A 55,153-nucleotide genomic window follows, 5' to 3' on the forward strand; every position below is an offset into this window, starting at 1 on the left:
GCAGCAACGGATATGTACACAATCAAAACCCTACGTAGCCGGCCGAATCGCCTTGATCAGCGACTGCAACGAATACCCCAACCGCGGCGCCAACGCCTCAGCCCGCGCCGACAACGCCGCCACATCGAGCACCTGATCCAGATCCGCCGGCACCAGCAAAATCACATTCCCCTCCTTCACCGGCAACTCCCAATAATGCCGGTGATACAACCCACGCAACAACGCCGCCCCCAAAGGCTTCCCATCATCCGTAGCCCACTGATTAATCACCAACCACCCCCCCGGGTTCAGCTTCTTCTGGCAATTCTCCAGAAACGTCCAGGCCAGGTGCCCAACCCCAGGGCCAACATCCGTATACAGGTCGACAAAAATCAGGTCCGCCGACTCAGCCGAAGGCAGCAATTCCAACGCATCCCCAACGCGGATATACAGCCGAGGATCATCATCCAGCCCCAAGTACTCAATGGCCAGACGCGGCACATCAGGCCGCAGTTCGATGGCTTCCACATCATCCAAAGGCAGAAACTTCAGGCAAGCCTGGGTCAACGTCCCAGCGCCCAAGCCCAGGAACAACGCACTCTCCGGCTGCTCATGGCACAACGCCCCAATCAGCATCGCGCGGGTGTAGTCATACTCCAACCAGCTCGGGTCAGCAGTAAACACACAACTCTGCTCGATGGCATCGCCAAACTCGAGAAAGCGGTAATCGGCCACTTCCAGCACGCGGATCATGCCGAAGTCATCATGGACCTCGGCCAGCAGGCGCTCGACGCGCTCCTCAGACATTGCAACTCCTAACGGCGTGCCAACGGGAAAACCGGGATTGTGGGCGAACCGGCGGCAGCAGGTCACGTACTAATTGCTGATAACATGACGGCCCGACCGCAAATCACTCGAGTTCATGATGAGCCAACCCTGGAGCCCCGACAGCTGGCGCGCCCTGCCGATCCAGCAACAACCCCAGTACCCTGACGCCGCGCATTTGTCGCAGGTCGAGCAAAACCTGGCGAGCTATCCGCCGCTGGTGTTTGCCGGTGAAGCCCGTGAGTTGCGCCGTCAGTTTGCCGAGGTGACCCAGGGTCGCGCCTTCCTGTTGCAAGGCGGCGATTGCGCCGAGAGTTTTGCCGAGTTCTCGGCGGCAAAAATCCGCGACACCTTCAAGGTGCTGCTGCAGATGGCGATTGTGATGACCTTCGCTGCCGGCTGCCCGGTGGTCAAGGTCGGGCGTATGGCGGGCCAGTTCGCCAAGCCGCGCTCTTCCAACGATGAAACCATCGACGGCATCACCCTGCCCGCCTACCGCGGCGATATCGTCAACGGTATCGGCTTCGACGAAAAAAGCCGCGTGCCCGATCCGGACCGCCTGCTGCAGTCCTACCACCAGTCCACCGCCACCCTGAACCTGCTGCGGGCGTTTGCCCAGGGCGGTTTTGCCGACCTGCACCAGGTGCACAAGTGGAACCTGGACTTCATCGCCAACTCCGCCCTGGCCGAGAAGTACAGCCAACTGGCCGACCGCATCGACGAAACCCTGGCCTTCATGCGTGCCTGTGGCATGGACAGCTCGCCGCAACTGCGCGAGACCAGTTTCTTCACCGCCCACGAAGCGCTGCTGCTCAACTACGAACAAGCCTTCGTGCGCCGCGACAGCCTGACCAACGACTATTACGACTGCTCGGCACACATGCTCTGGATCGGTGATCGCACCCGCCAACTTGACGGTGCCCACGTCGAATTCCTGCGCGGGGTGAACAACCCGATCGGGGTCAAGGTCGGCCCGAGCATGAACCCCGACGACCTGATCCGCCTGATCGACATCCTCAACCCGGACAACGACCCGGGCCGCCTGAACCTGATTGCGCGCATGGGTGCCAGCAAGGTCGGCGACCATCTGCCCAACCTGATCCGCGCGGTACAGCGCGAGGGCAAGCAGGTGCTGTGGAGTTCCGACCCGATGCACGGCAACACCATCAAGGCCAGCAGCGGCTACAAGACACGGGACTTCGCGCAGATTCTCAGTGAGGTGAAGGAGTTCTTCCAGGTGCATGAAGCCGAAGGCACTTACGCCGGCGGGATTCATATCGAGATGACCGGGCAGAACGTCACCGAGTGCATCGGTGGCGCGCGGCCGATTACTGAAGACGGGCTGTCGGACCGCTACCACACCCACTGCGACCCACGGATGAATGCCGATCAGTCGCTGGAATTGGCATTCCTGATCGCCGAGACGCTAAAACAGGTCAAGCGTTAAAAGCTCTACCCGCAACCGTGCCGCACTGGCCCGCTGGCAATTGAGCTGTATCTGCTCAAGCCCGAGCCAGTCGGCCATCTGCCGCAGATTCAGGGCCAGCGCGCGCATGCCCTCCTCGTCCAGCCCCGGCTCTTCCTCGTGAACGGCATGCACCGCCAGGCGTCCGGCCGCCCGCTCCGCCCGCAGATCCACGCGCGCGGCAATCCGCTCGTTGTGCAGGAACGGCAGCACGTAGTAGCCATATACCCGCTTGTCCTGGGGCGTGTAGATCTCCAGCCGATAGCGGAAATCGAACAACCGCTCGGTACGGCTGCGCTCCCAGATCAGCGAATCAAAAGGCGATAACAGTGCGCTGGCAGGCACCTTGCGCGGGACTTTTGGCTCGGGCAGGCAATAAGCCGGCTGTTTCCAGCCCTGGACCTCGCAGGTGATCAATTGCCCATCCTCGACCAGCTCCGCCAGGCGCCCACGGCTGTCGGCCGGGTCCAGACGGAAGTAGTCGCGCAGGTCTTTTTCAGTGCCCACCCCCAGCGCCGTGGCGCTGTGCAGCAGCAAACCGCGTTGCGCCTCAGCCTCGTCCAACGGGGCTTGCTGGAGAATGTCGGCCGGGATCACACGCTCCGGCAGGTCATACAAACGCTCAAAACCCCGCCGCCCGGCGACGGTCACCTGGCCGGCGGCGAACAACCATTCCAGCGCATGCTTTTCATCGCTCCAGTCCCACCACGGGCCGGCGCGCTCCTCGCGGGTCGACAAACTGCCCGCACCCAGGGCGCCTTGTTGTTCGACGATGCCCAGCACCCGGGCGATGGTGGCCTGCTGCTCGCGACCAAAACGCGCCATTTGCTGATAGATCCCCTGCCCCCGGGCCGCCCGTTCCATGCGCCAGCGCATCAATGGGTACAGCGCCATTGGCAACAACGACGCCTCATGGCCCCAATATTCGAACAGCGAGCGGCGCCGCCCCGAACTCCAGGCGGCTTGTTCTAGAATCAACGGAGAGTAATGCCCCAGACGGGAAAACAGCGGCAGGTAGTGCGAACGCACCACCGCATTTACCGAATCAATCTGCAACACGCCCAAACGCTCAACCAGGCGATTGACCTGCGCCGCCTTGATCAACGCCGGCGGCTGGCGCCCGGAAAAACCCTGGGCGGCCAGCGCCAGGCGTCGCGCCTGCTTGAGGGAAAAGGACAGTTCTGCGGGCATGGGCATCTCCTTGTGTGCTCGCGAACCACCCTACTGCATCCCGAGTCATTTTCGCAGCGGGTCTTCCCAAAAATGCCGGCGGCTTTCCTGCTCGACATCGCCACGGTTGAGCCCGATGTCCTTGAGCGCCTCATCGCTCATGCTCATCAACAGCTGACGCTCACGGTGCACGGCCATCCACCGGGAACCCAGTTGAAGCAGCCCGGAAAACGGCCGCTTCGCCATCAGTACAAAGCCTCTTTGACCTTTCATCATCTCGCCCTCCAGTGGGGATGACTGAAGTCTGTGCCTGGCGCTATGATCAATCCAACGAATGTTTCTTATGCAATACATCTCGGAGATTGATCAATTGTCCAGCTACCCGAGTATCGACACCGAGGTGCTGCGCACCTTCGTCGCCATCGCTGATCAAGGGGGCTTTACCCGCGCCGGCGAGCAGGTCAACCGCACCCAGTCGGCGGTGAGCATGCAGATGAAACGCCTGGAAGAAGATGTGTTGCAGCGCAAGTTGTTCGAGCGCGATGGCCGCCAGGTGCGGTTAACGCCTGAAGGCCAGGTGCTGCTGGGCTACGCGCGCCGGATCCTGAAGCTGCACAGCGAGGTGTTCAACACGTTGCGCGAGCCGCACATGGTCGGGTTGGTGCGCATCGGCACACCCGACGATTACGTGATGCGCTACTTGCCGGGGATTCTCAAGCGCTTCTCCAAGGCTTACCCGCTGATCCAGATTGAAATGCACTGCGAGTCGTCGCCGGTGCTGATGCAGCGCCGGGACCTCGACCTGACCGTTATCAGCCGCGAACCGGGAAATGAAATCGGCGAACTGCTGCGCCATGAACGCATGGTGTGGGTGGCGGCGCCCTGCTTCTGCATGGATGAGCACAGCGCCCTGCCCCTGGCCATTTCCGGCCTCGACAGTTTTTGCACGCAGTGGGCACGCGCCGCGCTGGACGCCCAGGGGCAGGAGTACCGACTGGCGTATCACAGCTCCAACGGGGCCGCGATCCTCGCAGTGGTGGGTGCCGGCCTGGCCGTCACGATCAATATGGAAAGCCTGGTGACCGAAGACCTGCGCATATTGGGCACAGCGGACGGTTTTCCGCCGCTGCCGTCGGTCAACCTGCGGCTGTTGCGCAACCCGCGCACCACCTCGCCGATTACCGAATGCCTCGCCGAATACATCCTCGAAGGCTTCAAACTTTAAACGTCAGCATCACCGCACACACCGCCAGGAACCCGCAGAACAGCCCGCGTAACATGCGCTCCGGCATGGCGTGGGCGACTTTCACGCCCCAACTGATACTGAGCAAACCGCCGACGGCCAAAGGCACGCCGATCAGCCAGTCCACTTCGTGGTGCCAGGCGTAGGTCACCAGGGTCACGCTGGTGCTCGGCAGGGCCAGGGCCAGCGACAGCCCTTGGGCCACCACCTGGCTGGTGCCGAAGATGCTGGTCAGCACCGGCGTGGCAACCACTGCACCGCCCACCCCGAACAAGCCACCCATGGAGCCCGACGCCGCGCCCAACACCCCAAGCCACGGCCAGGAATAACGCATCTGCGCTGACGGCGGTGCATTGTGGGTAAACATTCGCAGCAGGTTGTAGGACGCCAATACCAGCAGAAACGCGATAAAACCCACCCGCATCACGTCAGCATCGATCCCCACCGCCCAGATCGAGCCCAGCCAGGCGAAGGAAAAACCCATCACGCCCAACGGCAGTGCATGACGCAATTCAATCCGGTTGCGCTGGTGATAACGCCACAACGCCAGCATCACATTCGGCACCACCATCACCAGGGCCGTGCCTTGGGCGATCTGCTGGTCGAGGCCGAAAAATACCCCCAGCACGGGAATGGCAATCAGCCCGCCGCCGATGCCGAACAAGCCACCGACCGTGCCCAACGCTACGCCCAGCATTAAATACAACGCTAAATCTGCCACCCGCTCGCTCCTGCTGTTCCCAGGCTTTGCATGCTACGCAGTCCGCTCTGGTGCGGAAACGCACAGCAACGCACAATGGCTGTGCCAATCTCGCACAAGCAGACGCTGATGAACCCCAATACATTGACCGATCAACTGAGCCTGTTTCTCGACGTACTGGAAGCCGGCAGCTTTTCCGCAGCCGCGCGCCGTCACCCGCTCACGCCCTCGGCCGTGGCGCGGCGCATCGACAGCCTGGAAAGCTCGGTGGGTAGCCGGCTGTTTCAACGCAGTACCCATGCGGTGGTGCCGACGCCCGCCGGCCTGGCGTTTGCCGAGCGCGCCCGGCGGATTGTCAGCGAGCTGCAACTGGCGCGGGCCGAAGCGGTGTCGCTGAGTCATGCGCCTGAAGGGTTGATCCGCGTGGACGCACCGGCGGCTTTCGGCAGGCGGCATTTGGCGCCTGCCATCGCTGACTTTCTCAATGTCTATCCGGGACTGGACGTGCACCTGCACTTGATCGACAGCTTTGTCGACATGCAGGGCGAGCATTTGGGCAAGGTCGACCTGGTGCTGCGGGCCGGGCATATCGTCGACACCCGGCTGATTGCCACGCCACTGGCCAGCATCGTGCGCATCGCTTGCGCAAGCCCGGCCTACCTGAAAAGCCGTGGCACGCCGACCCATCCCAGCCAGTTAAGCGAGCATGACGGCCTGGATTGGGAAGGCCTGGCACCGATGTTCGCCTGGCGTTTTGAGCTCGATGGGCGCAAATCCACCTACCGCCCGCAGCGCATTCGCATGAGCGCCAATAACGCCGAAGCCCTGCTTTCAGGCGCGCTGGCCGGACTGGGTGTTGCGCATCTGCCCACCTGGCTCGCCAGTGAATACCTGGTGCGCGGTGAACTGGTCCCGCTGTTCTGCGAGAACGGCCTGCCGACGCCTGAAACCGCGGGCATCTATGCGCTCCGCCTGGAGCAACACGCCAACGCCCGCAGCCGCTTGTTGCTGGAATACCTCAAGGCGCGCTTCAGCCCTGTGCCGCCCTGGGACCTGGCACTGCAAAGCGGCCTGGGTTGACCGGCCGGACAGAATTGTCTGGCGCGTTAAAGATTTGCCCGCTAGATTCGAAACCAGACACGTTTTAAGGCACTGCCATGACCAAGCCCCTCGATACCTGCGAATCCTTGTTGCTCGACAACCAGCTGTGTTTTGCCCTGCATTCCACCTCGTTGTTGATGACCAAGGTCTACAAACCGCTGCTGCAAGCCCTCGGCCTGACCTATCCGCAGTACCTGGCCATGATGGTGCTGTGGGAAGAGGATGGCTTGACCGTAGGCGAAATCAGCAATCGCCTGCTGACGGATCCCGGCTCCCTGACGCCGCTGCTCAAGCGCCTGGAAGCCGAAGGCCTGCTCAGCCGCACCCGCAGCCGCGAAGACGAGCGCGTGGTGGTGGTTGAATTGACCGAGGCCGGGCGCGCCCTGCGGGACAAAGCCATGGATATTCCACAGTGCATCCTGGGCGCCAGCGGGCTGGACATCGAGCAGTTGCGCAAGCTGCAGGGCGATTTACTGGCACTGCGAAAAAACCTGCAAGTCTCCCTCTAAAGGCACCACGCATCAAAAAATGTGGGAGCGGGCTTGCTCGCGAATGCGGTGGATCAGTCAATGCATCTAGTGACTGTCACACCGCATTCGCGAGCAAGCCCGCTCCCACATTTGTTTGTGCAATGCCTGGCTATCAAAGCACGCAAAATATTTTCCAAATATATCTTGCGCACTAACTATTAGCGCGATACATTCACCTCGCCACTTACTTAGCGCACAAACATTTAGCGCAAACACTGACGAGGAAATCACCATGCAAGCTCTCTACACCGCAGTAGCCACCGCCACCGGCGGCCGTGATGGTCGTGCTGTTTCCAGCGACAACATCCTCGATGTAAAACTCTCCACGCCAAAAGAACTGGGCGGCGCGGGTGGCCAGGCCACCAACCCGGAACAACTGTTCGCCGCCGGTTACTCCGCCTGCTTCATCGGTGCCCTGAAATTCGTCGCCAGCCAGACCAAACGCAAAATCCCGGATGACGCTTCGATCACTGCCCACGTCGGCATCGGTCAAATCCCCGGCGGTTTCGGCCTGGACATCGACCTGCACGTCAGCTTGCCCGGCCTGGCCCAGGACGACGCGCAAAGCCTGGTCGACGCTGCGCACCAGGTCTGCCCTTACTCCAACGCCACCCGTGGCAACGTCGATGTACGCCTGCACGTAACCGTCTGACCCACGCGGTTTTTTGGAGAAGAACATGAACACATTTGGCAAAGTACTCACCGGCACCCTGCTCGCCTTCTCGATCACCAATGCCTTTGCGGCCGGCGGTGACGTGGAGCACAACACCCAGGCGTTTCTCGATGTACTGAACGCCGGCACCGGCAAACCGATGGAGCAACTGACGCCCAGGGAAGCCCGTGCGGTGCTGACAGGTGCACAGTCAGGCGTGAAACTGACGCTGCCCAAGGCCGACGTGAGCCAGAAGACCATTCAGGTCGATGGCCAGCCGCTGAGCCTGACCATCGTGCGTCCGGCCGGGGTCAAGGGCACATTGCCGGTGTTCATGTTCTTCCACGGCGGTGGCTGGGTACTCGGGGATTTCCCGACCCACGAGCGCCTGGTGCGTGACCTGGTGGTGGGGTCCGGAGCGGCGGCGGTGTTCGTCAACTACACGCCATCACCTGAAGCGCACTACCCTGTGGCGATCAACCAGGCGTACGGGGCAACCAAGTGGGTGGCCGAACACGGCAGCGAGATCAACGTCGATGGCAAACGCCTGGCCGTCGCCGGCAACAGCGTCGGCGGCAACATGGCAGCGGTGGTCAGCCTGATGGCCAAGGACAGGGGCACTCCGTCAATCAAGTTCCAACTGCTGTTGTGGCCGGTGACCGACGCCAACTTCGACACCGGGTCCTACAACCAGTTTGCCGAAGGCCACTTCCTGACCCGCAACATGATGAAGTGGTTCTGGGACAACTACACCACCGACACCAACCAGCGCGCCGAGATCTATGCGTCGCCCCTGCGGGCAAGCACCGCGCAGCTCAAGGGTTTGCCACCTGCGTTGATTCAGACCGCAGGCTCGGACGTGCTGCGTGACGAAGGCGAAGCCTATGCCCGCAAGCTGGATGAAGCCGGTGTACCGGTGACCGCCGTGCGCTACAACGGCATGATCCATGACTACGGTTTGCTGAATGTCGTCAGCCAGGTACCGGAGGTTCGTTCGGCGCTGCTGCAGGCGTCCGAGGAGCTGAAGCAACACCTGAAGTAAAAAGCCGCGCCCACAAAAAAGCCCGACTCATGGTCGGGCTTTTTTATCGTACCGGTGGCGCAGGAATTACTTCTTGGCGCGACCTTTGTACGAACCACCTTCACGGGTGTCGATCTCGATCAGGTCGTCGATTTCGATGAAATCGGCTACTTGCAGTTCGGTACCGTTAGCCAGCTTGGCAGGCTTCATCACCTTGCCCGAGGTGTCGCCGCGAGCGGAACCTTCGGTGTAGGCAACCTTACGCACGATAGTGGTCGGCAGCTCTACGGAAACCAGACGGTCTTCGAAGAAGATAGCTTCGCAGACGTCTTCCATGCCTTCTTCCACGAACGGCAGAACGGCTTCGATGTCTTCAGCGTTCAGCTCGTACATGGTGTAGTCGGTGGTGTCCATGAACGTGTAGGTGTCGCCGCTGATGAAGGACAGGGTCGCTTCTTTGCGGTCGAGGATCACGTCGTCCAGTTTGTCATCGGCGCTGTAGACGATCTCGGTCTTGTAACCGGTCAGCAGGTTCTTCAGCTTGGTCTTCATGATTGCGCTGTTACGACCAGACTTGGTGAACTCAGCTTTCTGAACCAGCCAAGGGTCGTTTTCGAGACGGATCACTGTACCGGGTTTCAGTTCTTTACCAGTTTTCATTGCGAATATCCGAAATTTGGATGGGATTTACAAAAATCAAGGTCGCGTATCATATCCAATTTACATAAAACTGTACCAGCGCCGTCGCAAGATCGGTCCGCGAGCCTTGTTCCAGAGCCCATTTCTCGGCGTTCGCGGTCACTTCCGGCCAGTGTTCCAGCAGCATTTTCCAGCAAAGTGCCATATCGCCATCAGCGTTCCAGGCCTGCCAAAGGCCGACCAACGCGACTTTCGCAGCCGGAGACAGACCTTCGGTATACAGCTCAAGGAACGCATCGAGCTTGTCCAGGTGAATGTCTTCGTCCTGGCGATAGATATGCCACAACAGTGGCCGCCCGGCCCATTGCGCCCGCACGAACGAGTCTTCGCCGCGCACGGCGTTGAAGTCACAGCACCACAACAGCCGGTCGTATTGCTCCTGGCGCACAAACGGCAGCACTTGCACGGTCAACCCGTCGCGCCGGTGCACATCACCTACTTCCAATGACTCGACCCCCAGCCAGCCCTGCACATCTCCGAGGATCCGCCCTTCCGGCACCAGCAGATGAGTGGCGCGCCCATCGGCCGCCAGCACGTCAAGCCAACTGGCCAGCCCGGCGTTTTCATAGGCGAACAACGACATCATCCGCGCACCGTCCACCGGGAAAACCCCAAGCGCCTGCAGAAACTGCTGCCGGGCGGCGGCATCTTGCTGGAAGGCATCGCGCTGTTCCAGCAGCCCCGCCTCACGCAATAAGCCGCCGGTGCCGGGACGGAATCCGGGAAAGAAGAAGTACTTTTGCACGCCCTTGAATTTCACCGAGGGCAAACCGTGGCAGCCGACCACCCAGTCTTCGGCGCTCAGGTAATCCAGGTTCATCCACAGCGGCGTGCGGTCGCGTGCGGCCATCGCCTCCATGTAGTCAGGCGGCAATTGACAGGCGAACGCAGCGATCACCACGTCTGCCGCGTCGGTCGCCGGCCAGTCGGAGGGCCAGTAGCGCACGTCGACGCCCTCTTGCCATTGCTGGTGCACCTGCACATCAATCTCGGGGCACATGCGTTCGAACGCCCGCAGGTCATCGACCCACAAGCGCACCGCACACCCTTGTTCCGCCACCAATTGCCGGGCCAGGCGCCAGGTCACGCCGATGTCGCCGTAGTTATCGACGACGCTGCAAAAAATATCCCAGCGGGCTTTCATTCCGGGCTCCAACGCTCAAAGGCTCGATTGTCCGTATAAATGCCTCGATACAGAAGGGTTGATCGCGATTATTCTGCGCGCGGCTGTGGGACAATCGGCGCCATGCCGCACGTGCCTGCCAGGAGGCCACCATGTCTGATCGTTCGTTCTCGCTGTTCAAGCTCAGTATCGCCGTGGCCTTCGGCCTGTGGCTGGGGTTTATCGCCATTGTGCTGAGCGTGTGGCTGGCTTCCCGCTACCTGCCCGAGCAAACCGTGGCGCCGGTGGCCCGAGTGGTGCAGCAACTGGGCAAGCCAGAGGTGGTTGCACCGGAGCCGCCGAACCGGATGTTCGAGCAGTACCAGGAGAACCTGCGCAAGCAGGAGCAACAGCAAACCCTGGACCAGGCCCGCAACAACCCGCGTAACCTGTCCAACCCCAAATGCCAGTTCTGGCTGCAACAGGACCAGAACGCCCCCAACGACAAGAGCCGGGCCAACGTCCTGCAATTTTGCGATTGATCACGAAAGCCGCCCATGAATAAACACGCCGTTCACCAGTTGGTTTTGGACAAGCTCGCGGTCGATCTCGATATCGCCCAGCGCGCCGCGCAAACCGCGTACGAAACCGCGACCCACGAAGAAAACATCGCCGAGAACAAGTACGACACCCTGGGCCTGGAGGCTTCTTACCTGGCAGCCGGCCAGGCCCGACGCGTCGAGGAGATCCGGCAGGCGCTGACGCTGTGCCAGAACATGCAGCTGCGAGCCTACGATGACCAGCGCGGCATCGAAGTGGGCGCATTACTGGGGTTGGCAGATGAAAACGATCGCCAGCAGTGGCTATTCCTGGCGCCGGACGGCGCAGGCTTGAAGGTCGATGTGGTGGGGCAACCGGTGACCGTCATCACCCCACGCTCGCCCCTGGGCAAAAGCCTGTTGGGCAAGTTCGAAGGGGATGAGGTGGAGATTCTGGTGGGGGGCGCTCGGCAACAGTTTGCTGTTACCGAGGTGAAGTGAGCCGATCAGTGAACCGGTAGTTCAACGCCGTCGAACAGCTCTTCCAGTTCCTGCTTGTTGTGGCACTGGATGGCCTTGGCCATCACTTCGCGCGTCAGGTGCGGCGCGAACTTTTCGATGAAGTCGCACATGAAACCACGCAGGAAGGTGCCACGACGGAAACCGATCTTGGTCACGCTGGACTCGAACAGCTCGCTGGCATCGAGCACCACCAGGTCGTTGTCGAGCTTGGTGTCGACCGCCATCTTGGCGACGATACCGACACCCAGGCCCAGGCGCACATAAGTCTTGATGACGTCGGCGTCAGCCGCGGTGAACACCACTTTCGGCGTCAGGCCGCGATGGCTGAAGGCTTCATCGAGTTTCGAACGGCCGGTGAAACCGAACACGTAAGTCACGATCGGGTATTCAGCCAGGGCTTCCAGGGTCAGCTTCGGCAGCTTGGCCAGTGGGTGGCCTTGTGGCACCACGACGCAACGGTTCCAGCGGTAGCACGGCATCATCACCAGGTCGCCGAACAATTCCAGCGCTTCGGTGGCAATCGCGAAATCGACGGTGCCGTCGGCGGCCATCTCGGCGATCTGCATCGGCGAGCCCTGGTGCATGTGCAAGGCCACGTCCGGGTACTGCTTGATAAAGCTGCTGATCACCGGCGGCAGCGCATAACGCGCCTGGGTGTGAGTGGTGGCGATCGACAGGGTGCCCTTTTTCTCGTTGGAGAATTCCTGGGCGATCTGCTTGATGCTTTCGACCTTGCGCAGGATCTCGCCGGCGGTGGTGATGATGCGCTCACCGGCCGGGGTGACACGGGTCAGGTGCTTGCCGCTGCGTGCGAACACTTCAACGCCCAACTCATCTTCGAGCAGGCGGATCTGCTTGCTGATACCGGGTTGCGAGGTGTAAAGGCTTTGAGCAGTAGCGGAAACGTTGAGGTCGTGGTGCGCCACTTCCCAGATGTAGCGCAGTTGTTGAAGCTTCATATGTGTCCCTCAAAGCGGATAGACGCCACGGGTATCAGCGACGGTATATAACTATATTAAAGGTTAGACGGATAAATCTAGAACTTTTTATCGTTTTCTACCAATCACACGTCGTCACTGCGTCGACGCTGCAACAGCGGTACCAGGTACACCGGCACCTGGGACAGCTGCAGCACCCGTGCGGCGGTTCTCCCCAGGGGTGTTGCCACCCCGACCGCCTGGCTGTGACTACCTACGATCAACAAATCCACAGAGAGTTTCTGCGACTGGTCGAGAATCACTTCACAAGGATCACCCTGGATCACCCGCACCGAACGGATCAACTTGAGGTCCTGCTCCCCGTCCCCCAGCTCCTCGCGAAAACTGTCGAGCACCCGTTGTTCGATGGTCGCCATCACCGTCGTCAGGCCCTGGCTTTGCCATTCACTCAAGGCCTTCTCATCAAGGTAGCTCTGCAACACCGATTCGGCGAACAGCCCGATGGGCTCGACCACGTGAATCACATACAGATCAGCCTTGAACGTTCGCGCCAGCGCCAGGGCATGTTGCATCACATAGGGGGCATACAGACCGAGGTCAGTGGCGTACAGCATCGAACGAATCATAGAACCTCCTGGGCAGCCAGGATGGCGGGGATTGATTCAGCTTAGCAGCGCCTTTGGCAGTGCTCAGCCCTCGGTCTGAATTTTCAACTCGTTACTGATGCCATGGGGGACGTGACCGGTAGCCACGAACTCCCGGGCCTTCTCGCAATGCCCTTCCTGGTCATCGAAAAACACATCGGCGGCGAAGGCTTCGAGGAACGCCGACTTCTCCAGGCCACCAAGAAACAGCGACTCGTCGAGACGGATATCCCACTCGCGCAGCGTGCGAATCACCCGCTCGTGGGAAGGCGCCGAACGGGCAGTCACCAGCGCAGTGCGGATGGGGCAGGACTCGTCGGGGAACTCGCGCTGCAACAGGTTGAGTGCCGCCAGGAAGCCCTTGAATGGGCCGCCGCGCAACGGCTCGCGGGCGGATTCGCGCTCGCTGGCCTGGAAGGCTTCAAGGCCGCCCGACTGATAAACGCGCTCGGACTCGTCGGAAAACAGCACCGCGTCGCCATCGAAGGCGATCCGCAATTCAGCACTGGAGGCCCGACCTGCGCCGCCCGACAGAATCGTCGCTGCGGCAAACCCGGCATCCAGGGCGCTGCGCACATCCTCGGCATGGGTGGACAGAAACAGGTGGCAGCCAAACGCCGCCAGATAAGGATAAGGGCTGCGCCCGCCGACAAACGCCGCGCGGGAGATGTCGAGCCCGTAATGCTGGATCGAATTGAATACACGCAAGCCGGTGTCGGCACTGTTGCGCGACACCAGCACCACCTCGACCCGGGCGCGGCCGAGGCTGGCGTTGAGGCTCAGGAGTTTCTTCACCAGCGGGAAGGCGTCACCGGGCTCGAGGGTTTCTTCCTCGTGGTCGATCTGGTACTTGCGGTACGCCTCGACGCCTTGGGCCAGGTAGACCTTGTGGCTCTCGCTCAGGTCGAACAGCGCTCGCGAGGAAATCGCCAGCACCAGTTTGTCGCCCAATCCCTTTGCCATGGTGTTCCCCCCAATCAGCGGTTATGCCGATCCATAAAACTCAAGGCCTGATACAGCGCCTGCATGCGTGGCAATTCACAACCCGCCGCGTTGGCCGCGGCCAAGGGGCGCGCGTAGATCGCCGCCAGTTCCAGCGGGCGCTTGTGCACGTAATCGTGATACATGCTGGGCAAGTAGTCATCCATGCTCTCGGTCATGGTGAACATCTGCCCGGCGTAACTGGCGGGAATCTCATGCCCGCAGGCGTGGGCGCCCTGCACCACTTCGGCCATCAGCGCCTGGATCAGTTCGCGGCTGGACTCATCCGCCATCATCGCCGTGGTGCCCGTGCCGAACAATACCGAGAGGCCGTTGTAAGGCACGTTCCACACCAGTTTATGCCAGCGCGCCTGGTGCACATTGGCCATGGCCTGGGAATCGATACCGGCCTGGTGAAACAGCGCGGCGCCTTCTTCGACGATGGCTTGCCGACCGCTGTCATCGTTGGCCGCGGGGCCACTGTGGTAACCCAGGTTGACCCGGCCCAGCGCCTGATGCTCGACGATCCCGGGACCGGAACGGTGCACGCCGATGTAGCACAGGCCACCCAGCAGGTGCAGCGACGGCGGCAGGTGTTCACGCAGGCTGTCCTCTACGTCGAGGCCATTTTGCAACAGGATTATCCTGGCGTCCGGGGCGGCAACTTGAGCGATGGTCGGGGCCAGTTCGACATTCCCGGTCGATTTGGTGCCCACCAGCAGCCAGTCGCACGGCGGCATGTCGGCGGCGCGGGCATAAGCCTGTACCGGGTGAAGGTGCACGGTTCCGTGGATCGTGCTGTTGAGTTGCAGGCCGCGCTCGCTGACCGCCGCGTACTCGCTGCGCAGCAGGAAATGCACATCGAAGCCGGCGCGCGCGAGCATCACACCGTAGTAGCCACCAATGGCCCCGGTGCCGATGATCCCGATCCGTGGCGACTGTTTTGTTACTTCGGTCATGGCAACTCCTCTGGTATTCGTTTGAGCGCCTGCTGCACACCTTGAGTCAGGTCGCTGGCGGTCAGACGCGTCAGTGACGCTAATATTCCATGGAATTTCCCGTTACACACCACAAACAACGCTGGCAGGTGAAAGATCTCGTAGCGCTCCACTGCCCCGCCATTGTGACCCGCATCTACCCAGCACACCCGGTCCACCGGCAAGTCCCAACCCGGCAGTTGCTGGTGCAGGAAGCGGCAACGCGAGCAGCCGTCACCGGTAAAAACCACCAGGGACGTGCCGGGAAGCCCCAGTAATTGCTGGTCGATATCCAGGTCGGTAAGTTGCAGTTCTTTCACTATACTGCTGCCACCGCCGTCAACTGGACGGTGCTCGGAGTCCGTGTGCATGGGTCGTTTCTTTCCTCACCCTGATGATGTCGCTGTCGAAATAACCCAACGCCCCATTTCCGGCATTTCCCGCCAACGGCTGCACACTATCGGCCTGGGCGGCGTCGCATGCAATTGCCCGCGCGCCTGGCGCCAGGGCGCGGCCATCGAGTTGCACATCCCCTCACTGGGCCAGACGGCCCGCTATCCGGGCTATGTGGCATGGTGCCGCAAGGCCGAAAACGGCTACCGCGTCGACATTGCCTTTACCGATGAGCAGGCCTTGTTCGGTGCGCGGATGGGTGAGCAAGTGTGCCAGATCGAACGGTACTGCCGCCTCCACGAAGGCGTCGAGCCCACACCCGGGCAGAGCGAAGCGCTGGCCCGGGAATGGGTCACGCGCCATGCCGGCGAGTTCTCCCATGAGGCTTTTGTGCTGCCAGCGCTGGATTAAAGCGGACGTTGCCCATTGTCTCGCAGCCTTGTAACGCGCTAAGGTTCCGCTCCCCGCTGCACTTAAATCATGCTGTGCTCCGCCGCACGGGGATCGCTGGCGGCCGGCACCCGTGACCCTGACGAGTAACACGATGGCTGATTTACCGATCAACGACCTTAACGTCGAATCCAACGAGACTCTGATCACGCCCGATCAGCTCAAGCGCGAAATCCCCCTGAGCGACGCTGCCCTGCAGACCGTCACCAAGGGCCGCGAAGTCATCCGTGAGATTCTCGACGGCACCGACCACCGCCTGTTCGTGGTCATCGGGCCGTGCTCGATCCATGACCTCAAGGCTGCCCACGAATACGCCGAGCGCCTGAAGGTGCTGGCGGCGGAAGTGTCCGACACCTTGTACCTGGTGATGCGTGTCTATTTCGAGAAGCCGCGTACCACCGTCGGCTGGAAAGGCTTGATCAACGACCCGTACCTGGACGACTCGTTCAAGATCCAGGACGGCCTGCACATCGGTCGTCAATTGCTGCTGGACCTGGCGGAAATGGGCCTGCCGACGGCAACCGAAGCCCTGGACCCGATTTCCCCGCAGTACCTGCAAGACCTGATCAGCTGGTCGGCAATTGGTGCACGCACCACCGAATCCCAGACTCACCGCGAAATGGCTTCCGGCCTGTCCTCGGCCGTGGGTTTCAAGAACGGTACCGATGGCGGCCTGACCGTGGCGATCAACGCCCTGCAGTCGGTCTCCAGCCCGCACCGCTTCCTGGGTATCAACCAGGAAGGTGGCGTGTCCATCGTCACCACCAAGGGCAACGCCTACGGTCACGTGGTACTGCGTGGCGGCAATGGCAAACCCAACTATGATTCGGTCAGCGTGGCCTTGTGCGAACAGGCGCTGAACAAGGCGAAGATCAAGCCGAACATCATGGTCGATTGCAGCCACGCCAACTCCAACAAGGACCCGGCCCTGCAACCGCTGGTGATGGAGAACGTGGCCAACCAGATTCTGGAAGGCAACCAGTCGATCATCGGCCTGATGGTCGAAAGCCACCTGAACTGGGGCTGCCAGGCGATTCCAAAGGACCTGGCCGACCTGCAATACGGCGTGTCGATCACCGATGCGTGCATCGACTGGTCTGCCACCGAGACCACCTTGCGCAGCATGCACGCCAAGCTCAAGGACGTGTTGCCCAAGCGCCAGCGCGGCTGAGCACAGACTGCGGACACAAAAACGCCGGGCTAAACCCGGCGTTTTTTTTGATCGTTCCCCCGCCCTGCGTGGGAATGCATCCTGGGATGCTCTGCGTACCGCCCTACTCAATGCTCAAAGCTTCGCGGCATGGCGCTGGTGGCGCTCCATGTAGCGCTCAACGTAGGAGCAGGACGGGATCACCGTATAACCTGCCTCTTCGGCGAACTTCAACGCTTCCTCGGTCAGCGCGGCAGCAATGCCACGGCCGCGCAATGCGTTGGGCACGAAGGTGCGATAGATATCCAGGGTCTGCTTCCCGAGATCCATATAGGTCAGATAGGCACGATGACCGTCCACATTGGTCTCGAACTGATGACCAGCCTGGTCATGGTGGATGGACAACGCCTCGCTCATCACTACTCCTCGCGGGTCTTGGTTTCTGACCCCTACCTTACCGATGTTTTTCCGGCGAAGGAACATCTACGCCACCCGGTGCCGGTTTCGACAACGAGAAAAGCGGCCAGTGCCTTGCACTAGCGCTCACAACCAGCACAGGGAAATAGTAGGCGCCAATCGCACAATTGCTCAAGACGCGCTTGTCTTCCGTTGCGCTGGCGGACATAGAAAGGGCCAATCGAGATTCCTTACGTCGATGGCCTGAACATTGCCGGCAGTTGAAGCTTGAGACGAACACGCGCTCTTAAAGTCACCTCAACATGCACAAAAGATACCGAATGGCGAAAAGACAATCTGAACAATAGTGTCAGGGACGATATATAAAATGACTTATGTTTACATGGCTTAACACATGCCAGCCGGCCCTTTCAGGCTGGATCCAATCCTCGGCCGAGTGCAAAAATCTGCATATTTTTTATACAGACTCTCGAAAGATTAGCCAAAATAGATTGGACGCGAGAATTTTTTTTGCTTCTTGCGCTACGTCAGTTTACTTACTACAAGTAATGGGTAGTATGTACGCCGGCTATTAGCTCACTCTGAGAAAGTAGCCATTTAATAGAAAGTCCTTGAAGGGGAACACGATGAACAACGTTCTGAAATTCTCTGCTCTGGCTCTGGCCGCAGTTCTGGCTACCGGTTGCAGCAGCGTCTCCAAAGAAACCGAAGCTCGTCTGACTGCAACTGAAGACGCAGCAGCACGCTCCCAGGCTCGTGCAGACGAAGCCTACCGTAAAGCTGATGAAGCTCTGGCTGCTGCTCAAAAAGCACAACAGACTGCTGACGAAGCTAACGAGCGCGCTCTGCGCATGCTTGAAAAAGCAAGCCGCAAGTAATAATCCTCCGGGGTTGTTATCAAGCCGATCCATTCTTGGATCGGCTTTTTTTTGCCTGCGATTTGGCTGGATTCCAGACAATAAAACACCCGTCACCGCGCGAGGCGATAACGGGTTATGGATCGTGCAGGCTTACTGCTGCAGATCGACCGGCGTACTCGACACCATCGGCGCCCCGCCCGGCACACCGATTTCCGTCGGGATACCGTCTTCGGCCGCAACCACGTCACGCACCTGGTCCCAGTTGACCCGCAGGTTGCTGGACAGGTCTTCACGCTTGAGCAAGGCGTTGATGACGGCGGTGTGCTTGTCGACGACCGATGGGGTGCCATCGTCGTTCAGCGGCGTATGGGCCTCCAGGTAGACCTTGCCCCCGGCCGCGCCGAACTTGTAGGCGTCGTTGATAATCCGCACCGACGTGCCCACCGGCACCATGTCGGCCATTTCCAGCACGTTGTTGTTGAACATGCGGAAGCAACCGTGGCTGGTACGGGTACCGATGCCGAACTTCATGTTGGAACCGTGGATCAGGTAGCCCGGCGTGCCGAGGGTGAACTTGAACGGCCCCAGCGGGTTGTCCGGGCCGGCCGGCACGACGTTGGGCAACGGGTCGCCATTGGCGGCGTGTTCTGCCTTGATCGAGGCTGGCGGGGTCCAGGTCGGGTTCGGGATCTTGCCCGTGATGGTGGTGTGGGCCACTGGCGAGCCCCAGCCTTCACGGCCAATCCCCAACGGGAACGTGTACACCACGTTCTGGCCCTTGGGGTAGTAGTAGAGCCGGTACTCCGCCAGGTTGATCACGATGCCTTCACGCGGGCCGGGCGGCAGGATGAAGCGCGTCGGCAACACGATCTCGGTACCCGCTCCCGGCAGCCAGGCATCCACGCCCGGGTTGGCCGCGACCATCTCCGAATAACCCAGGTCGTAGGTGGTGCCGAGGTCCGCGAAGGTATCTTCGTACTTGGCCTTGATCACCTGGACCTGGCCAACGATATCTTCACCCGGTGGCGGCAAAGGCAACTGCAAGGCTGCAGCAGGACCGGCCGCGCAGAGCGCAGCGAGAGACAGGCAGCAGGTGACGGCGGAAAGGCGCGACAACATCCGGGAATTCCTTCGCAGATCGACGGGTAGTAGAAAATGGATTGTACACGGCTGCCCGGCGGGCACCCATATTCAAAGCTCGAAGCGCAGCTCCGGCCAGATCGGCGGTGTGCCGCGTTTTTGCGACTCGAGGATCGCCCGGCACAGGGGGCACAAACGCTGGTCCTGGAAGATCGAGCGATCCACCGATGACCAGCGCGGCTGGGCAGGCAACAACGTGCCGCAGAGGGTGCGGTCGATGGACCCGCCCAACTCCAATTGACGCGTCACCAGATGCACCCGGACTTCCTGGCAGGCGAACAGATCCAGCTGTTCGTCAGGCTCGATCAGTTGGTAGGCAAACAGTGACCAGGCAGGACGCGACATCGGGGGCTCCAAATCGGGGGGGCGCCACCTTAGCCGAAAGACCGCTGCTAGAAAAGCGTCATAGCAGTGGTTTTAGCGTTGGCCAGACATTTTCCAGCAACTTGCCCTGCGCGCCAACCGCCGGGTGCAATTGGTCAGCCTGCATCAGGTCCGGATGACCACCGACGCCTTCAAGGAAAAACGGCACCAGCGGGACGCTTTTTTCCTTGGCCAGGGCCGGGTAGACATTAGCAAACGCGGTGGTGTATTTCGGCCCGTAATTAGGCGGCAACTGCATGCCCAGCAGCAGCACCTTGGCACCGCTGGCCTTGGACTGTTCAATCATCGATGCAAGATTTTGTTTCAATTGCTCGGGTGGCTGCCCACGCAGGCCGTCATTGCCGCCCAGCTCAATGATCACCAGGTCCGGCTTATGCTCTGCAAGCGCCGCCGGCAGCCGCGCCCGGCCTCCGGCACTGGTGTCGCCGCTGATAGAGGCGTTGACCACTTTATCGTCGAAACCTTCGCTCTTGAGCCGTTGTCCCAACAACGCTACCCACCCTTTGCTGGTATCCAGCCCGAAACCGGCACTGATACTATCGCCAACGATCAGGACTGTACCCGCCGCTGCGTTCTGGGCCATGCACATCAAGGCCAGGCCAGCACTCAAAAACCACATTCGCATTGGATTCTCCATGGGCGCAAGCATTCTCACCGCGCGAAACCTTAGCAAAGTGGTTCCCAGCGCGGAAGGTGAACTGACTATCCTGCACGAACTGAGCCTGGAACTGAACAAGGGCGATAGCCTGGCTATCGTCGGCGCCTCCGGTTCCGGCAAATCCACCCTCCTCGGCCTGCTGGCCGGCCTCGACCTGCCCAGCAGTGGCGAAGTCACCCTCGCCGGCCAGGCCCTGAGTACCCTCGACGAAGACCAGCGTGCACGCATCCGCGCCGAGCACGTGGGGTTTGTGTTCCAGTCCTTCCAGTTGCTCGACAGCCTCAACGCGCTGGAAAACGTGATGCTGCCCCTGGAGCTGGACGGTCGCAAGGACGCCCGCGAGCGCGCCAAACACCTGCTGGAGCGTGTCGGCCTGGGCCAGCGCCTCACCCACTCGCCGCGCCAACTCTCGGGGGGTGAGCAGCAACGGGTAGCGATTGCCCGGGCGTTTGCTGCCGAACCGGACGTGCTGTTTGCCGATGAACCCACCGGCAACCTCGACAGCCACACCGGCGAGCGCATCAGCGACCTGCTGTTCGAACTCAACAAAGAGAGCGGCACGACCCTGGTGCTGGTGACCCATGACGAGCGCCTGGCCCACCGTTGCCGTCGCCTGATCCGTCTTGAAGCCGGCCTGATGGTCGCGCCCCTGGAGCCTTGATGGCACGCTTGCCCTTGTTGCGCCTGTTCAGCCTTGCCCTTCGCCAGTTGCTGCGCGATGCCCGCGCCGGCGAACTGCGTGTGCTGTTCTTCGCCCTGCTGGTGGCCGTGGCCGCCAGCACCGCCATCGGTTACTTCGGTGCCCGCCTGAACGGCGCGATGATGTTGCGCGCCACCGAGTTCCTGGCGGCCGACCTGGTGCTGGAAGGCAGTTCACCCGCCCGCACCGAGCAAATCCAGAGTGGCACCGAGCTGGGCCTGCAGCACGCCAGGGTGGTGGAATTCTCCAGCGTGATTGCCACTGACGCTGGCATCCAGCTGTCCAGCATCAAGGCGGTCAACGAGGCGTATCCGTTGCGCGGCGAGCTGAAGAGCGCCGCCGAACCCTTCGCCGAAGAAACTGCCGGAGGTGACCCCAAACCCGGTGAAGCCTGGGTGGAAGCACGGCTATTGACGGCACTGAACCTGAAAATCGGCGACAGCATCGACGTCGGCATGAAGACCCTGCGCCTTTCCCGCGTGCTGACCTATGAGCCGGATCGCGCCGGCAACTTCTATAGCCTGACGCCCAGGGTGATGATCAACCTGGCCGACCTTGACGCCACCGGCGTGGTGCAGCCCGGCAGTCGCGTGAGTTATCGCGACCTGTGGCGCGCGCCACAAGGCGGCACCGTGCTGCAAACCTATCGCGACCTGGTCAAGCCCGGCCTGGCTGCCAACCAGCGGCTGCAGGATGCGCGCGACGGCAACCAGCAGATCGGCGGCGCGCTGGGCAAGGCCGAACGTTACTTGAACATGGCCAGCCTGGTGGCGGTGCTGCTCTCCGGCGTGGCCGTGGCGCTCTCGGCCAATCGCTTCGCCAGCCGACGCTTTGATGCCAGCGCCTTGCTGCGCTGCCTCGGGTTGTCGCGACGCGAAACCATGCTGCTGTTCAGCCTGCAATTGGCCGTGCTGGGGTTGCTGGCCAGCCTGACCGGCGCCCTGCTCGGCTGGCTGGCGCAATTGGGCCTGTTTGCGCTGTTGCATGACCTGCTGCCGGCGGACGTTCCCCCCGGCGGGCTGCTGCCGGCCGTTGCCGGGATTGGCACCGGGCTGGTAGCCCTCGCCGGTTTCGCCCTGCCGCCGCTGGCTGCCCTGGGGCGGGTGCCGCCACTGCGGGTATTGCGCCGCGACTTGCTGCCAATCCCTTCCAGCACCTGGATGGTCTATGGTGCGGCGCTCTTCGCCCTGGGCCTGATCATGTGGCGCTTGAGCCTCGACCTGGTGCTGACCTTCGCCCTGCTGGGCGGCGGCGTGATTGCCGCGCTGGTTCTCGGCGGCCTGCTGCTCCTGTTGCTGCAAAGCCTGCGACGCCTGCTGGCCCGGGCCTCCCTGCCCTGGCGCCTGGGGCTGGGCCAGTTGCTGCGTCATCCCCTGGCGGCCGCGGGGCAGTCACTGGCGTTCGGGCTGATCCTGTTATCCATGGGCTTGATCGCGTTGTTGCGCGGCGAATTGCTGGACACCTGGCAGAACCAGTTGCCCAAGGACGCCCCCAACTATTTTGCCTTGAACATCCTGCCCGCCGACAAAGACACCTTCGGCGCACGCCTGCTGGAATTACAGGCGCAATCGGCTCCGCTGTATCCGGTGGTACCGGGACGACTGATCAGCATCAATGGTTCGCCAGTGCAGGAGATTGTCAGCAAGGACTCCAGCGGCGATCGTGCAGTACAGCGAGACTTGAGCCTGACCTGGGCCGCCGACCTGCCACCGGGCAACAAGCTGACGGCGGGCTCCTGGTGGACGGCGCAACCGACCGACGAGATTCCAGGCGTCTCGGTGGAGGCCAAGGTCGCCGACAGCCTGAAACTCAAGCTCAACGATCACCTGGTGTTTACCGTCGGCGGGGAAAACCGCGAAGCGCGGGTCACCAGCCTGCGGGAAATCAACTGGGACAACTTCCAGCCCAACTTCTTCATGATCTTCCAGCCCGGCACCCTGAAGGACCTGCCGGCCACCTACCTGACCAGCTTCTACCTCGCACCCGGCCATGACCAACAGATCGTCGACCTGTCCCGGGCCTTCCCGGCGGTGACCATCCTGCAGGTGGAGGCACTGCTGGAACAACTGCGCAGCATCCTGGCCCAGGTCACCCTGGCGGTGGAGTACGTGCTGTTGTTTGTCCTGGCAGCGGGGATGGCCGTGTTGTTCTCCGGGCTCCAGGCAACCCTCGATGAGCGGATTCGCCAGGGCGCCCTGCTGCGGGCGCTGGGGGCTGAGCGCAAGTTGCTGGTCAAGGCCCGGCGTATCGAGTTCGGGTTGTTGGGCGCAGTCAGCGGGCTGTTGGCAGCGCTGGGCACTGAACTGGTGACACTGGTGCTGTACCGCTACGCGTTCGACCTGACCTGGCACCCGCATCCGTGGCTCTTGCTGCTGCCGGTGATCGGCGCCGTGCTGATCGGCGGTGCCGGCGTGTTCGGCACCCGCCGCGCACTGAATGCCAGCCCGTTGACGGTGCTGCGCGAGGGCTGAAAACGCAAATGGCCCGCACGCGTTCATGCGTACGGGCCATCCGTTGTCACTTCACATATTCGATAGCGGTGATCCACCAGCACACTTCGCCACTGGGGGTCTGCACGAGCGCCTCGTCATCCACTTCCTTGCGCAACAGTGCCCGGGCCATGGGTGAGTCGATGGAGATGTAGTCCATACGCTCATAGATCTCGTCGTACCCCACGATGCGAAACCGCTTGGTCTCGCCCTGTTCGTTTTCAATCTCCACCCAGGCGCCGAAAAACACCTTCCCTTCCTGCTCGGGCATGTACTCGACCACGCGCATGCCTTCCAGGCGCTTGCGTAAATAACGCACCCGACGATCAATTTCCCGCAGCAGCTTCTTGTTGTACTGGTAGTCGGCGTTTTCGCTCCTGTCCCCCAGGGAGGCCGCCCACGTCACTTTGCGGGTGGTATCAGGGCGCTTTTCTCGCCACAGGTAATCAAGCTCCTTTTTCAGGGCCTCATGACCTTCTTTGGTAATCAGCTTGGTGCTCAAAAGCTCTACATCCCCTGGAAGTTTGCATTTTTCAGACCCGCTGCCGCATCAGGCACAACGCATTTAACGCCCGATGTCGGCTGTGGGGGTCGATGATAAATGAACTCGGGAAAGTAGCCAGACCCACCGGCGGATTCCGGCAACGACGCGTATCAGTCAGCCTCCGGCTGGGTCGGGCCGCATTCAGGCTGGCCGCGCCCGTTCTCGCCAAGCCATGCAAGTGACTCATCCAGGGATTGAAGCGTAACCCTCAGGTTGTCCCGCAGGACAGGCAACTGGAACAGCGCAGCCGTCAGCTGTTGCTCCTTGAGGCGCACCGCAAGGTCACGGTCATGCAACTGGGCTTCCTGGCTCTCCAGGTAGCGCGCACGCTCGTCCATTCGACGCTGCTCTGTCTGGTTCAGCGCCGAGCTGCCAGCCAGATGCTCCTCCCGGAGGGCCAGCGTGCGGGCCAACTGTTCCAGGGACGTTTCCTTTTCGGCAATCCTGTCGGCACTCCGCTGACTCTCCTGCTCAAGGTCAGCCCTTTCCTGGCGCAGTTCGAGACGCAACTGATCAAGCGCTTCTTCCTGCTTGAGCACGCTGAGCTTTTGCTGCGTCAGCTCCTGTGACAATCGGGAAAGATTGGCCAGCGTATCGTCCACTTCAAACAACGAGGCTGACTCATTCCGGGCAGGCATGGGCGGCGGCGCCTGGGGGACCGGTTCAGGTTGTTGGACTATGGGCGCCGGCACTGGCGCAGCGACAGCAGGCGCCTCGATCGGTGCCTGTAGTGGCGCCTCAACGAGCGGCTCGGATATCTCGAGCTCAGCCTCGGGCGCCTGCGCCACCGGCTCGGGCAATGACCGCGCAGGCTCTGAAGGATCGGGGGACCTGGGAGCAGACACCATTCTTGAGGAGAAACGAATCGACGGCACGATCAACGTATTGCTTTCAATGGCGGGCAAACCGGGCGCCGACGTTCCCAGGGTAATCACCTTCATCACCAGGGATTTCTTGATCGTCAACGAGTGATGATCTTCAGGCCTGGCCGGGGGCAATTTGCAGCCTTTCAAATCAACAAAATGAAAGGGAATCTGAGTTTCGCCGCTGCTTGCAGATTTTGCCCCGGGAGCAGCCGCGAGCGTCAGGATTTGCTTGAAGACATGGGTCGCTATTTGCAGGTCTTCCTTGGAGTCTATCGCCCCCAGAAAGTAACGTTCGGACTTTTTGCGCAACGCTGCGATGTACACCCGTGAACTACCGGGCTCTGTTTCTTCATCCAGACTGTAGGCAAGAAAGTTTGAAGAGATCTGCGCCACCGCAAAACCACAAAGCAGTGCACCATTGACCGGCGCATCATGCCCGGACTGTTCAAGAACAAGGGTACGTAGAAGCAGCATGACATCAGGCTCCATTTCAAATTGGCATAAACTTTAAATAAACACCAAATAAACAACGACTGTAATTAAATCATCAAAAGCAAAACAATTGTTTCAGCGAGTCATAGTCTGGCATGTAGGACTTATCTTATTCAGCCCCCTCAGCATTTCCAAGAGCGTTTATTGAACGTACCATTTTTTAACAGTGCGACGTCGGAAAAGCTTCAACATAAAAGATTTCAAGCATTGAAATTTCGAACATTCACAACCTGCTGTTCACCCAGGTTAATCCAGCCTTGCCATATCCATTCAGTAGAAAAGCATAATGATCGAGATAACGAGCCTGACAAAAACCATGGGCGGAAAAAACATTATTCATGACTTCTCATTCAACGCCCAACCCCAGGAATGCCTCGGGCTGTTTGGAAATGATGGTGCGGGAAAAACAACTATTATCAAAATGATCTCAGGCTCGACTACACCCTCTTCAGGCCATATAAAAATATTCGGTAACGATATCGCCCTGAACGCATTCCAGGCAAAGAAAGTCACCGGCTACCAGCCAGAGCGACTCTTGAGCCATGGTGCAATGAGTGTAAAGGCCTTTCTCGGTTTCATTGCCGAAATACGCGGATTCCGCGGCGCGGAAAAACGCAAGATGATTGACCGGGCAGTTGCACGGCTTGAGTTGTGGCGGATACTCAAAAGCCCGGTGGAAACCCTCACGGACGGGTTGAAACGCAAGGTAGCCATCGCCCAGGCAATCCTGCATGACCCCAGCCTGCTGTTGCTCGATGAGCCAACAGAAGGTCTGAATGCCGACCAGAAACACAAAGTCAGAATGCTCATCAAGTCGCTCAGCGACGAGATGACGGTCATTGTCGCGTCCCGTGCGCCGGAAGAACTGACCGGTATTTGTACCCGCGCACTGGTGATAGCCGACGGCCGATTGGTGGCAGACACTTCGGTGCCCGAACTGCAGCGCAGCTCCCGTCATCACCAGGCGGTCACCCTTGCAGCCGACACACCACTGGACCTGTTGGCCCTGGCGGTATTGCCCGGGGTCGCCGGCATCGAGGAAGACCGCGAGACTCCCGGCACAGTGACCGTACTCGCCCTGCCGGGGCAAATCATCTACCCCCACATCAATGCACTGGTCACCCAGCGCCGCTGGAAGCTCAATGCCCTGAGCCTGGAAGCCGGGCGCCTGGATGACGTTGTGCACCATATGAGCCAGGAGGCATCGATTTGAAACTTCTCCCGGTCATATTCAAGCGTCAACTGGTCAGTTATCTTTCGGCTCCCGTCACTTACCTGAGCACTGCGGTTTTCCTGACCGCCGCTGCTGTATTTGGCTTCCACTCAACCCGGTTACTGGAAGTCGGCAGTGCCGACTTGCAGGGCTTCTTCCAGTTGCACCCCTGGCTCTACTTACTGTTGACACCTGTCCTATGCACTCGGCTTTGGGCCGACGAGCCCACCACCGGTTCCATGGAGTTGCTGAAAACCCTGCCCGTCACACGTTTCGAGATAGTGGTCGGAAAGTTTCTGGCGGCCTGGATTGTTTCTGGCGTGGCCCTGCTGTTGACCTTCCCGATAGTTATCACCGTCAACTATTTTGGCAATCCGGACAATACAGTCATTGCGTCACAATACCTGGGAAGTTGGGTATTGGCCGGATGTTATCTATCCGTGGGTTGTTTTGTCTGCGCACTGACACACCATCGCGCGATTATATTCACCGTAACCCTGTGCTTGCTGCTGACCGCCAGTGGCCTGTCATCCATTCTTGATGCGATTGAACATCAAGTTCCGGTATGGCTGATTGACCGTCTTCTTTCCCTGAGCCCGTCTGCGCGTTTTGACGCCATTGACCAAGGGGTACTGGCTCTTCAAGACAGTTTGTACTTCATCAGTATGATCATCGCCTTTCTTGGCGCGACGGTCATTGTCCTGAATGTAAGAAACGGTTGAGAAGGACACATCACGATGAAAACGCGACTAAGTGCCAGCCTCACAATTATCACGCTGCTGTTACTGTTTCTCGCTTTTAACCTGGTCTGGGCACTGAAACTTCCAAATCCACGGCTGGATTTTTCGGAACAGAACATCCATACACTTTCCGATCCTGTACAGACTATGCTCGGTTCACTGGAAAGACCGGTCGATCTGTACTTCTTCAATTCAAGCAACCGTGCACACAAAGCCAACGCCGTTGAAAGCTACGCTAAACGGGTAGAGCTGTTGCTCAAGGAATATGAAAAAGCGGCAAAGGGCAAAATCAACCTGCACCTCATCGACCCCACCCCTTTTTCTGAAGATGAATACAAAGCCAGGTTACTGGGACTTGACGAACAACACGGATTCTTCGGCCTGGTGGGTACCAGCGCGGGCCATGCGCCCCATAGCATCCCGTCATTCAGCCCGGACCGGGAGTCACTGCTGGAGTATGAAATCAGCCATTTGATTCATAAGGTGATCCACCCCGAGCAACCCATTGTGGGCGTGATCTCCCGGCTGCCAATAAACGGTGAGCGAGATGAACGCAACGGCGTTAATACGCCTCCCTGGCAGGTGTTGCAGGAGATCCGTCGCCAGTTCAACGTGGTGAGCCTGGAGCCGGGTATCGCGCAAATTCCTGAACACGTCAAAACCCTGATGGTGGTTCATCCCGGCAACCTGCCTGACCAAACCCTCTACGCAATAGACCAGTTTGTATTGGGCGCAGGCAAGTTGATGATGTTTATCGACCCGCTTGTCGGGCTGGACACCAGCGTCACGGCCCCGGAAAACCCCAGGCTGGAGGCATTGCTGTCCGCCTGGGGCATCCAGATGCCCGCGAACAAGGTGATTGCCGATCGCGACTATGCCACTTCGGTGATCCTGACCACAGGCCAGCCGCCTGTGCGCCATCCCGCGGCACTGACCTTGCCCCGCCAGGCGATGGCACAGGATGACATCAGCGCCTGGAAACTTCACAACGTCAACGTCTTGAGCAGCGGCGCCCTGGCCCCTGCCAAGAGAAGCCGCATGACCTTCACCCCGTTGCTGCAAAGCTCCGCGCACGCCGCGCTGTTTGAGGCAGAGCGCTTCGCCCTGCCAGCGCAGCTCAATTCACTGATCAATGAAACAGCCACTCGCGCTCAACAACAGGTGATCGCCGCCCGCGTCGAAGGGCCCGCCTATTCCGCCTTTCCTGACGGCATCAGTGGGCGTAACACCGGCTTGCAAAAGGCTGCGAACATCCATGTGGTCGTGGTCGCCGACACTGACCTGCTCAGCGATCGTGTGTCTGGAATGCTCCAGAAGCATCGCGCGGCGGGTGGCCCGTTGTCAGATAACGCGATGTTTGTATTGAACACCCTGGACAACCTGGCGGCGCCCGATGCACTGATGAACATTCGCCCCCGCGCAGGCGGTGCTCGATCACTGCAGGTGCTGCAGGCAATGCGCGAAGACGCGGCACTGGCCTACGGTGAGAAGTCCGCCGAACTGGCGCAACGCCTGGAACAAACGGAAAAGGAATGGCAAGTGCTCAACCCCCCGACAATTTCCCCGGGCCCTCAGGCTGCAACCTCCAACACACTGCTGCAAGCGCTCAACAAGGAGCGGTTGCGAATCCCCATGGAAATTCACGCGCTGAAGGTCCAGTCATACGCCGAGGTTCACGCCCTGGAACGCAAAGTGAAGCTGCTCAATATCGTGCCTGTACCGCTGATACTGTGCCTGATTGCGGGGGGTATTTTCCTGTTGCGTCGCCGTCGCCGGCACCTGCCTTCAGCAGCGTTCTACTGAGGGCTCAACGCCGGGCGATCAGCCCTTGCCGGGCAATGCGGGTCAGTTGGCGTATCACTTCGCCCGCGTCGCTGGCACTGGGCGCCTGAATGACGGCCAGGTCGAAGCTGTTGGACGCAAAGCGCGCAAGGGAGTCGCCGTCTTCGACAAACTGGATCAGAAAGGCCGAAGGCCGCCCCGTGCGGCGCGGCCAGCCATCCAGATAGCGCAGCAACGTCGGCTGATGCTTGCCGCCCAAGAGGATTTTAGGATTGCGTTGGGTCAGGTCCGCGGTGATCGGGGCCAGGCGTATGAGGGGGCGTAGTGCATTCATTGTGTCGTGTCTCTGCCTCAAAAGTCTGCGGGCAGGTGAGAGGCAACACCGAACCAGCGCTTTAGCGGAATTTCGAAGCTGGCCCATGGCTCTGGCTTCTGTCGGGACTGTGATCAGTCACCCGTGGCGCCCCGCAATTAGCTGTTTAAATCGGCGCATGGGCAACATCCTAGAGAAGCCTGTAGGGCGGTGTCAAGAATCCCGAGCAACGAAAAGGCCCGCACTGGGCGGGCCTTTTAAGGGGGGGTCGCGGTATCAGTGAGTGATGGCGCGGTCTGCGGACAATTTGCCCGCACCTTCCAACAACACGGCCAGCGTACCGCCCAGCAGCGCCAGGGCGAACTCGTAGCCGTTGTTGGCCATGAACAAACCGTTATGGATATGCACCGAGAAAATCGCCACCAGGGAAATGATCGACAGGCCGAGTGCCGCCGGCCGTGCCAGCAAGCCAATGATCAGCGCCAGCCCGGCGAAGAACTCGGTACCACCGGACAGCACCGCCATCAGGGTACCTGGGGCCAGGCCGATACTTTCCATCCACTGGGCAGTGCCCGCCAGGCCGCCGCCGCCAAACCAGCCAAAGAGTTTTTGCGAACCGTGGGCGGCGAAGATAATCCCGACAAAAATCCGCAGGACAGTCAGGCCGTAGCCGGCGCGGGTGGAGAGGATGCGGGTGATCAATGGGCTCATGCTGATAATCCTTTTCAAGGTAGGGGTTGGGTTGGCCGCTATATTAATCAGTTTAAACAATGATAAAAGCCGATAAAGCGGCTCATAATTATCGAATTAATAGATTATTTACGTGAGGCAACCCGTGGCGCTGCCGGCTCCAACGACTCCCGCTCACGATCAAACGCCAGGTAATACTTGTTCACGCTATTAACATAGCTGACGCCGCTCATTCCCACCTGCTCCATGGCAATGCGCTCGACCTGGAAAAACCATTGGTTTGGGTTAAGCCCCCGCCGCCGCGCCTCGGCACGCATTCCCTGGACCCGCTCGGGCCCCATGTTGTAGGCCGCCAGCACAAACGCCATGCGCTCGCGCTCGTTGAGCTTGGGGCTTGAGAAGAACTTGCGCCGGATCATCGCCAGGTACCGCGCGCCCGCCTGCACATTGCTGTCCAGGCTTTCGATGTTGTTCACCCCGACCCGCTGCGCCGCCGATGGCGTGATCTGCATCAGCCCGGTGGGGCCGCCGCTGCTGCGAGCGCCAGGGTCTAGGGCAGACTCCTTGAACGCCAGCGCGGCCAGGTTCAGCCAGTCCATGCCCTGCTCGCGGGCATGCTTTTGCAGCACCGGGCGCAGTTTTTCCAGGCGCTGGCGGTCGACGCGAGCCAGTGGATAACGTACCTGGTAGAGGCGGCGGTAGATGCGCTGGAACGCCACATCCTGATCGGACGGCGTGCGGTAGGTCTTGAGGAAGCGATCAATACTGGCCCGCAGCATCGAGGCATCCTGGCGCACAAACCAATACTCTTCGCCCGGCTCGCTGATGGTCACTTGCCGGTCGAAACGGAGCTTGGGCAGGATCTTCGCCCAGCGTTCGGCAATCGGCCGCTCGACAATGGTCAGGTGGAAAATCCCGGCCTGGACCATCTCCAGCACGTCCTCTACCGCGAGGCTCGGATCCACCCACTCCACCTTCACCGGCGGCAATTTGTGCAGCGCCAGCTTCTGGTTGACCTGGCTGATCGCATCCGACGCGGCACTGCCCGTGGTCAAGGCCAGCGTGCGCCCGGACAGTTGCTCCAGCCGGGTAAACCGCCGCTCGCCCTTCAGCCCCACCAGCCATAACGGCACGTCGCTGGCGATCGGGTCGCTGGTGGCAATCTTGTGGGCGGCCTTCACATCCAGCAATTCGCCGGGTGCCACCAGGTCGCCCTCGCCACGGGCCAATGCGCCAATCAGCTGATCCTTGGCCTTGGGAATAATCTTGAGGTTGATTTCCTCGCCGTCACGGGCGTGACCGTTGAGGTATTGCTCGAAAGCGCGCAGGCGATGGTATTCAACACCGATGGCCTGGCCCTGGACTTCGCCGGAACTGTTGCGGCTCTGGTTGACCAATACCCGCAAGGTGCGGCTGCTGCGGATTTCCGCAAGGTCGCGGACCTTGCCGGGCCGGGTCACTTCCAGCGGCCCGTCCAGACGCGCAACCGCCGCCATGGGCAGCAGTAACGTCAGGGACAACACAAGCAACGCCGAGGGTCGGATCATCCGCTCTCCGGAAGAAAGAATACTGCCCATTGCTTCGCGAAAAACGAGGCGTTGGGGGACAGAAACAGAGCGCCATGAGCGCAGGCTTTGGGCGCAAGGGTGGCACGGCAGATGGCGACAAACCAAACACGGTGTTACTTGCGACTTTCAAAGACAGCTTTAACTCGTTGTAGTTCTTGGCTTTTCTTATAAATCTACAGCTCTGATATGCTTTCCGACCGCAGGCGGAGGTAGCACCATGCAACTCATTGATATCGGCGTCAACCTGACCAACCCAAGTTTCGACGAAAAGCACCAGGCCGTTCTCGACCGTGCCTACGCCGCCGGGGTGAGCCAATTGGTGCTCACCGGTACCAGTGTCGACGGCAGCGAACAGGCCCTGGAGCTGTGCCAGCAACTGGACGAAAGTGGCCAACGCCTGTTCGCCACCGCCGGCATTCACCCCCACTCTGCCAGTGACTGGAACGCCGAAAGCGCCAGGCGCCTGCGCGGCCTGCTCAAGGAAAGTCGCGTGCGTGCGGTGGGTGAATGCGGGCTGGATTTCAACCGGGATTTCTCACCGCGCCCCCAGCAGGAAAAAGTCCTCGAAGAACACCTGGCCCTGGCCGTGGAGTTGAAGCTCCCGGTATTCCTCCACGAACGTGACGCCAACCAGCGCCTGCTGGAAATCCTGCGGGACTACCGCGATCACCTGTCGGCCGCCGTGGTGCACTGCTTCACCGGCGAGCAGCGGGCGCTGTTCAGCTACCTCGACCTGGACCTGCATATCGGCATCACCGGCTGGATCTGTGACGAGCGCCGTGGGACGCACCTGCATCCGCTGGTCAGGGAAATTCCCCGGGGCCGTCTGATGCTGGAAAGCGACGCGCCCTACCTGCTGCCTCGCACCCTGCGGCCCAAGCCGAAAAACGGTCGCAACGAACCCGCCTATTTGCCGGAAGTCCTGCGGGAGGTCGCGTTGCACCGCGAAGAAACCGTGGAAGACCTGGCGCAACACAGCACCGCCTGTGCCCGCGCCTTTTTTGGATTGCCTGTGCCGGATTGACGCGGCGCATTGACCCATATCAAAACCCGGCATCCCGATAGCGGCACAATAATGGCACCTTGCCAATGCTGTTTCCGCTATCAGAGAAAACCTTCCATGGGTGCCTGGCTTAGCAACATCTCGCTGAAGTACAAATTCTGGGCCGTGAACGCGGTCGCCTTCATCACCACCCTGCTGCTGGTGTTGTACGCCGTGCAGCTCGAACAACAGGCCCGCAGCCAGGCCGCGCAGGCGTCGGCGCAAGCCCAGGGGCGCTTGCTCGGTGCCTGGCCCGCCGGCCAGCCACTGCCCAAGGGCGAGCACTGGCTGACGTTTGCCAGGGGCAAAGTCCCACAACTGGGCGACGAAGATCTGTCAGCCCTGGCCAACGCCAGTGGCTGGGTGGATTTCAATCACATGCCACTGTTCGGCGAAAACCCGCTGATGGGCGCCGAAGTAATCAGCCGTGCCGACGGTCAACAGGTCGCCGTGCTGGCCTACGGGCCCAGCTTGAGCCAAGTGTTCGAAGAACGCTTCGCCAACTACGCCGTAGCGGTGATGATTCTGATGCTGGCCATGCTCGGCGCCTCACAGCTGCTGATCCGCTTTCTCCTCAGCCAGCTCAACACCTTGAAAGACGTGATGCTGCACGTCGAGAAAACCGGCGACCTCTCGGCCCGCGTCCCCCTGGCCTGCAAGGATGAAGTCGGGCAGATGGCCAGCGCCTTCAACGCGATGCAGGCGGGTTATCAACGGGTGGTCAACACGGTTGCGCGCACCGCCAGGCAACTGGACGACGGCGCCGCACGCCTGGCCAGCAGCATGAACGAGGTGCAGCACGGCATGCTCGGCCAGCAAAGCGAAACCGACCAGGCCGCCACGGCGATCAACGAGATGACCGCCACCGTCTACCACATCGCCCAGCACGCCGGCGCCACCCGCGACCTGTCCCAGACGGCTGACACTCTCGCCGGCAGCGGCCAGGAAGTGGTCAGCCGGGTACAGCGCTCGATTGCCGGGCTGTCCACCGGCGTGCAGCAGACCGCCGAAATGATCCAGAAGCTGGCCGAGGACAGCCAGAAAATCAATGGCGTGGTCGGGGTGATTCACAGCATCGCCGAACAGACCAACCTGCTGGCCCTCAACGCCGCCATCGAAGCCGCCCGCGCCGGCGAAATGGGCCGGGGTTTTGCCGTGGTCGCCGACGAAGTGCGCAACCTGGCCAAGCGGGTGCAAAGCTCCACCGATGAAATCACCCGCATGGTGTCCGCCCTGCAAGCCGGCACCCGGGACGCGGTGGATTTCATGCAGGAAAGCTCGTTCAAGGCCGACGACTGTGTGCAACAGGCTCAAGAAGCCGGGATTGCCCTCGCCGAGATCACCGGCGCGGTGGCGCAGATGCGCGAGAGCAACACGCAGATTGCCGTGGCTGCCGAGCAGCAAAGCCATGTGGCCGAGGAAATGAATCGGGCGGTGGTGAGCATTCGGGACGTCACCGAAAACACCGTGCAGCAGACGGTAGACTCGGCGACCACCAGCAATGAGCTGGCGACCCTGGCCGGGGAACTGAGCAAGGCCATCGGCCAGTTGCGGCTTTAACCCCTGAAGGGCTGGCTATGGCCCCCATAGCCATCCTTGATTCGCGGCCCCACCCTGCCCGACCTAAACTCTGCTCAAGATGTTTCAACGGACAGAGGAATCACGATCATGGGCAAACGTCATCCAAATATCCCCGCCTGGCAATGGCGCACCCACCCGCAAAATCACCAGCACGGGACCAATCAAGTGTTGCAGCTGATTGCGCTGCCACTCCTGGTCATCGGTTTTCTGTTGATGGCATCGGGCGTGTTCAGCGAGAACCTGGCGAGTGCCGCCATCGGTATCGTCGGCATTCTGGCAGCCCTCGCATTGCAGCATCACGGTCGTCGCCTGGAGGCACGCGGCAGCGACGCCTCCAGCGATCAACACTTGCTGGTCTGAGGACTCAGGCGAACACCACCACCGACTGGCGGCTGATAGCGATCAACTGGCCGTCGGGGCTCCACAACTGCGCAGCCGCATGACCATAGCCATCGCGGGCGTGCTCGATGTGGACCAGGTATTGGCACCAGTCCAGGGTGCTCAGGTTTTGCAGCGGTTGGACAAATTCGATGGTCCAGGTCAGGGTGCTGCCGGCCGCCGGTTGTTTCAGGTGCGGCAACACCGACGGTGGCCACGCATCCACCAGCGCGAGGATGTGCGCTTCGGTCAGCGGCTCTTCTTTTACATCGCCACGCAAGCGCACCCAGCCGCCCATCTCCCGGGATGTATTGCCGGTGAACGGCAGGCCACCGACGCTCCAGCGCATCGCCAGGTGGCGCATGAACTCCGGCGTCACGCCTTTGATGTAGGGCAACTCCTGGCATTCATCCCAATGCTTGAAGGTGGGCGCCGGTTCGGCGGCGACGTCAATCTGCGAAGGCCGTGATGCGCCAAAACTGGCCTGCACCAGGGTCATCGTTTCACCGTTCTGCACCACACGTCCCAGCACTTGGCTGACGGCCTTGCCTTCGCGCAGCACTTCAACTTCGTAGCGGGCCGGCACGTCCGGCGCCACCGGGCCCACAAAGGTGATCGCCAGTGAGCGCAACGGGCGATCCGCCGGGACTTTCGCCCGCAAGGCCTCGTACTCCAACGCCGCAACCAGCCCGCCAAAGCTGGCGCGGCCCTGGGCCCATTCGGCCGGGATCGAAACGTCCAACGGGTGGCTGCGGGCAGCGTCGAGCAAATCACTAAAGCGCATGGCGGTCTCAACTTGAAAAAGGAGTTGAGGGATCTTAACCAGCCGGCCTACACCACGCAGCGCCTATTCCGGCCAAAATCCCGGACAGATAGGTCGCAGGGTCAAGCGAAGCAGTCGGCGTTCAACTTGTCCAAAACCCGATCCGCCTGCCCTTCCGCCTCGGCCATGGTGCGGTGCCAACCAGGCACGCACGGCTGCAAATCGGGCTCGTGCCCGGCTTGCGCCAGCCATTGCCAGCAATCGTGCCAATCACCCAGGGCGCCCTGGGCCGCCTTGAGACGCGATATGGCTTTGGGCGGTAGCTTGTTCAGCTCGGGATAAGCCTCGGCCGCATAACGCACGCGCTTGATCAACAGGCGCAGGCGATGACGGTCGTGGTTGGGGTCGTGCAGCGCTTCGCCGAGCTTCTTCCATTGCTTGGCCAGGCGTTTTTCAATGCGCGTGCGCAGGCCATTGAGCAATTTCTGCCGTTGGGAGGCGCGGATAAAGCGGGGGAATGCTTCGAGGATCAACAGCAGTTGCGCCAGCTCAGGCCCTTGTGCAACCGAGCGGTAGGTGGCCGGCTGCTGCCGGATACGCCGCTCGGCCGCCTCATGATGGCCGTGTTGGTGGAGGTACGCCGCCAGCACTTCGCGGTCGCGAAACGGCGTGGTCAGTTGGCCGACGGCACTGGCGGCCGCCTCGAGTTGCTCGACACCGGGCAACCCACGCAATGGCCGCAACAGGCTGCGCAAGCGCCGCACCGTGGTGCGCAGATCATGCAGGGCCTCGTCGTCCGTGACGGCGGCGAGGCGCGCCTGGCAGCTCAGTAACCCAACTTCCAGGCCGATGACCTGCGCGACTAGCTGATCGACCAAGGCTGACATCCTTTCCTCCTCAATGATTAAACCTTCGGGCTTGAGGCCGCCGACGCAACCTCGTTGCACTCGACAACTGCTACGCGGGGTTAGCGCCCGGCGCGCGACTCACGAATATAGAAGCGGGCTTTCTCGGCCTTGGTCGAGCAGCCTTCGAAGGCTTCGAACTGCTGCTGGGTCTTGGCGCCAGTCAACAACGACAGAGCCTTGGAGTAACTCACGGTGCCGGCGAAACCTTCGGCCTTGGCCAGGTCCAGCTCGTGCCACGCAGCATCCAGTTGCGTGCCGCAGCTGTCGCGATAAGCGGTTTTCCCGGCACAACCGGCCAGGGCCAACACGATCACAGGCACACACATCCAGGCTTTCATCAAATGACACCTCAAGAAAAGAAAAAACAGTCACAGGTGTAGACGTTGCCTACACCGAAAAGTGCCTTATCCGACTGCCTGAATCCGCAGTCCCGATTGCCAGAGCATACCCGAGCGTGGTGGCCCGCTCGCGAAAATAATCGGTTGTGACAGTGATGATTGAAGCGCGCCCCTCGATGGGTGCATTGTGGTCACCTGTTTTACGAAGGATCAGGTCATGAAGAAACGTGTTGCATTGGTGCTGGGCTCCGGCGGCGCCCGGGGCTACGCCCATATCGGCGTGATCGAGGAAATCGAAAAACGCGGCTACGACATCGCCTGCATTGCCGGTTGCTCCATGGGCGCCGTGGTGGGTGGGATCTATGCCGCGGGCAAGCTGGAAGAGTACCGAAACTGGATCGAAAGCCTCGACTACCTGGACGTACTGCGCCTGGTAGACGTGAGCTTTCGCCTGGGGGCGATTCGTGGCGAGAAGGTGTTCGGGCAGATCCGCAAGATCGTCGGCGAGATCAATATCGAAGACCTGCGCATTCCCTACACCGCCGTGGCCACGGACCTGACCAACCAGCAGGAAATCTGGTTCCAGGAAGGCTGCCTGCACCAGGCCATGCGGGCCTCGGCGGCGATTCCCAGCCTGTTCACCCCGGTGATGCAGGGCAATCGCATGCTGGTGGACGGCGGCTTGCTGAACCCTCTGCCGATCGTGCCGGTGGTGTCGAGCCACTGCGACCTGATCATTGCGGTCAACCTCAACTCTACCAACCAGAAGCACTACAAGCTTCCGGTGATCCAGCGTCCGCCGGCGTTCAGGAGCCGCTTCGACAACCTGGTGCGTTCACTGGGCTCGCACTTGCCGTTTCGGCGCAAGCAGGCCGAGCAGTTGTTGATGCTGGAACAGGAAGCGCTGCTGGCCCAGGCTGCCGACATCAACCCGTGGCTGGACTCTGCCGAACCCGAGGCGCAACAACCGGCGGCGGCACCGGAAAAGGCCGGGGCGCCAAAGTCGGCGACCGGCTCGTTCATCATCGATAACGTGGGGCCTGCATCGCTGCTGGATTTGATCAACCAGAGCTTTGAGGTGATGCAGACGTCATTGGCGCAGTACAAGATCGCCGGGTATCCGCCGGATATTCTGATCAACGTGCCGAAGCGCGTGTGCCGGTTTTTCGAGTTTTACAAAGCGCCGGAGTTGATCGCGCTGGGGCGGGAGATCGCGAGCGATACGCTGGATCGTTACGAGAGCGAGCAACACTGAGGTTTGATAAGCAGGGCTTGTGTGGCGAGGGAGCTTGCTCCCGCTGGAGTGCGAAGCGCTCCCAGGATTCTGGGGCTGCTGCGCAGCCCAGCGGGAGCAAGCTCCCTCGCCACAGGTGAGCTAACGCTTCAGGCTTCGGTGTTCAATAGCCGATACCCAACACCGGCCTCAGTCACGATAAACCGTGGTTGGGTCGGATCATCCGCCAGTTTCTGGCGCAGATGCCCCACCACAATCCGCAGGTAATGGCTGTCTTCGGTATGGGTCGGCCCCCAGATATCCTTGAGCAGTTGCTGCTGGGTGATCACCCGCCCGGGATGCCGCGCCAGTTGCGCCAGCACCGCGTATTCCTTGCGGGTCAGCGCCACTTCGACACCGTCCAGCAGCACCCGCCGATAAGCCAGGTCTACCGTCAGCGGGCCAAAGCGCAACGCCGCTTCCTGGGCCTCCCCCGCCGGCGCCTGGCGCAACAACGCCCGCACCCGTGCAAGAAACTCCTGGATGCCAAATGGCTTGGTCACATAGTCATTGGCGCCGTTGTCCAGCGCCTCGACTTTTTGCACTTCACTGGCTCGCACCGACAACACCAGTACCGGTACCGTGGACCACTCACGAAACTCGCGCAGCACCTGCTGGCCGTCCATGTCCGGCAGGCCGAGGTCAAGCACCAGCAGGTCCGGTTTACTCAAGGCGGCCTGCGCCAGGCCTTCGTTGCCGGTGCCGGCCTCGATCACTTTGTAGCCCTGGGAGGCCAGGCTGATACGCAAGAACTTGCGGATCTGCGGTTCGTCGTCAATGACCAAAATCGTCGCAGTCTGGCTCATGGTGTCCAATCAAAATCCGTGAAGAAAAGAGGGTAGCTCAAGGGTCGCTTTCCAGGCCAGGCTGGGCCTGCAATGGCAGGAATAAAGTGATGCAGGTGCCACGGCCCTCAATGCCGTCGGCCACACTGATATGCCCGCCGTGGGCGCCGACCATGCCCTGGCAGATCGCCAGGCCGAGCCCGGTGCCCTGCCCGCCGCGATCCCCCCTGGCGGCGGTGTAGAACATATCGAAAATTTTCGCCCGCTCCTCCTCGGGAATCCCCGGTCCCTCATCGGCAACAGCAAAAAACAACTGGTTATCCTGCACGCCCGCGCTGAGTTTCAGCCGGCCTTGTGGCGGCGAGAAGCGTGCGGCATTTTCCAGTACGTTGACCAGTGCTTGCTCGATCAACGCGGCATGCACGTAGAGCAGCGGCAGCTCGGGCGGCACGTCGGTGATCACCTGCAGCGGCGCCAATACCGCACGCAAGCGGCCCAGGGAGCTGCCGACGATATCGCCGGGTGACACCCAGTCCCGCGCCAGCTTCAGGGCGCCGTGACCCAGGCGAGTCATGTCCAGCAGGTTCTGGATGTAGCGATCCAGGCGCTCAGCCTCATCGCGAGTGCCTTCCAGCAGCTCCCGGCGATCTTCCAGGGGAATCGCCTCGCCGAGGGCCAGCAGGCTGTCGATGCTGCCACGCATGGAGGTCAGCGGTGTGCGCAAATCGTGAGACACCGAAGCCAGCAAGGCGCTGCGCAATTGCTCGGTTTCACCGTGCAGGCGTGCCGCTTCCAGTTCCTGGCCGAGCTGCGCACGGGCCAGGGCCTGGGCCAATGGCTGGCTCAAGGCCGTGAGCAGGCGACGGCGCTGGCCGCTCAGTTCAAGCCCGGCCTTCGGGCTGACCCCCAGCAGGCCCAACGGGCCTTCTTCGCTCGACAACGGCCACCACCACCAGCGCCCGAACGGCAAGGTGCCGGTGCCCATGCCGGCCGGCTGATCGTGCTGCCAGGCCCAGTCGGCGGCGGCGCGTTCGGCTTCGGTAAAGGTGATCGGGCCTCCGGTCTCGACCTTCCAGTCGCCCTGCCCGTCGCGGTTGAGCAGGCACAATTGCAGGTCGCTCCAGCCTTCCAGATGATGCGCGGCGGCACTGATCACTGCCTGGCGATCGGTGGCGGCGGTGAGTTTGCGGGACAGGTCGAGCAGCTCGGTGGTTTCTTCCTGGGTATCGCGCAGCGCCTGCAACTGCCGGCGCTGGCGTGCAGCGAGATTACCGGTGAGCGCCGCCATCAGCAGGAAGAACAACAGCGTCAGCACGTCTTCTTCACGCTGGATCGCGAAGGAGAAATTCGGCGGGATGAACAGGAAGTCGTAGCTCAGGAATGACAGCGCCGCACACGCCAGCGCCGGCCCCAGGCTACTGCGCACCGCCACCAGCAATACGGCGGCGAGGAACACCAGCGAGATATTCGGCAACGGCAAGGCACTGGCGACACCCCATGCGACTGCGGCCGCGATCACGGTCGCCACCACCGCCAGGGCATAGTCAAACCACACCAGCCCACGCACATCCGGCAGGCGCGGAGGGGCCGGAACTTCGTCGCTGTCGAGGACGTTGATTTCCAGGCCCCGTGCATTGCGCAGCAGGCGTGCCGCCAAGCCGCCACCAAACAGATTGCGCCGCCAGCGCGGCCGGGACTGCCCCACCAGAATCAAGCTGGCGCGACGCTCGGCGGCGTGCTGGATCAGGGTCTTGGCCACCTCCCCCGCTCGCAGCAACACCACTTCACCGCCAAGACGCTCGGCCAGTTGCTGGGCGTTTTGCAGACGCAGGCGCGATTGTTCATCCCGCACCCGGCCGTTATCCACATGCACCAGGCTCCACGGCAAATGCCGACGCTGGGCTACGCGGCTGGCATGACGCACCAGGCGTTCGGCCTGGGCATCGCCGTCCACGCCCACCAGCAAGCGGCCACGCACAGCCGGTGCGGCCTGGCCCAATTGGCGATAACCCTGGGCCAGGTCATCGTCGACATGGGCCGCCGCGGTTTGCATCGCCAGCTCGCGCAGGGCCATGAGGTTGGTCTGGGTGAAGAAGGCATCGATGGCAGCACGGGCCTGTTCCGGCACGTACACCTTGCCGTCCCGCAGGCGCTCCAGCAGTTCCCGGGATGGCAGGTCGATCAGCAGCAGTTCATCGGCTTCCTGCAAGACCCAGTCGGGCAAGGTCTCGCGCACTTGCACGCCGGTAATGCCGCGCACCTGGTCGTTGAGGCTTTCCAGGTGCTGGACGTTGACCGTGGTGAAGACGTTGATGCCCGCCGAGAGCAATTCCTGGATGTCTTGCCAGCGTTTTTCGTGGCGGCTGCCGGGGGCGTTGCTGTGGGCCAGTTCGTCCACCAGCACCAGTTTGGGCTTGGCGGCGAGCAGGCCGTCGAGGTCCATTTCCTCCAGCATCACGCCGCGGTATTCGGAACGCAGCAGCGGCTGTTGTGGCAAGCCGCTGAGCAAGGCTTCGGTCTCGGCGCGGCCGTGGGTTTCCACCACGCCGGCGATCAGCCGCACGCCCTGGCGCAGCTGGGTGTGGGCAGCCTGGAGCATGGCGTAGGTCTTGCCCACGCCCGGGGCGGCGCCGAGGAAGACTTTGAGCCGGCCATGGCCGTCCCGGGGTAGATCGGCTAACAGGGCATCGGCGCGGCCGGAGTCGCTCATGCGGGCGGTCTTCCTTCAGGTGTTGATGTGGGTTTCTTGAGTCCGCCTTCGCGAGCAAGCCCGCTCCCACATTTGACCGCATTCCAAAGGTGAAACTCAGTCGAATGTGGGAGCGGGCTTGCTCGCGAAAGCGGCGCCACGGCTTACAGTTTTTCCAGGGCCATATTCAGTGCCAGCACGTTCACCACCGGCGGCCCCACCAGCGGGCTTTCGATGTGCTCGTCCATCAAGCGCTGCAGGGTCGCCACCGGCAGATTACGTGCGGCGGCTACCCGGGCCAGTTGATAGGCAATTGCCTGCGGTGGCAAGTGTGGATCAAGACCGCTGCCGGAGGTAGTCAGCAACGCCATCGGCACCGGTCCCTGGTCTGGCACCAGCATTTTCTTGGCATCGTCAAATACACGAGTGGCCAGTGCTGGGTTGCTTGGGCCGAGGTTGCTGGCGCTGCTGGAAACCGTAGCAAACGCACCGGCAGATGGCCGTGGGTGGAACCAGCCGTCACCGGTGAAATCCTGGGCAATCAGGCTCGAACCGCGAACCTTGCCGCTGGCATCGTGCACCAGGCTGCCGTTGGCCTGGTCAGGGAACGCGACTTGCGCCACGCCGGTAACAACCAGGGGATAGGCCACGCCGGTGATCAGGCTCATCAACACCAGCAGGCTCAGGGCCGGGCGGATAATGTTGGACATTTCAAATTCCTCAATTCGGTCATTGCAACCTGCAGGCACCGGTTTGCCGGTACCTGCGGGCATCGAGTCAAACCAGGTGCAGCGCGGTCAACAGCATGTCGATCGCCTTGATGCCCACGAACGGCACCACGATCCCGCCCAGGCCGTAGATCAGCAGGTTGCGACGCAGCAATGCCGCCGCACTCGCCGCCTGTACGCGCACACCGCGCAGCGCCAGCGGGATCAGCACCACGATGATCAGCGCGTTGAACACGATGGCCGAGAGGATCGCGCTCTGCGGGCTTTGCAGGTGCATCACGTTGAGCACACCCAGTTGCGGGTAGATCGAGGCGAACAGCGCCGGCAGGATCGCGAAGTACTTGGCCACGTCGTTGGCAATGGAAAAGGTGGTCAGCGCACCACGGGTCACCAGCAATTCCTTGCCGATCTGCACCACGTCCAGCAGCTTGGTCGGGTCGCTGTCGAGGTCGACCATGTTGGCCGCTTCACGGGCGGCTTGCGTGCCGTCGTTCATTGCCATGCCGACGTCAGCCTGGGCCAGCGCCGGGGCGTCGTTGGCGCCGTCGCCGCACATCGCAACCAGGCGACCATCGTTCTGTTCGTGACGAATGCGCGCGAGTTTTTTCTCCGGAGTAGCCTCGGCCAGCACGTCATCCACGCCGGCTTCAGCGGCAATCGCGGCGGCGGTCAGCGGGTTGTCGCCGGTCACCATCACCGTGCGAATCCCCAGCTTGCGCAGCTCGGCAAACCGTTCGCGGATGCCGGGCTTGACCACGTCCTTGAGGTGAATCGCGCCGAGCAACTTGCCGTCGGCACACACCAGCAACGGCGTGCCGCCGCTCTGGGCGATCTTGTCGATTTCCCGCGACAGCGCCGGTTGCAGGTCGCGGCGTTGCAGGCCAATGAACGCCAGCAGCGAATCCACGGCGCCCTTACGGAACACACGGCCCTGGTAGTCGACGCCGGACAGGCGGGTTTCCGCGCTGAACGGTACCGAGGTCAGCTCATCCGTCGACGGCTCGGCTTGTGGGTGCTGGCCGCGCAGGTATTCGACGATGGACTTACCTTCGGCCGTGTCGTCCGCCAGGGATGCCAGCAGCGCGCCCTCGGCCAGTTCCTTGCCGCTGACACCCGGCGCGGCGATCACGTTGGTGCAACGACGGTTACCGAAAGTGATGGTGCCGGTCTTGTCCAGCAACAGCACGTGCACGTCCCCCGCCGCCTCCACCGCGCGACCGGATTTGGCGATCACGTTGAGGCGCACCAGGCGGTCCATGCCGGCAATACCGATGGCCGACAACAGGCCGCCGATGGTGGTCGGGATCAGCGTGACCAGCAGCGCCACCAGGAACACCAGCGGCAGGTTGCCATTGGCGAAGTGGGCGAACGGCTGCAGGGTCACCACCACCAGCAGGAAGATCAGCGTCAGTCCGATCAGCAGGATGTCCAGCGCGATTTCGTTGGGGGTTTTCTGGCGCTTGGCGCCTTCCACCAGGGCGATCATGCGGTCCAGGGTCGACTCGCCCGGGTTGGCGGTGATGCGAATCATCAACCAGTCCGAGACCAGGCGGGTGTTGCCGGTGACGGCCGAGCGGTCGCCGCCGGATTCACGGATAACCGGGGCCGATTCACCGGTGATGGCCGCTTCGTTGACCGCGGCAATCCCTTCGATGACTTCGCCGTCACCCGGGATCATTTCCCCGGCGACCACGCGTACCACATCACCTTTGCGCAGGCTGGTGGCCGGCACGACCTTGAAGCTGCCGTCGGCTTCCTTGCGGCGGGCGCTGAGGCCCTCGCTGCCGGCCTTGAGGCTGTCGGCGCGGGCCTTGCCGCGGCCTTCAGCCAAGGCTTCGGCGAAGTTGGCAAACAGCACGGTGAACCACAGCCACACGGCGATTTGCACGGAGACGTAGGTCGGTACGGCCACCTCCGGCACGAAGCACAGGATGGTGGTGAGGATCGCGGTCAGTTCGACCACCAGCATCACCGGCGAGCGTTGCAGCTGGCGCGGGTCCAGCTTGACGAACGCCTGGACCAGCGCCGGGCGCCACAGGGCCGACATTGCGGTCTTGGCTGGCTCCTGGGTTTTCACGGGAGCCGCGTTTTTTGCAGGCATATTCATTTTCATATCCCCTTAGAAGCCCATGCTCAGATGTTCAGCGATAGGCCCAAGTGCCAGCGTCGGCAGGAAGGTCAGGCCGCCCACCAGCAAAATGGTCACGGTCAACAGGGTCACGAACAGCGGGCCGTGGGTCGGGAAGCTGTTCTGGCCAATCGGTGCGGTCTTCTTCATCGCCAGGCTGCCGGCCAGGGCCAGTACAGGGAGGATGTAGCCGAAGCGGCCAAGCAACATCGACAGGCTCATCATCAGGTTGTGAAACGTGGTGTTGGCGCTGAAGCCGCCAAACGCCGAACCGTTGTTCGCACTGGCCGAGGTGTAGGCGTACAGCAACTGGCTGAAACCGTGGGGGCCAGGGTTACTGATGGCGCCGGCCGGGCCCGGCAGGGTCGCAGCGATGGCGCCCAGTACCAGGGTGCCCACCGGCATGACCAGCAAGGTCACCACCAGCAACTGCACTTCCTTGGCCTGGAGTTTCTTGCCGAGGTATTCCGGTGTACGGCCAATCATCAAACCGGCGAGGAACACCGCAATCAACACGTTGAGCAACATGCCGTACATGCCGGCACCGACGCCGCCGAAGATCACTTCGCCGACCATCATGTTGACCAGCGACACCATCCCGCTCAGGGGGTTGAGGCTGTCTTGCATACCGTTGACCGAACCGTTGGACGCGGCGGTGGTAGCCACCGACCACAACACGGTGCCAGTGGTGCCGAAGCGCGCTTCCTTACCTTCCTGCGGCGCGGCCTGTTCAACCGCCGGGTTGTTCAGCGCCGGGTTGGGCTGGTATTCGGCCCACATGGCGGTTGCGCCGCCGATGATGAACAAGGCCAGCATGCAACCGAGGATCGCCCGGCTCTGACGCAGATCTTTCACGTAGTGGCCAAAGGTGAACACCAGCGCCACCGGAATCAGGATGATCGCGCCCAGCTCAAACAGGTTGGCCCAGGCAGTCGGGTCTTCGAACGGATGCGCCGAGTTGACGCCGAAGAAGCCACCACCGTTGGTGCCCAGTTGCTTGATCGCAATCTGGCTGGCAGCCGGGCCCAGTGGGATGACCTGGTCAACGCCCTGCATGGTGACCGCGTTCACATAGTGAGCGAAGGTTTGTGGCACGCCCTGCCAGACCAGGAACAACGCGAACACCAGGCACAACGGCAACAGGCCGTAGAGCGTGGCGCGAGTCATGTCGACCCAGAAGTTGCCCAAAGTCTTGGTGGATTTGCGACCGATCCCACGGCACAACGCGACCAGTACGGCGAGGCCGGTGGCGGCACTGACGAAGTTCTGCACGGTGAGGCCGACCATCTGACTGAGGTAGCTCAGGGACGCTTCACCGCTGTAGTTCTGCCAGTTGGTGTTGGTCATGAAACTGATGGCGGTGTTGAACGCCAGGGTCCATTCCTGACCCGGCAATTTCTGCGGGTTCAGCGGCAGGTATTGCTGGAACAGCAGGATCGCGAACAGCAGCAAGAAACCGGCAAGGTTGAACGCCAGCAACGCCAGCGCGTATTTCTGCCAGCTCTGTTCCTGGTCTGCATCGACACCCGAAAGGCGATAGCACACGCGCTCGACCGGGCCGAACACCGGCGTGAGCCAGGTTCGCTGCCCTTCCATTACCTTGTAGTAGAACCGCCCCAGGGCCGGTGCCGGAATCAGCACCAAGGCAAAGAAGGCGATGATCAGCCAATAGTCATAACTGTGCATAGCCTGCTCCTAGTTCCGATCCGCGCGTAACAGCGCAACCAGCAGATAAATGAACAGCGCCACAGCCAACAGCAGTGACACCCCGTCCAGAACGCTCATGGAAGTTTCTCCGTCGTGCGGCGACTGCCGCGTGTAGGAGGATTGTCCGCAGGAGTGGCGTAAAGGAACGAGAGCGACGGTATGGGTGGGGCGTAAAGACGGCGTAAAGAGTGGGTTTATGCGGGGTTTACGGGGGGTATGCACTTCAAATGTGGGAGCCGGGCTTGCCCGCGATAGCGTCAGACCAGACACCAACGCCCTTATCTGGTGCAGCGCTTGAAATGATTCAAACGCCAAACCGTTCCCTCGGCGACAGTTCGGCGCCTTTACGACACGGCTTTGGTTAATGGCATGTCCGCTGCAATGCCCTGAAACATTCCAAACCGTTCAGGGAGCGCTACACGATGAACACACAACTCAAACCCACCTTGGGCACTCTGCATTTGTGGGGCATCGCAGTCGGGCTGGTGATTTCCGGAGAGTATTTCGGCTGGAGCTATGGCTGGGGCGTGGCGGGAACATTGGGCTTCCTGGTGACCTCGTTGATGGTCGCCGCCATGTACACCTGCTTTATATTCAGTTTCACCGAGCTGACCACCGCGATTCCTCATGCTGGCGGCCCTTTTGCCTACAGCCGCCGGGCGTTCGGCGAGAAAGGTGGCTTGATTGCCGGGTTGGCGACGCTGATCGAGTTCGTCTTCGCCCCACCCGCGATCGCCCTGGCCATCGGCGCGTACCTGAACGTGCAGTTTCCGGCCCTCGATCCGAAACATGCGGCCGTCGGCGCCTACATTGTGTTCATGGGCCTGAACATCCTCGGGGTGAAGCTCGCCGCCACCTTTGAATTGGTGGTCTGCGTGCTTGCCGTGGCCGAGTTGCTGGTGTTCATGGGCGTGGTCGCTCCTGCCTTCAGCTTCAGCAACTTCGCCCTCAACGGCTGGGCCGGCTCCGACACCTTCGGCGCACCGGCGATCGCCGGAATGTTTGCGGCCATACCCTTTGCCATCTGGTTCTTCCTCGCCATCGAAGGCGCCGCCATGGCGGCCGAAGAGGCGAAAGATCCCAAGCGCACTATTCCAAAGGCCTACATCAGCGGCATCCTCACCCTGGTGATTCTGGCCATGGGCGTGATGTTCTTTGCCGGTGGCGTGGGTGACTGGCGCACCCTGTCGAACATCAACGACCCGCTGCCCCAGGCGATGAAAACCGTGGTCGGCGACAGCTCGGGCTGGCTGCACATGCTGGTGTGGATCGGCCTGTTCGGCCTGGTGGCCAGCTTCCACGGGATCATCCTGGGTTACTCCCGCCAATTCTTCGCCCTGGCGCGCGCGGGCTACCTGCCCTCCTTCCTCGCCAAACTGTCGCGCTTCCAGACGCCGCACCGGGCAATCATCGCCGGCGGCATCGTCGGCATCGCCGCCATCTACAGCGACGGGCTGATCAACCTGGGCGGCATGACCCTGACCGCCGCGATGATCACCATGGCGGTGTTCGGTGCCATCGTCATGTACATCATGAGCATGCTCAGCCTGTTCAAACTGCGCAAGACCGAGCCACTGCTGGAGCGGACCTTCCGCGCCCCGGGCTATCCAATCGTGCCGGGGATTGCGCTGGTACTGGCCGTGGTCTGCCTGGTGGCCATGGCGTGGTTCAACGCGCTGATCGGGCTGATCTTCCTGGGCTTCATGGTGGTGGGTTTTGTGTACTTCCAACTGACCGCGCAAGACCGCGCCGATGCACCGGCGGACGCTATGTTGACCGGGCTGTAAGGCTACCGGGGCAGAACGGGCCTACAATGAACTACTAAGAAAGCCCGTTACTCAAAGCAGTCATTACCGTGGGAAATTTCCCCACGGTTTGCTGCCTCAAGGAGAGCCCTATGCCGTGGTATGCCTGGTTGATTTTAGTGGTCGCGATCGGTTCGATCGTCGGTGGTTTGTTGATGCTGCGAGACAGCGCCAACAAGGTTGAATTGACTGATGAACAACGTAAGCGCGTGGCAGAACGCAATGCCCAAGCGGACGCCAAGGATGCGCAGGATCGCTGAGACTGAAGCGGCTCCCCGTTGAGCCGCACAATTTTGTAAACACCCGCGTATGCCCAGCGAAGCTTGGTTAATATGGCCTGATGTTTCGGAGGCCTTCCCATGCGCTATTCACAAGACCACAAAGCTCAAACCCACCAGCGCATCATCAAGGAGGCCTCGGTACGCTTTCGCCGCGACGGCATTGGTGCGACCGGCCTGCAGCCGCTGATGAAGTCGCTGAACCTGACGCATGGCGGGTTTTACGCGCACTTCAGGTCAAAGGACGAGTTGGTGGAAAAGGCGTTGCAAGAGGCCGCAGCTCAACTGGATGAACATTGCAAAAAGCTGTTCAGCCAACAGCGACCGTTGGACGCGTTCATTGATAGCTACCTGTCGCAATGGCATCAGACGTCACCTCATGAGGGGTGCCCGCTGCCCACGATGTCTTCCGAGCTGGGGTTGCGCGGGCAGAACAGCAGGACGACGGATGAGGTGCTTAACGCCCGGCTCAAGCAGGTCGAAGCCGCCCTCGAGAGCCCGAATGCCCGCGAACAGGGCCTTGTGCTGATGTCGACGCTGGTGGGAGCGTTGGTGTTGGCAAGAAGTGTGGAGAGCGCCGAATTGGCCACGCGGATTCTTGATGTGGTGCGGGGGAGCTTGAAAGCGGGGTTCTGCGGCCAGAAGAAAGCCGGTCAATGACCGGCCTCCTCGCCTGCTTTTCAGATGTTCAATTGACCTCAAGCCTGTCGCGGTTCTTCTCCAGCAATGCCTTGCCGATACCTTTTACTTCCAGCAACTCATCTATCGCAGTGAAGGGCCCGTTGGTTTCGCGGTAAGCGACGATGGCTTTGGCTTTGGCTGCGCCAATGCCGAAGAGGTCCCGGCGCAGGGTTTCGGCGTCTGCGGAGTTGAGGCTGACCTTGGTGGTGTGGTCGACCTTGGTCATTTGTGTGGAAATGGAGGTTGGCGTTTCGGGTTTGGTGGAAGGTGCGGCAGTAGTGGCTAGGGAGAGGCTGGCAAGAAAGGCAAAGACAAAGGATGAGAAATAAGCTTTACGCATAGGTGACACTCCATGACATCGATAAGGGAAAAGCAGCTTTTCCGAAGCTGCTTTTCAAACTTAGGCGATGTTTGGGGAGAGTCAAAAATGGGTGAGTTACAGGGTGTGAGCTCAGGGCTCAAGACGACGCTGCTGGTAGATCCAGTCGACGATTTCACCGTCCGGGGAATAGCCGCTGACCGTTTCGCGCAGCAACTGACGCACACGCGTGTAGTCATCCTGTTCAACGGCGCTGAGCAGCTCCGTTAATCGGCCCTTCAACACCTCCCAGGGCAAGTAGTCTTCATTGGCACTCATAATCATCGGGTGCGGCGTCGTGACTACGTTGTCGCCGATCAACAGTTCCTCATAAAGTTTTTCGCCGGGACGCAGCCCCGTAAACTCAATGGAGATGTCACCTTGAAGATTTTTATCAGAGCGAATACTCAAGCCGGAAAGGTGCACCATCTTCTCGGCCAGCTCGACGATTTTCACCGGCTCGCCCATATCCAGAACAAATACGTCACCGCCCAGCCCCATGGAGCCCGCCTGGATAACCAATTGAGCGGCTTCAGGGATGCTCATGAAATACCGGGTAATCTTGGGGTGCGTAACCGTCAGCGGGCCACCGGATTTGATTTGCTTGTGGAACAACGGGATCACTGATCCTGATGAGCCCAGCACATTGCCGAACCGCACCATGGTAAAGCGGGTCTTGTTCACACGGGAAACATTCGAAGTCTCACCGAAAAGCACCGGAGCAATTTCACTGCTGAGCGCCTGCAGTGTCATTTCTGCGAGACGCTTGGTGCTTCCCATTACATTGGTGGGACGCACTGCCTTATCAGTAGAAATCAGCACGAAGTTCGCCACATTGGCGCGTAAAGAGGCTTGCGCGGCGCTCAGCGTGCCCATCACATTATTCAGCACGCCTTCAGCAATATTATGCTCGACCATCGGTACATGCTTGTAAGCCGCCGCATGGTAGACCGTGTTCACGCGCCAGGTTTTCATGACGTCAAAGAGCTTTTCCTGATTGCGCACAGAACCCAGGATTGGCAATAACTTAACTGAAAGCGACTCACGCACGATTCGCTGCTCAAGCTCTTGCAGGATGCTGTAGAGATTGAACTCGCTATGCTCATACAACAGCAGTGTCGTGGGTTGCAGCGTGAGAATCTGCCGGCAAAGCTCAGACCCGATTGAACCGCCCGCCCCGGTTATAAGAACCGACTGCTCCTTGATGCAATGTTCAAGCAGCTCGTCCTGAGGAGGGACAGAGTCACGGCCCAACAAGTCAGCAATATCAACTTCCTGGATATCATCGACTTTCACTCGCCCGCTGGCCAAATCCATAAAACCGGGCACGCTTTGCACATGGAGTGCGAACCCCTCCAGGAAGGTCAATATCTCCCGGCGGCGCCCACGATTGGCAGACGGAATGGCGAGAAGAATCTGCTGGGCACCGGTGACGTCAACCATCTGCTGGATATGCTTTGGCTTATAGACATGCAAGCCTGAAATCACACGATCGGCAATGCTGCTGTCATCATCAATAAAGGCGACAGGACGCAACAGCCTCCCCATGCGCAATGCAGCAACCAATTGATTACCGGCTGCCCCCGCACCATAGATGGCCACCTTCGGCAGTCCATCATCTCGATTGGTAAAAGGAACATGTTGCGCAGCCGCGAACCAGTCTCCCAGGAAATACTGGCGCATCGCGAGGCGTAGCCCCCCGATCATGACCATGCTCAACCACCAGTAATTGAAGATGACCGAGCGTGGAACAAACAACTGATGGTTGCCGCTCCAGTAAACAACCAGCGCGAGAATCAACGATGACAGGCTGACGGCCTTGATAATTGCGATCAGCGCATCGTTTCCAAAATAGCGCATGACTGCACGGTACATACCAAACCGTACAAACAGCGGAATAGCGATGACCGTGGCGCTCAGGAATAGCCATAGGTATTCAGTGAAAGGATTGATCAGCTCATCAATCCCCAAACGAACGACAAAGGCCATCCAAAGGGCAAACCAGACAAGAAAAACGTCGGTCACTACCTGGAAGGCACGTTTCTGCCGCCGCGTTAAACCCAGTAATAAGGTTCTCAACTTATCCATAACGCCTTGAAACACCTCTGTTACTCCTAAAGTACATCCGCCACCACCATGGATGATTCCAAGGGACCTCATACCATGATGATGGAAAATTCCATTTGACTGGCCCGCAGCTCAAATCCTTCTGCGTTGCAAACAAAGACGGGCATTCCTGACTGTCTAACTGATTACTCTTCGGTAGCCAACTGCATAACGGTCTTGAGCACCGAGCATGTCTTGTCGATCTCATGCTGCGTCAACGTCGGGTGCACGAGAAACATTACACTTGTCTCGCCGAGCTCCCGTGCTACCGGCAACCGGCTCGCCGGACGCCAGCCAGTATTGTCAAACGCCTTCTCCAGATAGACCTCGGAGCAGGAACCGGAAAATACCGGAACGTCTCGTGCCGAAATCTCCGCCAGAATACGATCACGATCCCATCCGGCCTTGAGAGCCTGAGGCTCGACAAACACGTAGCACTTATACGCCGCGTGAACACTGCCCTCAGGCATGATTGGCACACGCAAGCCTTTGAGTTGGCTGGCGCACTCCCATATCTGCCCGGCATTCGCCAGCCGGCTGGCCTGCCAATCGGTCATGCGCTTGAGCTGAATCCGACCGATGACGGCCTGAACCTCGAGCATTCTCCAGTTCGTACCGAAGCTTTCATGCAACCAGCGAAAACCAGGAGGATGGTTACGTTCGTAGACAGCTTCCCAGCTTTTGCCATGATCCTTGAACGACCACATGTCCGACCACAACTTACGATCGTTGGTTGTGACCATTCCGCCCTCGCCACCTGTGGTCATGATCTTGTCCTGACAAAAGGACCAGGCAGAGATATGGCCAATTGACCCCACCGGGCGCCCCTTGTAACGGGCGCCATGGGCCTGGGCACAATCTTCGATCACTTTAAGGTCGAATTCCTCGGCCAGGGCCATGATCGGATCCATATCGCAAGGCCAGCCAGCCAAATGCACACAGATTACGGCCCGGGTGCGAGGAGTCAGTACAGCACGGATAGTCTGCGCGCTGAAGTTTTGCGAATCGCGATCCACATCGGCGAAAACCGGAACAGCCCCGGCATTCACAATGCTCGAGACGGAAGCAAGAAACGTGCGTGAGGTGACAATCACTTCATCGCCAGCACCGATACCCAACGCCTTCAAGGCAAGGTCCAGGGCAACCGTTCCGTTAGCCAGGCCGATGGCGTATTCGGTGCCCGCCCATGCAGCGAACTCCTTCTCAAACTCACGCCCCTGTGTACCGGTCCAGTAGTTGACCTTATTGGACAGAATCACATCACGTACGGCGTCAGCTTCCTCTTCAGTAAAAGAAGGCCAAGGAGAAAATGGTGAATTCAACACAACCAGTACCCGTCAGTTTTCATTCGAAAATATGAAAGACTCGTCACTACGAGCCCCGTTGCAATTCGCTCAATCCGCTGTTCGCGCGGCGACGACTTTTCAAGAGCCGTCCAATAACCTGGCCGGCACGCCGGCGACCGTAACCTTGTCTGGCACGTCTCTGACAACTACGGCACCCGCACCAACCATGACCTGTGAACCGATGCTCACGAGTTGTCGTATGCAGGCACCTATGCCAATCCAGCTCAGATCCTGTACGCAGACGCCCCCTGCAAGCCGGGCGCCGGGGCTGATGTGCACACACGACCCCAATAGACAATCGTGGTCGACACTGCTGCCCGTATTGAGAATAGCGCCCCTGCCAACTTTGGCATCGGCGTTTACCACCGCGCCAGCAAACACCACCGACCCCTCACCAAGCGTGGCATACCGGCTGACGGTTGAATCCGGATGGCGCAGCGTTACCAGCGTAGCGCCTGCCGCCTTCAGCTGGTCCAGTTTTGCCTGGCGAACCCGATTATTGCCGATCGCCACCAACACACCGTCATATTCATGCACAGCCGCCAACAGTCTCTCGGTGTTGCCTACGACGCTCCAGGCACCATTTCGAAGCAAACCGGGCCAGGCGTCATCAAAGAATTCAATCGTGTCCCAACCGCAGCATTCGGCCGTATCCGCGACGACTTTGCCATGGCCGCTTGCACCCAGCACCGCAAGGCGGCTCATGGCTTGGAGCCCGTGAACTTCGATGCTGTAGCTTCGCCTTCGGCACTGATACCGTCACGCACCAGAACTTTCTTGATCGTCAGGAAAATCACCTTCATATCCAGCCAAAAAGACTGATTATCGACATACCAGGTGTCCAGCTTGAACTTTTCTTCCCAGCCTATTGCGTTGCGCCCGTTGACCTGTGCCCAGCCGCTGACGCCAGGGCGAACCTCATGGCGACGATATTGTTCGGCGCTGTAGAGAGGCAGGTATTCCATCAGCAACGGTCGCGGGCCCACCAGGCTCATATCGCCCTTGACCACATTCCACAACTCGGGCAATTCATCCAGGCTGCTGGATCGCAGAAAACTGCCAAAGGCTGTCATGCGCTGGGAGTCTGGCAAAGGCTCACCGTTTGCGTCATGAGCATCACGCATCGTACGGAACTTGATCATTTCGAACGGTTTGCCATTCCGACCTGGTCGAACCTGACGAAACAGAACGGGAGATCCCAATTTCTTGCGAATGTTCCAGGCAATTACTGCTATGACCGGAGAAAGCAGAATTAGTCCAAGCAACGACGCAAATAAATCAAAACCACGCTTGATCATCTGGCAACACCCTCCAGCCAATCCACAAACCGGTCAGCCAATTTACGTCGGTCAAACTCTCTGACCGCCAATTCTCTGCCTCGTGCGCCCTTCGCCCGCAGCTCGTCACGATCATCTGCCGCCTGTATCAACGCATCTGCGAAAAGCGCAGCATCATCTGGAGGTACGACAAAACCGCAGTTCTCGGTGGAAATCATCTCGGCGAGCCAGCCCGGGTAGTTATTTAAAACAGGCAACCCTGACGCGATATAGTCGAAAAACTTGTTAGGCGACGTTCCGTAGTAAAAGGCCGGTACGTTTGCCAATATCTGCAGCCCCAGGTCCGCGCTGGCCATCAAACCGGACAACCGGGCCTTGTTCACCGGGTCATGAAATATCACATTGTCCAGCTGCTCTTCCGCTGCACGCTTCTGAAGCGCGGGCTTGAGCTTGCCCTGCCCGATCAAAACCAGCCGGATATCATCGCGCTTACGCAGTTTAAGCTCTCGAGCCGCATCGAGCACCGCGTCCAGCTTGTTGGCCACTCCATGAGTACCCGCGAAGACCGCTACCAGATGGCTTTTATCCACTCCAGCCGGCAACCATGGCTCAGCAGGCGTGTTGAAAATATCAAGGTCACAACCGTTTGGGATCATTTCGATTCGATCACGCGCCACACCGCGGTGCGCAATGCCATCCACAATACCTGGAGACAATCCAATGACCCGGTGAGCCGAGCGATAACTTGCCCACTCAAGAAAAGACATGGCGGCAAGGATTACCGGATTACGAATGACGCCCATCGCTTTCGGCAGCTCGGGCCAGAGATCCCGGACCTCAAATACAAACGGCTTATTGCGAAACCACCGGGCGAATATCCCGGGGATACCGGCTGTCAATGGCGTCGTGGTCGCAAAGACCAGGTCGTAACGCTCGGTTAGCGCAATACCGATACTGCGCACTGCAAACTTTAAAAAGCTGAGCGCTCGAACGAACAGGCCATCGCTGTTGGAGTACGCCAGGTCAAATTCGATGATCTCGATAC

57 protein-coding genes and 1 pseudogene (1 of these 58 cut by a window edge) are annotated in these 55,153 nt (G+C 60.5%); 23 read left to right on the forward strand and 35 right to left on the reverse strand.

The features are described 5' to 3' along the window. Window positions 1-30: 30 nt before the first annotated feature. Window positions 31-786: a spermidine synthase gene (locus tag HX869_RS08875; protein ID WP_087693646.1), complete on the reverse strand. Its 756-nt coding sequence runs from the start codon at window positions 784-786 to the stop codon at window positions 31-33. 118 nt (window positions 787-904) lie between these two features. On the opposite strand from HX869_RS08875, the gene HX869_RS08880 reads away from it, so the two are divergent. Next, on the forward strand, window positions 905-2,251 hold the full coding sequence (locus HX869_RS08880) for a class II 3-deoxy-7-phosphoheptulonate synthase (RefSeq protein ID WP_087693647.1): 1,347 nt from the start codon (window positions 905-907) through the stop codon (window positions 2,249-2,251). Here HX869_RS08880 and HX869_RS08885 read toward each other — a convergent pair. Further along, entirely contained in the window at window positions 2,231-3,460 is a 1,230-nt protein-coding gene (locus HX869_RS08885) for a winged helix-turn-helix domain-containing protein (RefSeq protein WP_177036252.1), read from the reverse strand. The two genes, HX869_RS08880 and HX869_RS08885, sit on opposite strands and share 21 nt — an antisense overlap. Before the next feature lie 45 nt (window positions 3,461-3,505). After that, window positions 3,506-3,712 (reverse strand): DUF1127 domain-containing protein, encoded by a 207-nt coding sequence (locus HX869_RS08890; RefSeq protein ID WP_003218685.1) that lies wholly within the window; start codon window positions 3,710-3,712, stop codon window positions 3,506-3,508. A gap of 70 nt (window positions 3,713-3,782) precedes the next feature. Between HX869_RS08890 and HX869_RS08895 the strand changes: the two genes are divergently transcribed. Next, on the forward strand, window positions 3,783-4,664 hold the full coding sequence (locus HX869_RS08895; protein ID WP_023659060.1) for a LysR family transcriptional regulator: 882 nt from the start codon (window positions 3,783-3,785) through the stop codon (window positions 4,662-4,664). On the opposite strand, the gene HX869_RS08900 is transcribed toward HX869_RS08895, so the two are convergent. Then, complete coding sequence (locus HX869_RS08900; RefSeq protein ID WP_087693650.1) at window positions 4,654-5,403, reverse strand: sulfite exporter TauE/SafE family protein; 750 nt, start codon at window positions 5,401-5,403, stop codon at window positions 4,654-4,656. The genes HX869_RS08895 and HX869_RS08900 overlap by 11 nt on opposite strands. 108 nt (window positions 5,404-5,511) lie before the next feature. On the opposite strand from HX869_RS08900, the gene HX869_RS08905 reads away from it, so the two are divergent. The 4 genes from HX869_RS08905 to HX869_RS08920 all read left to right on the forward strand — a co-directional run bounded on the left by HX869_RS08905 (window position 5,512) and on the right by HX869_RS08920 (window position 8,707). After that, entirely contained in the window at window positions 5,512-6,462 is a 951-nt protein-coding gene (locus tag HX869_RS08905; RefSeq protein WP_008437773.1) for a LysR family transcriptional regulator, read from the forward strand. Window positions 6,463-6,539: 77 nt separating this feature from the next. Further along, a complete protein-coding gene (locus HX869_RS08910; protein ID WP_003218693.1) occupies window positions 6,540-6,992 on the forward strand; it encodes a MarR family winged helix-turn-helix transcriptional regulator in 453 nt (150 codons plus the stop codon). Between the two features lie 253 nt (window positions 6,993-7,245). Further along, window positions 7,246-7,665 (forward strand): organic hydroperoxide resistance protein, encoded by a 420-nt coding sequence (locus HX869_RS08915; RefSeq protein ID WP_003218695.1) that lies wholly within the window; start codon window positions 7,246-7,248, stop codon window positions 7,663-7,665. A 25-nt stretch (window positions 7,666-7,690) separates the two neighbouring features. Further along, window positions 7,691-8,707, forward strand: coding sequence for an alpha/beta hydrolase (locus tag HX869_RS08920; protein ID WP_177028755.1), 1,017 nt, complete (start codon window positions 7,691-7,693; stop codon window positions 8,705-8,707). A 66-nt stretch (window positions 8,708-8,773) separates the two neighbouring features. Here the strand turns inward: HX869_RS08920 and HX869_RS08925 are convergent, their stop codons facing one another. Then, window positions 8,774-9,346, reverse strand: coding sequence for an elongation factor P (locus HX869_RS08925; protein ID WP_003218698.1), 573 nt, complete (start codon window positions 9,344-9,346; stop codon window positions 8,774-8,776). Window positions 9,347-9,395: 49 nt separating this feature from the next. Next, complete coding sequence (earP, locus tag HX869_RS08930; RefSeq protein ID WP_003218700.1) at window positions 9,396-10,529, reverse strand: elongation factor P maturation arginine rhamnosyltransferase EarP; 1,134 nt, start codon at window positions 10,527-10,529, stop codon at window positions 9,396-9,398. Window positions 10,530-10,660: 131 nt separating this feature from the next. Between earP and HX869_RS08935 the strand changes: the two genes are divergently transcribed. Together HX869_RS08935 and HX869_RS08940 are read left to right on the forward strand one after the other, a co-directional pair. Further along, window positions 10,661-11,029, forward strand: coding sequence for a hypothetical protein (locus tag HX869_RS08935; protein ID WP_003218702.1), 369 nt, complete (start codon window positions 10,661-10,663; stop codon window positions 11,027-11,029). A gap of 15 nt (window positions 11,030-11,044) precedes the next feature. Next, window positions 11,045-11,527, forward strand: a complete 483-nt coding sequence (locus tag HX869_RS08940; RefSeq protein ID WP_003218705.1) for a GreA/GreB family elongation factor — start codon at window positions 11,045-11,047, stop codon at window positions 11,525-11,527. Window positions 11,528-11,532: 5 nt separating this feature from the next. Here HX869_RS08940 and cysB read toward each other — a convergent pair whose 3' ends face one another. The 5 genes from cysB to HX869_RS08965 all read right to left on the reverse strand — a co-directional run bounded on the left by cysB (window position 11,533) and on the right by HX869_RS08965 (window position 15,459). Then, window positions 11,533-12,507, reverse strand: coding sequence for an HTH-type transcriptional regulator CysB (gene cysB / locus HX869_RS08945; protein ID WP_003218707.1), 975 nt, complete (start codon window positions 12,505-12,507; stop codon window positions 11,533-11,535). Window positions 12,508-12,611: 104 nt separating this feature from the next. After that, window positions 12,612-13,112, reverse strand: a complete 501-nt coding sequence (locus HX869_RS08950; RefSeq protein ID WP_003218709.1) for a universal stress protein — start codon at window positions 13,110-13,112, stop codon at window positions 12,612-12,614. Between the two features lie 63 nt (window positions 13,113-13,175). Next, a complete protein-coding gene (locus HX869_RS08955; protein ID WP_003218711.1) occupies window positions 13,176-14,093 on the reverse strand; it encodes a 5'-nucleotidase in 918 nt (305 codons plus the stop codon). 14 nt (window positions 14,094-14,107) lie between these two features. Further along, entirely contained in the window at window positions 14,108-15,070 is a 963-nt protein-coding gene (locus HX869_RS08960) for a putative 2-dehydropantoate 2-reductase (protein WP_008437763.1), read from the reverse strand. Further along, entirely contained in the window at window positions 15,067-15,459 is a 393-nt protein-coding gene (locus tag HX869_RS08965; RefSeq protein ID WP_102605075.1) for a thioredoxin, read from the reverse strand. The genes HX869_RS08960 and HX869_RS08965 overlap by 4 nt, the downstream gene beginning before the upstream one ends. Here HX869_RS08965 and HX869_RS08970 point away from each other — a divergent pair. After that, complete coding sequence (locus tag HX869_RS08970; protein ID WP_003218717.1) at window positions 15,458-15,892, forward strand: PilZ domain-containing protein; 435 nt, start codon at window positions 15,458-15,460, stop codon at window positions 15,890-15,892. The two genes, HX869_RS08965 and HX869_RS08970, sit on opposite strands and share 2 nt — an antisense overlap. A gap of 133 nt (window positions 15,893-16,025) precedes the next feature. Next, complete coding sequence (locus HX869_RS08975; RefSeq protein WP_003218719.1) at window positions 16,026-17,102, forward strand: 3-deoxy-7-phosphoheptulonate synthase; 1,077 nt, start codon at window positions 16,026-16,028, stop codon at window positions 17,100-17,102. A 114-nt stretch (window positions 17,103-17,216) separates the two neighbouring features. Here the strand turns inward: HX869_RS08975 and HX869_RS08980 are convergent, their stop codons facing one another. After that, window positions 17,217-17,498 carry a GNAT family N-acetyltransferase gene (locus HX869_RS08980; protein ID WP_003189869.1) on the reverse strand — a complete coding sequence of 94 codons (282 nt, stop codon included), beginning with the start codon at window positions 17,496-17,498 and terminating at the stop codon, window positions 17,217-17,219. A 626-nt stretch (window positions 17,499-18,124) separates the two neighbouring features. On the opposite strand from HX869_RS08980, the gene oprI reads away from it, so the two are divergent. Then, window positions 18,125-18,376, forward strand: coding sequence for an outer membrane lipoprotei OprI (gene oprI, locus HX869_RS08985; RefSeq protein ID WP_003172710.1), 252 nt, complete (start codon window positions 18,125-18,127; stop codon window positions 18,374-18,376). Between the two features lie 132 nt (window positions 18,377-18,508). Here oprI and HX869_RS08990 read toward each other — a convergent pair whose 3' ends face one another. The 3 genes from HX869_RS08990 to HX869_RS09000 form a co-directional block, all read right to left on the reverse strand. Beyond that, window positions 18,509-19,477 (reverse strand): L,D-transpeptidase family protein, encoded by a 969-nt coding sequence (locus HX869_RS08990; RefSeq protein WP_017477366.1) that lies wholly within the window; start codon window positions 19,475-19,477, stop codon window positions 18,509-18,511. 72 nt (window positions 19,478-19,549) lie between these two features. Then, window positions 19,550-19,843, reverse strand: coding sequence for a hypothetical protein (locus HX869_RS08995; protein WP_003218723.1), 294 nt, complete (start codon window positions 19,841-19,843; stop codon window positions 19,550-19,552). A 58-nt stretch (window positions 19,844-19,901) separates the two neighbouring features. Continuing rightward, window positions 19,902-20,507, reverse strand: a complete 606-nt coding sequence (locus HX869_RS09000; RefSeq protein ID WP_003218725.1) for an arylesterase — start codon at window positions 20,505-20,507, stop codon at window positions 19,902-19,904. A 10-nt stretch (window positions 20,508-20,517) separates the two neighbouring features. Between HX869_RS09000 and HX869_RS09005 the strand changes: the two genes are divergently transcribed. Then, window positions 20,518-21,201, forward strand: coding sequence for an ABC transporter ATP-binding protein (locus HX869_RS09005; protein WP_003218726.1), 684 nt, complete (start codon window positions 20,518-20,520; stop codon window positions 21,199-21,201). Continuing rightward, window positions 21,201-23,711, forward strand: a complete 2,511-nt coding sequence (locus HX869_RS09010) for an ABC transporter permease (protein ID WP_178902999.1) — start codon at window positions 21,201-21,203, stop codon at window positions 23,709-23,711. Before HX869_RS09005 ends, HX869_RS09010 begins: the two co-directional genes overlap by 1 nt. A gap of 46 nt (window positions 23,712-23,757) precedes the next feature. Here HX869_RS09010 and greB read toward each other — a convergent pair whose 3' ends face one another. Both greB and HX869_RS09020 read right to left on the reverse strand, forming a co-directional pair. Then, window positions 23,758-24,231: a transcription elongation factor GreB gene (gene greB / locus HX869_RS09015; RefSeq protein ID WP_178903000.1), complete on the reverse strand. Its 474-nt coding sequence runs from the start codon at window positions 24,229-24,231 to the stop codon at window positions 23,758-23,760. A gap of 152 nt (window positions 24,232-24,383) precedes the next feature. Beyond that, window positions 24,384-25,613 carry a hypothetical protein gene (locus HX869_RS09020; protein ID WP_178903001.1) on the reverse strand — a complete coding sequence of 410 codons (1,230 nt, stop codon included), beginning with the start codon at window positions 25,611-25,613 and terminating at the stop codon, window positions 24,384-24,386. Between the two features lie 304 nt (window positions 25,614-25,917). On the opposite strand from HX869_RS09020, the gene HX869_RS09025 reads away from it, so the two are divergent. From HX869_RS09025 to HX869_RS09035, 3 genes are read left to right on the forward strand one after another with little or no spacing between them, the layout of a single operon-like run. Next, the gene (locus tag HX869_RS09025; RefSeq protein WP_177050920.1) at window positions 25,918-26,844 is read left to right on the forward strand and encodes an ABC transporter ATP-binding protein; all 927 of its coding nucleotides are present in this window, start codon (window positions 25,918-25,920) and stop codon (window positions 26,842-26,844) included. After that, window positions 26,841-27,566 (forward strand): ABC transporter permease, encoded by a 726-nt coding sequence (locus tag HX869_RS09030; protein WP_178903002.1) that lies wholly within the window; start codon window positions 26,841-26,843, stop codon window positions 27,564-27,566. The genes HX869_RS09025 and HX869_RS09030 overlap by 4 nt, the downstream gene beginning before the upstream one ends. Window positions 27,567-27,581: 15 nt before the next feature. Beyond that, window positions 27,582-29,387, forward strand: a complete 1,806-nt coding sequence (locus HX869_RS09035) for a Gldg family protein (protein ID WP_178903003.1) — start codon at window positions 27,582-27,584, stop codon at window positions 29,385-29,387. Window positions 29,388-29,391: 4 nt separating this feature from the next. On the opposite strand, the gene HX869_RS09040 is transcribed toward HX869_RS09035, so the two are convergent. From HX869_RS09040 to HX869_RS09050, 3 genes are all read right to left on the reverse strand, one after another. Next, window positions 29,392-29,700, reverse strand: coding sequence for a hypothetical protein (locus tag HX869_RS09040; RefSeq protein ID WP_003218736.1), 309 nt, complete (start codon window positions 29,698-29,700; stop codon window positions 29,392-29,394). A gap of 255 nt (window positions 29,701-29,955) precedes the next feature. Next, a complete protein-coding gene (locus HX869_RS09045) occupies window positions 29,956-30,390 on the reverse strand; it encodes a DoxX family protein (RefSeq protein WP_003218737.1) in 435 nt (144 codons plus the stop codon). 104 nt (window positions 30,391-30,494) lie between these two features. Next, entirely contained in the window at window positions 30,495-31,916 is a 1,422-nt protein-coding gene (locus HX869_RS09050) for a transglycosylase SLT domain-containing protein (protein ID WP_178903004.1), read from the reverse strand. Between the two features lie 238 nt (window positions 31,917-32,154). On the opposite strand from HX869_RS09050, the gene HX869_RS09055 reads away from it, so the two are divergent. From HX869_RS09055 to HX869_RS09065, 3 genes and pseudogenes are all read left to right on the forward strand, one after another. Then, window positions 32,155-32,961, forward strand: a complete 807-nt coding sequence (locus HX869_RS09055; RefSeq protein WP_003218739.1) for a TatD family hydrolase — start codon at window positions 32,155-32,157, stop codon at window positions 32,959-32,961. 96 nt (window positions 32,962-33,057) lie between these two features. Further along, window positions 33,058-34,539, forward strand: coding sequence for a methyl-accepting chemotaxis protein (locus tag HX869_RS09060; protein ID WP_177068723.1), 1,482 nt, complete (start codon window positions 33,058-33,060; stop codon window positions 34,537-34,539). A 108-nt stretch (window positions 34,540-34,647) separates the two neighbouring features. Continuing rightward, a pseudogene (locus tag HX869_RS09065) lies at window positions 34,648-34,905 on the forward strand (terminase); the annotation flags it as partial. Between the two features lie 19 nt (window positions 34,906-34,924). Here HX869_RS09065 and HX869_RS09070 read toward each other — a convergent pair. The 3 genes from HX869_RS09070 to HX869_RS09080 form a co-directional block, all read right to left on the reverse strand. Continuing rightward, entirely contained in the window at window positions 34,925-35,722 is a 798-nt protein-coding gene (locus tag HX869_RS09070) for an acyl-CoA thioesterase II (RefSeq protein WP_008437738.1), read from the reverse strand. 101 nt (window positions 35,723-35,823) lie between these two features. After that, entirely contained in the window at window positions 35,824-36,588 is a 765-nt protein-coding gene (locus HX869_RS09075; RefSeq protein ID WP_177036261.1) for a CHAD domain-containing protein, read from the reverse strand. A gap of 80 nt (window positions 36,589-36,668) precedes the next feature. Continuing rightward, window positions 36,669-36,947 carry a hypothetical protein gene (locus tag HX869_RS09080; RefSeq protein WP_003218744.1) on the reverse strand — a complete coding sequence of 93 codons (279 nt, stop codon included), beginning with the start codon at window positions 36,945-36,947 and terminating at the stop codon, window positions 36,669-36,671. Window positions 36,948-37,164: 217 nt separating this feature from the next. On the opposite strand from HX869_RS09080, the gene HX869_RS09085 reads away from it, so the two are divergent. Next, window positions 37,165-38,202 (forward strand): patatin-like phospholipase family protein, encoded by a 1,038-nt coding sequence (locus HX869_RS09085; protein WP_087693690.1) that lies wholly within the window; start codon window positions 37,165-37,167, stop codon window positions 38,200-38,202. Window positions 38,203-38,330: 128 nt separating this feature from the next. Here HX869_RS09085 and HX869_RS09090 read toward each other — a convergent pair whose 3' ends face one another. The 6 genes from HX869_RS09090 to kdpF form a co-directional block, all read right to left on the reverse strand. Further along, on the reverse strand, window positions 38,331-39,026 hold the full coding sequence (locus HX869_RS09090) for a response regulator (RefSeq protein WP_003218747.1): 696 nt from the start codon (window positions 39,024-39,026) through the stop codon (window positions 38,331-38,333). A gap of 37 nt (window positions 39,027-39,063) precedes the next feature. Next, window positions 39,064-41,715: a sensor histidine kinase KdpD gene (locus tag HX869_RS09095; RefSeq protein ID WP_178903005.1), complete on the reverse strand. Its 2,652-nt coding sequence runs from the start codon at window positions 41,713-41,715 to the stop codon at window positions 39,064-39,066. A gap of 143 nt (window positions 41,716-41,858) precedes the next feature. After that, entirely contained in the window at window positions 41,859-42,404 is a 546-nt protein-coding gene (gene kdpC, locus HX869_RS09100) for a potassium-transporting ATPase subunit KdpC (RefSeq protein ID WP_003218751.1), read from the reverse strand. Window positions 42,405-42,471: 67 nt separating this feature from the next. Beyond that, window positions 42,472-44,529, reverse strand: coding sequence for a potassium-transporting ATPase subunit KdpB (gene kdpB, locus HX869_RS09105; RefSeq protein WP_003218752.1), 2,058 nt, complete (start codon window positions 44,527-44,529; stop codon window positions 42,472-42,474). Window positions 44,530-44,541: 12 nt separating this feature from the next. Then, on the reverse strand, window positions 44,542-46,236 hold the full coding sequence (gene kdpA / locus HX869_RS09110) for a potassium-transporting ATPase subunit KdpA (protein ID WP_178903006.1): 1,695 nt from the start codon (window positions 46,234-46,236) through the stop codon (window positions 44,542-44,544). 9 nt (window positions 46,237-46,245) lie between these two features. After that, complete coding sequence (gene kdpF / locus HX869_RS09115; RefSeq protein WP_003218754.1) at window positions 46,246-46,335, reverse strand: K(+)-transporting ATPase subunit F; 90 nt, start codon at window positions 46,333-46,335, stop codon at window positions 46,246-46,248. 344 nt (window positions 46,336-46,679) lie between these two features. Here kdpF and eat point away from each other — a divergent pair, with 344 nt between their 5' ends. From eat to HX869_RS09130, 3 genes are all read left to right on the forward strand, one after another. Beyond that, window positions 46,680-48,044: an ethanolamine permease gene (eat, locus tag HX869_RS09120; RefSeq protein ID WP_003218757.1), complete on the forward strand. Its 1,365-nt coding sequence runs from the start codon at window positions 46,680-46,682 to the stop codon at window positions 48,042-48,044. Between the two features lie 110 nt (window positions 48,045-48,154). Next, window positions 48,155-48,322, forward strand: a complete 168-nt coding sequence (locus HX869_RS09125) for a DUF2897 family protein (RefSeq protein ID WP_008437727.1) — start codon at window positions 48,155-48,157, stop codon at window positions 48,320-48,322. Window positions 48,323-48,421: 99 nt separating this feature from the next. Further along, entirely contained in the window at window positions 48,422-49,000 is a 579-nt protein-coding gene (locus HX869_RS09130) for a TetR/AcrR family transcriptional regulator (RefSeq protein ID WP_178903007.1), read from the forward strand. A gap of 28 nt (window positions 49,001-49,028) precedes the next feature. On the opposite strand, the gene HX869_RS09135 is transcribed toward HX869_RS09130, so the two are convergent. The 6 genes from HX869_RS09135 to HX869_RS09160 all read right to left on the reverse strand — a co-directional run. Then, a complete protein-coding gene (locus HX869_RS09135) occupies window positions 49,029-49,361 on the reverse strand; it encodes a ComEA family DNA-binding protein (RefSeq protein WP_008437725.1) in 333 nt (110 codons plus the stop codon). A 111-nt stretch (window positions 49,362-49,472) separates the two neighbouring features. Beyond that, the gene (locus HX869_RS09140; RefSeq protein ID WP_008437723.1) at window positions 49,473-51,467 is read right to left on the reverse strand and encodes a nucleoside-diphosphate sugar epimerase/dehydratase; all 1,995 of its coding nucleotides are present in this window, start codon (window positions 51,465-51,467) and stop codon (window positions 49,473-49,475) included. Between the two features lie 164 nt (window positions 51,468-51,631). After that, the gene (locus HX869_RS09145) at window positions 51,632-52,810 is read right to left on the reverse strand and encodes a DegT/DnrJ/EryC1/StrS aminotransferase family protein (protein WP_177008085.1); all 1,179 of its coding nucleotides are present in this window, start codon (window positions 52,808-52,810) and stop codon (window positions 51,632-51,634) included. A 99-nt stretch (window positions 52,811-52,909) separates the two neighbouring features. After that, window positions 52,910-53,536, reverse strand: coding sequence for an acetyltransferase (locus HX869_RS09150; RefSeq protein WP_177008086.1), 627 nt, complete (start codon window positions 53,534-53,536; stop codon window positions 52,910-52,912). Continuing rightward, on the reverse strand, window positions 53,533-54,129 hold the full coding sequence (locus HX869_RS09155; protein ID WP_177008087.1) for a sugar transferase: 597 nt from the start codon (window positions 54,127-54,129) through the stop codon (window positions 53,533-53,535). Before HX869_RS09155 ends, HX869_RS09150 begins: the two co-directional genes overlap by 4 nt. After that, window positions 54,126-55,153: the 3' portion of a glycosyltransferase family 4 protein gene (locus HX869_RS09160; protein ID WP_177008088.1), read on the reverse strand. 190 nt of this gene lie beyond the right edge of the window; 1,028 of the gene's 1,218 nt are visible here — the last part of the coding sequence; its start codon lies off the right edge, out of view — the gene reads right to left on this strand; its stop codon occupies window positions 54,126-54,128. Before HX869_RS09160 ends, HX869_RS09155 begins: the two co-directional genes overlap by 4 nt.

The sequence above is a fragment of the Pseudomonas sp. P7779 genome, assembly GCF_013386315.1.
In the GTDB taxonomy this organism is placed as follows: Bacteria; Pseudomonadota; Gammaproteobacteria; order Pseudomonadales; family Pseudomonadaceae; genus Aquipseudomonas.

What these genes read in the sequence shown, in the direction of transcription:
- HX869_RS08875 (WP_087693646.1), bottom strand. Translation starts at nt 786, where the DNA reads ATGTCTGAGGAGCGCGTCGAGCGCCTGCTGGCCGAGGTCCATGATGAC.
- HX869_RS08880 (WP_087693647.1), top strand. Translation starts at nt 905, where the DNA reads ATGAGCCAACCCTGGAGCCCCGACAGCTGGCGCGCCCTGCCGATCCAG.
- HX869_RS08885 (WP_177036252.1), bottom strand. Translation starts at nt 3,460, where the DNA reads ATGCCCGCAGAACTGTCCTTTTCCCTCAAGCAGGCGCGACGCCTGGCG.
- HX869_RS08890 (WP_003218685.1), bottom strand. Translation starts at nt 3,712, where the DNA reads ATGAAAGGTCAAAGAGGCTTTGTACTGATGGCGAAGCGGCCGTTTTCC.
- HX869_RS08895 (WP_023659060.1), top strand. Translation starts at nt 3,783, where the DNA reads ATGCAATACATCTCGGAGATTGATCAATTGTCCAGCTACCCGAGTATC.
- HX869_RS08905 (WP_008437773.1), top strand. Translation starts at nt 5,512, where the DNA reads ATGAACCCCAATACATTGACCGATCAACTGAGCCTGTTTCTCGACGTA.
- HX869_RS08910 (WP_003218693.1), top strand. Translation starts at nt 6,540, where the DNA reads ATGACCAAGCCCCTCGATACCTGCGAATCCTTGTTGCTCGACAACCAG.
- HX869_RS08915 (WP_003218695.1), top strand. Translation starts at nt 7,246, where the DNA reads ATGCAAGCTCTCTACACCGCAGTAGCCACCGCCACCGGCGGCCGTGAT.
- HX869_RS08920 (WP_177028755.1), top strand. Translation starts at nt 7,691, where the DNA reads ATGAACACATTTGGCAAAGTACTCACCGGCACCCTGCTCGCCTTCTCG.
- HX869_RS08925 (WP_003218698.1), bottom strand. Translation starts at nt 9,346, where the DNA reads ATGAAAACTGGTAAAGAACTGAAACCCGGTACAGTGATCCGTCTCGAA.
- earP (WP_003218700.1), bottom strand. Translation starts at nt 10,529, where the DNA reads ATGAAAGCCCGCTGGGATATTTTTTGCAGCGTCGTCGATAACTACGGC.
- HX869_RS08935 (WP_003218702.1), top strand. Translation starts at nt 10,661, where the DNA reads ATGTCTGATCGTTCGTTCTCGCTGTTCAAGCTCAGTATCGCCGTGGCC.
- HX869_RS08940 (WP_003218705.1), top strand. Translation starts at nt 11,045, where the DNA reads ATGAATAAACACGCCGTTCACCAGTTGGTTTTGGACAAGCTCGCGGTC.
- cysB (WP_003218707.1), bottom strand. Translation starts at nt 12,507, where the DNA reads ATGAAGCTTCAACAACTGCGCTACATCTGGGAAGTGGCGCACCACGAC.
- HX869_RS08950 (WP_003218709.1), bottom strand. Translation starts at nt 13,112, where the DNA reads ATGATTCGTTCGATGCTGTACGCCACTGACCTCGGTCTGTATGCCCCC.
- HX869_RS08955 (WP_003218711.1), bottom strand. Translation starts at nt 14,093, where the DNA reads ATGGCAAAGGGATTGGGCGACAAACTGGTGCTGGCGATTTCCTCGCGA.
- HX869_RS08960 (WP_008437763.1), bottom strand. Translation starts at nt 15,070, where the DNA reads ATGACCGAAGTAACAAAACAGTCGCCACGGATCGGGATCATCGGCACC.
- HX869_RS08970 (WP_003218717.1), top strand. Translation starts at nt 15,458, where the DNA reads ATGGGTCGTTTCTTTCCTCACCCTGATGATGTCGCTGTCGAAATAACC.
- HX869_RS08965 (WP_102605075.1), bottom strand. Translation starts at nt 15,459, where the DNA reads ATGCACACGGACTCCGAGCACCGTCCAGTTGACGGCGGTGGCAGCAGT.
- HX869_RS08975 (WP_003218719.1), top strand. Translation starts at nt 16,026, where the DNA reads ATGGCTGATTTACCGATCAACGACCTTAACGTCGAATCCAACGAGACT.
- HX869_RS08980 (WP_003189869.1), bottom strand. Translation starts at nt 17,498, where the DNA reads ATGAGCGAGGCGTTGTCCATCCACCATGACCAGGCTGGTCATCAGTTC.
- oprI (WP_003172710.1), top strand. Translation starts at nt 18,125, where the DNA reads ATGAACAACGTTCTGAAATTCTCTGCTCTGGCTCTGGCCGCAGTTCTG.
- HX869_RS08990 (WP_017477366.1), bottom strand. Translation starts at nt 19,477, where the DNA reads ATGTTGTCGCGCCTTTCCGCCGTCACCTGCTGCCTGTCTCTCGCTGCG.
- HX869_RS08995 (WP_003218723.1), bottom strand. Translation starts at nt 19,843, where the DNA reads ATGTCGCGTCCTGCCTGGTCACTGTTTGCCTACCAACTGATCGAGCCT.
- HX869_RS09000 (WP_003218725.1), bottom strand. Translation starts at nt 20,507, where the DNA reads ATGCGAATGTGGTTTTTGAGTGCTGGCCTGGCCTTGATGTGCATGGCC.
- HX869_RS09005 (WP_003218726.1), top strand. Translation starts at nt 20,518, where the DNA reads ATGGGCGCAAGCATTCTCACCGCGCGAAACCTTAGCAAAGTGGTTCCC.
- HX869_RS09010 (WP_178902999.1), top strand. Translation starts at nt 21,201, where the DNA reads ATGGCACGCTTGCCCTTGTTGCGCCTGTTCAGCCTTGCCCTTCGCCAG.
- HX869_RS09020 (WP_178903001.1), bottom strand. Translation starts at nt 25,613, where the DNA reads ATGCTGCTTCTACGTACCCTTGTTCTTGAACAGTCCGGGCATGATGCG.
- HX869_RS09025 (WP_177050920.1), top strand. Translation starts at nt 25,918, where the DNA reads ATGATCGAGATAACGAGCCTGACAAAAACCATGGGCGGAAAAAACATT.
- HX869_RS09035 (WP_178903003.1), top strand. Translation starts at nt 27,582, where the DNA reads ATGAAAACGCGACTAAGTGCCAGCCTCACAATTATCACGCTGCTGTTA.
- HX869_RS09040 (WP_003218736.1), bottom strand. Translation starts at nt 29,700, where the DNA reads ATGAATGCACTACGCCCCCTCATACGCCTGGCCCCGATCACCGCGGAC.
- HX869_RS09045 (WP_003218737.1), bottom strand. Translation starts at nt 30,390, where the DNA reads ATGAGCCCATTGATCACCCGCATCCTCTCCACCCGCGCCGGCTACGGC.
- HX869_RS09050 (WP_178903004.1), bottom strand. Translation starts at nt 31,916, where the DNA reads ATGATCCGACCCTCGGCGTTGCTTGTGTTGTCCCTGACGTTACTGCTG.
- HX869_RS09055 (WP_003218739.1), top strand. Translation starts at nt 32,155, where the DNA reads ATGCAACTCATTGATATCGGCGTCAACCTGACCAACCCAAGTTTCGAC.
- HX869_RS09060 (WP_177068723.1), top strand. Translation starts at nt 33,058, where the DNA reads ATGGGTGCCTGGCTTAGCAACATCTCGCTGAAGTACAAATTCTGGGCC.
- HX869_RS09070 (WP_008437738.1), bottom strand. Translation starts at nt 35,722, where the DNA reads ATGCGCTTTAGTGATTTGCTCGACGCTGCCCGCAGCCACCCGTTGGAC.
- HX869_RS09075 (WP_177036261.1), bottom strand. Translation starts at nt 36,588, where the DNA reads ATGTCAGCCTTGGTCGATCAGCTAGTCGCGCAGGTCATCGGCCTGGAA.
- HX869_RS09080 (WP_003218744.1), bottom strand. Translation starts at nt 36,947, where the DNA reads ATGAAAGCCTGGATGTGTGTGCCTGTGATCGTGTTGGCCCTGGCCGGT.
- HX869_RS09085 (WP_087693690.1), top strand. Translation starts at nt 37,165, where the DNA reads ATGAAGAAACGTGTTGCATTGGTGCTGGGCTCCGGCGGCGCCCGGGGC.
- HX869_RS09090 (WP_003218747.1), bottom strand. Translation starts at nt 39,026, where the DNA reads ATGAGCCAGACTGCGACGATTTTGGTCATTGACGACGAACCGCAGATC.
- HX869_RS09095 (WP_178903005.1), bottom strand. Translation starts at nt 41,715, where the DNA reads ATGAGCGACTCCGGCCGCGCCGATGCCCTGTTAGCCGATCTACCCCGG.
- kdpC (WP_003218751.1), bottom strand. Translation starts at nt 42,404, where the DNA reads ATGTCCAACATTATCCGCCCGGCCCTGAGCCTGCTGGTGTTGATGAGC.
- kdpB (WP_003218752.1), bottom strand. Translation starts at nt 44,529, where the DNA reads ATGAATATGCCTGCAAAAAACGCGGCTCCCGTGAAAACCCAGGAGCCA.
- kdpA (WP_178903006.1), bottom strand. Translation starts at nt 46,236, where the DNA reads ATGCACAGTTATGACTATTGGCTGATCATCGCCTTCTTTGCCTTGGTG.
- kdpF (WP_003218754.1), bottom strand. Translation starts at nt 46,335, where the DNA reads ATGAGCGTTCTGGACGGGGTGTCACTGCTGTTGGCTGTGGCGCTGTTC.
- eat (WP_003218757.1), top strand. Translation starts at nt 46,680, where the DNA reads ATGAACACACAACTCAAACCCACCTTGGGCACTCTGCATTTGTGGGGC.
- HX869_RS09125 (WP_008437727.1), top strand. Translation starts at nt 48,155, where the DNA reads ATGCCGTGGTATGCCTGGTTGATTTTAGTGGTCGCGATCGGTTCGATC.
- HX869_RS09130 (WP_178903007.1), top strand. Translation starts at nt 48,422, where the DNA reads ATGCGCTATTCACAAGACCACAAAGCTCAAACCCACCAGCGCATCATC.
- HX869_RS09135 (WP_008437725.1), bottom strand. Translation starts at nt 49,361, where the DNA reads ATGCGTAAAGCTTATTTCTCATCCTTTGTCTTTGCCTTTCTTGCCAGC.
- HX869_RS09140 (WP_008437723.1), bottom strand. Translation starts at nt 51,467, where the DNA reads ATGGATAAGTTGAGAACCTTATTACTGGGTTTAACGCGGCGGCAGAAA.
- HX869_RS09150 (WP_177008086.1), bottom strand. Translation starts at nt 53,536, where the DNA reads ATGAGCCGCCTTGCGGTGCTGGGTGCAAGCGGCCATGGCAAAGTCGTC.
- HX869_RS09155 (WP_177008087.1), bottom strand. Translation starts at nt 54,129, where the DNA reads ATGATCAAGCGTGGTTTTGATTTATTTGCGTCGTTGCTTGGACTAATT.